The organism is Aeromonas sp. V90_14 (genome assembly GCF_029967615.1).
In the GTDB taxonomy this organism is placed as follows: domain Bacteria; phylum Pseudomonadota; class Gammaproteobacteria; order Enterobacterales; family Aeromonadaceae; genus Aeromonas; species Aeromonas hydrophila.
This window is the reverse complement of sequence record NZ_JASCAS010000035.1, coordinates 1-55833: the sequence shown is the minus strand read 5'-3', so window position 1 is coordinate 55833 and position 55833 is coordinate 1. Positions and strand designations below refer to the sequence as shown.

Sequence of the window (55833 nt, the reverse complement as noted above, 5' to 3'; positions counted from 1 at the left end):
GAGACTCTCAGCCAGAACGGAGCCCTGATGGCGGTGCCGACCGGCATCCACCGGGTCAACTGGCTGTGGCTCAACCGCAAGATCTTCGAGCGCAACAAGCTGACGCCGCCCACCAGCTGGGCCCAGTTCGTGACCGTGGCCGACCGGCTCAAGCAGCAAGGGATCACCCCGCTCGCCATCGGCAACGAGCCCTGGCAGCTGGCGGTGCTGTTCGAAACGGTGGCACTCGGCGAAGGGGGCAAGGCGTTCTACCACAAAGCCTTCGTGGAACAGGACAGCGCCACCCTGACCGGCCCCGACATGGTGCGGGTACTGACCCGCTTTCAGCAGCTGCGCGGCTATGTGCCGGAGAAATACGCCGGCCTGAAGTGGCACCAGGCCACCAACCTGCTGGAGAGCGGCGGCGCCGCCATGCAGATCATGGGGGACTGGGTGAAGGGCGAACTGAGCGCCGGCAATTACCGGCCCGGCGAGGATATCGAGTGCCTGCCGAGTCCCGGCAGTGCCAGCCTGTTCAGCTACAACCTCGACTCCATCGCCATGTTCAAGCAGCGGGATCCTGCCCAGCTGCAGGCCCAGGGCGAGCTGGCCCAGTTGCTGATGACGCCGCGCTTCCAGCAGGAGTTCAACCGGGTGAAAGGCTCGATACCGGCGCTGACCAAGCCGGACATGAGCAAATTCGACCGCTGCGCCATCCGCTCCTATCAGGATTTTCTGCTGGCGGAGCGGGAGGGCAACCTGCTGCCCAGCATGGCGGAGGGGATGGCAACCCCGACCAACATGCGCCAGGCGATCATGGATGTGCTGAGCAACTTCTTCAACGACCCCAGAGCCAACCCGCAGCAGACTGCGCTGCATCTGGAGCGGGCCATGCGCTCGACCCGCTGACGCTTTTCGCGGCGGCCAGAAACGACAAAGGCGGATGAGATATCCGCCTTTGTCGTTATGAAAGTATTGGGGTCAGGATTGATCGTTTTCGTCCTCATCCTCGTCGTAGTAATCGCTGAGCTCGATCCAGAGCCCCAGTCCGATCATCACCATGGAACCGAACCAGGTGCCGGTGTTACCGATCGGGCTGCCCATCACTATCATGGCGAAAGACAAGAACCCCATGCCTGCGTAGGCTTGTAATCTGCCGTAGGAGACCTGCATATTCACACCTCCTTGTTGAATATGGTTCAATTTTTATATTACTCATACGGCGGGGAGTGGGTAGGCCCAGATAACACTTTGGTTACATATGCTGCCAGTTGCCGGAGTGGTTTGATTATTTTTTCGCCGTGAGTATCATTGGCAGCTGATTTGGTTGAAGGTTGATTATTGATGAGTGCTTTATTCTGCGACGCAACTCACGAGTTGGACGCAATCGGGCTTCGTTGCCCCGAGCCAGTGATGATGGTTCGTAAAAAAGTGCGGCTGATGGCTGACGGGGAGACCCTGTTGGTCAGTGCCGATGACCCCTCAACCACCCGCGACATCCCCAGTTTCTGCCGCTTCATGGATCACACTCTGGTCGCCAGCGAGACAGAGCAGGCCCCTTACCGCTATCTGATCCGCAAGGGTCAGTAAGCCCCAACACCGGAGCAATCCATGCCAGCCATTACCCGAATCGGCACCACCCAGCGTTGGTCTGACGTGGTCATTCACAACGGCACCCTCTACGTGGTGGAAGTGCCTGCCACCGATACCGCCGATATTCACCAGCAGACCCGTGAAGTGCTGGAAAGCCTACAGCGCCTGCTGGAAGCCAACGGCTCCGGCGTCGACAAGATCCTGATGGCCAACATCTACCTCAAGGACATTGCGGACATCGCGGCCTTCAACGAGCAGTGGGATGCCTGGATCCCGGCTGGCACCGCGCCGGTCAGAGCCTGCGTGCAGGCCCGTCTGGCCCATGAAGGCTACAAGGTCGAAGTGCAGCTGACTGCCGCCGTCTAAAGCCCGCAACGCCGAATAACAAAAGGCCCCGCCATCGCTGGCGGGGCCTTTTTCATGGCTGCGAACCGGACCGCTTAGGCGGTCGGGGTCAGGGTGATGGTCACCCGACGGTTCTGGGCCTTGCCTTCGGCGGTGCTGTTGGTGGCAACCGGCTGATCCGGGCCCACGCCGCTGGTGGAGATACGGCTGCCAGTCACACCCTGGCCGATCAACTGGGCGGCGACGGCATCGGCGCGCTGGGCGGAGAGCTTCATGTTCAGCTCGCGGGAGCCAGTGCTGTCGGTGTGACCGACCACGTTCAGGCGGGTCTTGTCGAACTCACCGACCACCATGGCCACGCCGGACAGGGTGTTGGCACCGGCCGCTTTCAGCTGGGCGCTGGAGCTGTCGAAGGTGACGTTGTTCGGCATGTTGAGGATCAGCTGGTCACCGTTGCGGGTCACGCTGACACCGGTGCCCTGCAGCTTCTCGCGCAGCTTGGCTTCCTGCACGTCCATGTAGTAGCCGATACCGCCGCCCAGGGCGGCGCCGGCGGCCACACCGGTCAGGATCCCTTTCTTGCGGTCACCCTTGCTGGAGGAGAGCGCGCCCACGGCAGCGCCAGTGGCCGCGCCAGCCAGCGCGCCCCAGGCGCCCTTGGAGGTCTGGGATTCGCCAGTGTAGGGGTTGGTGGTACAGCCGGTCAGGGCCACGAGCAGGGCAACGGCGGGAACAAGTGTCTTGAAATGCATGAAAAACCTCTAAAAAAACCGACTCAAATCCAAAGAGGGCGCATTCTACCCCAGAGCTGTGCCAAGGTGTGACGCTGTCGATGCAGATCCCCCATCTGCCACGCATGGCTGCCGCTCGGGCAGAGGAATGCACCCCGAACCTCGCTGACGTTTCACGGTCAGCGCGAACAACACATAGGCCCACGCCCCCCAGATGCGGGTTGCCGACCCGGTGACATTACCGCCAGAGTGGGGCTCCCCCACAACGGAGCCAGCCCATGTCTTCACTCGCCCATTCCGCCCTGCTCATCATCGACATGCAGGTCGGCCTGCTGCATGGCCCGGAGGCACCCCATGCCGGCCCACAGCTACTGGCCAACATCAACCGGCTTGCCGATGCCGCCCATGGTGCCGGCATCCCCGTACTGGCGGTACGCCACACGGGCCCGACCGGCAGCCCCATCGCTGCGGGCAGCTCCCTCTGGCAACTGGTGCCCGAGCTGGCCGTGACCGCAGCCGACCCCGTGTTCGACAAACAGCGACCAAGTGCCTTTCACGGCACCACCCTCGACAGCTGGCTGAGGGAACACGGGGTACAGACCCTGCTCGTCACCGGCATGAAGACCCAGTACTGCATAGATACCACCTGCCGGGCGGCAGCGGATCTCGGTTACTCAGTGGTACTGGTCAGCGATGCCCACACCTGCATGGATACCCCACAACTTGCCGCAACCCAGATCATCGCTCACCACAACGCCACCCTGGCCGGCCCCTTCGTACGGCTGATGAGCAGCGACGAGGTGTGCGAGGCGCTGACTCACACCCTTCAGCCCGGATAATCCTGGGCTCAAGATGCAAAAGGGAGGCATCAGCCTCCCTTCTCTTTTACCTTGCGCCCGGTTTATTGGCGCGCAGGCCCCTGCTGGCACTCGGCGTGGCAGGGGCAGGTCACCAGATGATCGTTCACCATCCCCACCGCCTGCATGAAGGCGTAGCAGATGGTGCTGCCGACGAAGGTGAAGCCACGCTTCTTGAGCGCCTTGGACATGGCATCCGACTCGGGCGAGGTCGCCGGAATGTCGCCGTTGCCCTGGCGCTGGTTGACGATGGGGGCACCGCCCACGAAACCCCACAGATAATCGACAAAGTCGATGCCTTCGGCCTCCAGCGCCAGATAGGCGCGGGCATTTTTGATGATCGACTGCACCTTGAGCCGGTTGCGGATGATGCCGCTGTCCTGCATCAGCCGCGCCACATCCTGCTCGTCGAACTGCGCGATGCGCACCGGATCAAAATCCGCATAGGCGCGATGGTAGCTCTCGGTGCGCTTCAAGATGGTGATCCACGACAGCCCCGCCTGCTGGCCGTCGAGGCAGAGCTTGGCAAACAGCTCGCGCGAGTCATGGACCGGCCTCCCCCACTGTTTGTCATGGTATTCGATGTATTCCGGGTCTTTGGTCACCCAGGCGCAACGCAACTCCATTCCCTCTCTCCTGTCATTTCATCCAATCCCCGGGGTCGATGCCAACCCGGGCGCGGGAGTGCCGACAACCCCTCTCGCCCAGGCCCGGCGCAGCGCCATCACATTAATCCGCTGTAATTTCGCCTATTATCCGACCATGCCAGACGGTATACTCCTTCGGTTCACATTCAGCAAATCTTGCTCTGATTTCATTTCGCGCGAAAAAAATTATGCAAAAATTCGATGTCAAAACCTTTCAGGGCCTGATCCTGCAGCTGCAGGACTATTGGTCCCGCCAGGGCTGTACCATCATTCAGCCGCTGGATATGGAAGTGGGTGCCGGTACTTCTCACCCCATGACCTGCCTGCGCGCCCTGGGCCCCGAGCCCATCGCCTGCGCCTACGTGCAACCGTCCCGCCGTCCGACTGACGGCCGCTACGGTGAAAACCCGAACCGCCTGCAGCACTACTACCAGTTCCAGGTGATCATCAAGCCTTCCCCCGACAACATTCAGGAACTCTATCTGGGCTCCCTGAAAGAGCTGGGCATGGATCCCGAGATCCACGACATCCGCTTCGTGGAAGACAACTGGGAAAACCCGACGCTGGGTGCCTGGGGTCTGGGCTGGGAAGTGTGGCTGAACGGCATGGAAGTGACCCAGTTCACCTACTTCCAGCAGGTTGGCGGCCTCGAGTGCAAGCCGGTCACCGGCGAGATCACCTACGGTCTCGAGCGTCTGGCCATGTACATTCAGGGCGTAGACAGCGTCTACGATCTGGTCTGGTCTGACGGCCCGCTGGGCAAGACCACCTACGGCGACGTGTTCCACCAGAACGAAGTGGAGCAATCCACCTACAACTTCGAACACGCCGATGTGGAGTTCCTGTTCCACTGCTTCGAGCAGTACGAGAAGGAAGCCCAGAACCTGCTGGCACTGGAAAAACCGCTGCCGCTGCCTGCCTACGAGCGCATCCTCAAGGCCGCTCACTCCTTCAACCTGCTGGATGCCCGCAAGGCCATCTCGGTCACCGAGCGTCAGCGCTACATCCTGCGCATTCGCACCCTGACCAAGGCCGTGGCAGAGGCATACTACGCCTCCCGCGAAGCGCTGGGCTTCCCGATGTGCCAACGCGGCAGCAACGAGAACAAGCAAGGTTAAGGAACGGACATGGCACAACATACATTTCTGGTAGAGATCGGTACTGCTGAGCTGCCGCCCAAAGCCCTGCGCTCCCTGGCCGAAGCCTTTGCCGACAACCTCAAGAGCGAACTGACCAAGGCCGATCTGGCCTTTGGCGACGTCGAGTGGTTTGCCTCACCGCGCCGTCTGGCGCTGAAGGTGCACGAGCTGGCCGGCGAACAGCCGAGCAAGAGCGTCGAGAAGCGCGGCCCGGCCGTGGCTCAGGCGTTCGACGCGGTCGGCAAGCCGACCAAGGCAGCCGAAGGCTGGGCCCGTGGCAACGGCATCACCGTTGAGCAGGCCGAACGCCTGGTCACCGACAAGGGCGAGTGGCTGGTTCACACCGCCAAGGTCGAAGGCCGCCCGGCCGTCGATCTGCTGGGCGAGCTGGTCGCCTCCGCACTGGCCAAGCTGCCGATCCCGAAAATGATGCGCTGGGGCGACAAGACCATCCAGTTCGTGCGTCCGGTCTTTACCGTGACCCTGTTGCTGGATGGCGAGCTGGTGCCCGCCCACATTCTGGGTATCGACTCTGCCCGCACCCTGCGCGGTCACCGCTTTATGGGCGAGAGCGAATTCACCATCGACAACGCCAGCCAGTACCCGCAGATCCTGCAGGAACGCGGCATGGTGATTGCCGGCTTTATGGCGCGCAAGGCCAAGATCAAGGCTGACGCCGAAGCGGCCGCTGCGGCCTTCGGTGGCGTGGCCGATCTGGACGACGCCCTGTTGGAAGAAGTGACCGCACTGGTCGAATGGCCGGTGGTGCTGACCGCCAACTTCGAAGAGAAGTTCCTGGCCGTGCCGGCTGAAGCGCTGGTGCACACCATGAAGGGTGACCAGAAGTACTTCCCGGTCTACGACAAGAACGGCAAGCTGCTGCCGAAGTTCATCTTCGTCACCAACATCGAGTCCAAAGACCCGAGCCAGATCATCAGCGGCAACGAGAAGGTGGTTCGCCCCCGTCTCTCCGACGCCGAGTTCTTCTTCAAGACCGACCTCAAGCAGACTCTGGCCTCCCGCCTGCCGCGCCTTGAAACCGTGCTGTTCCAGCAACAGCTGGGCACCGTCAAGGCCAAGGTCGAGCGCATCGAGACCGTCGCCGGCTTTATCGCCGAGCGTATCGGTGCTGATGTCACTCAGGCCAAGCGTGCCGGTCTGCTCTCCAAGTGTGATCTGATGACCAACATGGTCGGCGAGTTCACCGACACCCAGGGTGTCATGGGGATGCACTACGCCCGTCACGATGGCGAAGACGAAGCGGTTGCCGTGGCCCTCAATGAGCAGTACATGCCGCGCTTTGCCGGCGATGCCCTGCCATCCGGTCTGGTTGCCTGCGCCGTCGCCCTGGCCGACAAGTTCGACACTCTGGCCGGTATCTTCGGCATCGGCATGCTGCCGAAGGGTGACAAGGACCCGTTCGCCCTGCGTCGCGCTGCCATCGGTGCCCTGCGCATCATGACCGAGAAGCAGCTGGATCTGGATCTGGTTGAACTGGTTGAAGAAGCGGTACGCGTCTACGGCGACAAGCTGACCAACAAAACCGTCGTTACCGACGTGGTCGACTTTATGCTGGGTCGCTTCCGCGCCGCCTATCAGGACGAAGGCATCGGTGCCGACGTGGTGCTGGCCGTACTGGCCCGCCGCCCGACCCGTCCGCTCGACTTCGATCGTCGCGTCAAGGCCGTCAGCCACTTCCGCACCCTGGATGCCGCACTGGCACTGGCTGCCGCCAACAAGCGCGTGAGCAACATTCTGGCCAAGGTCGAAGGCGAACTGCCGACTGCCGTCAAACCGGAACTGCTGGTCGATGCCGCCGAGAAGGCGCTGGCCACCCAGGTTGCCGAATTGCAAGCCGAACTGGCCCCGCTGTTCGCTGCCGGTGACTATCAGGCCGCCCTCACCCGTCTGGCCGCCCTGCGCGAGCCGGTCGACACCTTCTTCAACGAGGTGATGGTGATGGCAGATGACGAGGCCCTCAAGGCCAACCGTCTGGCGCTGCTGAACAACCTGCGCAACCTGTTCCTGCAAGTCGCGGATATCTCGCTGCTGCAGTGATCTTGGTTGAGTTTTTGATAAAAAGCGGCGCCACAGGGCGCCGTTTATTTATTGCCAACATTAAATTTCCATTTTTATTCAAATGTCATTTTTTAAAATGACCACTAATACTGATTAGATAGTTTTGATAGGCATGAAAAGTTTCAAATGCAATATCTAAGCTAGGAAGACGATACTGCTTCACCCCATGCTCATAATCATCAATGTCAAAATGAGAGAAATACTTATCTCTAATATGTTTCATCTCACAGACATAAATATTAACATCACAAGGACTTTTAAATATTGTAACCCCATCACCAAAAGACTCTGTCAAATTTTTGGATAATTGACCAACAGTTATCTTATTGTTTCTTCTCTCTTCTCCGAAGATCATCAACCAGTTGGTCACGGCCAGTTTGTATAGTGCATCACGGGCGATCTCAAAGTATTTTATGTTGGCAGGCATATTTCTATACGCATCTATTGCTTTCAAACCTTCATCAACAATTAAAAACTGAGATGCATATATAGATTTTAATTTTTCTTGCATAAACCACCTCATATAACACCACTTAAAATTAGACATTCAGTGGTTTTAAAAAAATTTTAAGATTAGATAATATCTGCTTAAGACTGTCAAAAATAGATCCAGCAGGTTCGATTAACCGCCGGGTGTAATCGAACTTTCACGTAAATGGATTAACCCGCCATAACGGCCAACCGAACTGTCCAACTTGCTGGCCGCAGATGATTGGCAGGAACAACGAGAACAACAGCATATCAGTCATCCGACTTATAACTTGCTAATCTGACCTATGATGCCTTTGCCAACAAAGGGGCTAGATTCCGGGATCTATATCCTCTGCTACCAATATATTTCTCATATACCTCTTCACGAGATAATAAAACATCCCTCATATGGATACTTACTACAAACATTAATTAACGTACCATATCAAATGTTTTATTATGCATAGGAGATCAACATGAAATATTTAGCCAGCGCACTACTACTCGTACCTAGCTTGTCATTCGCAGGGACAGCAATAATTCCAGACTTTTACACCTTGGAGCAAGTAGGTCAGACATGTATCAAGATATCAAATGTTTCTGGAGAGCCAGCTCAAGTATCAGTCAAGATATATGGTAAAAATGGTGAGAATTTTAATGGTACTTTTGTTCCTTGGAACATTATCCCGAGCCTCAATACTCCATTTGTTCTAGAACCAAGAAAAACTGCTCATTTCTGCCTTCGCGATGCACAAAAAATAACACCGGGGTATGGTGTGATTGATAGTCAACCTCTCGATGGTTCTACAGGGCAAGTATTTGTGGTGGCTAGTGGATACTATGGTAGTGCGTCAAAAGACTACAGCATGGGGTTCTTGATTCCCATCAATGGAGGCCTTCCATTCTAATCGCCATAACGGCCAGCCGTATTTCCTCCTCCGGCTGGCCGCCTCTGTTGCACGACAGCAACCGCAACCAAGGCCACTCGTTCGTCCGATGACGTTGCGCCAATCGAACCTACAACGGCTTTGCCAACGCGGCGACAATCGCTTCCACGCTCTGGGTAACCGACAGGGTGGCGCTATCCAATATCAGACGCTCACTGTCCCAGGGTTGATAGTCGCGATCGATCACCGCCTGCCAATCCGGCAATGCCAACCCCTCGATATCCACCGTCCGGTTTTCGACCCGCTCGCGGTGCAGCTTAGGATTGGAGCAGACCACCTCGACATCGAGACAGGGCACCCCGACCGAGCGGGCGATGTCGTGGTAAGCATCTCGGGTCAGCTGGATGGGGTTAACGGAATCAGTGATGACGATCGAGCCAAGTGCCAGGTTCTCTCGAGCCAACCCATAGGCGACGAAATAACCGGCCGGCCCCATCTCGTTATCCGCCTGCTCAGCGGCACGAATGGCCTGCTCTATGGTATCAATGCGCAGGTAGATGGCCCCCAGCTGCTGGGCCAGAGCCCGTGCTATGGTGCTTTTTCCGCTGCCCGGCAAACCACTGAAGATGATCAGCATGTTCCATTCCCGTGATAAAAGAAGAACCAGAGCCATAGGGTATCGGATTGTCATCGCGCCTACAGCGTCTTGTTCAGGGCGGCACGGGATATGCCCGCCAGCGGCTTCTCTTGCTCGACAGTCGTCATCGAATATGCGCGAATATAAGCCTGCCTCTCTACCGACCATCCAAATTCATGTGCAGGCTGGCTGATGGATAGCAATAACCACAAAAATATTTGGTACCCCCCATTTCTTCTTGTTGTGCCTCATCAATGAAGCTGTTATTTATGCCAATACATACCTAAAAATAAACAACGCAGCATTTAAATTGCGTTGTTTTATATATCCAACCATCTTTCATATCACCGTGATGATGAAAAATGATGACATCCACATTCAAAAACAAACCTTTGAAAATCAACACCTTATTTTCAAGTAAAAATAGGGCACCCAAACAATGCACTTGCAAAGCAATATATAAAATCAATATCAGACTTATCAGAATTAAATAGGCATGGCCTTTTCCACCACCCCATTTTAATTTCCGCCATTCACCTGAAACACACAAATGGAGATGTGTAGAATGATTATGAAACAGAAGTTCGTTATGTTGGCCGCCTTGTCCACCCTGATGTTATCTACCAGTGCTTTGGCCACTTACCGGGTCGACGTGCAGTGTCTTGATCGGGTCATGTTGACCGATGTGCATGCCGGCTATATCAAATCGGCCAGTGGCGGCCCCGACGCCGGCAATGCGGTGGTGATTTCATGGGAAAAGAATTATGAGCAGGGCAGCACGAGCTTCCATGTCTTCAAGAACCTGAATGATTACCCCGGCAGGGGCATGTTCGAGATGGCCTTGCTGGCGCTGGAACGCGGCCTGCCGGTCAGTGCCTGGGGCAATGATGCCCAGTGCTCCGGTGGGATTCATCAGTTGAAGATCACCCGCAGCTTCAACCCCTAATCCTGCCCGCGCACAGACTGGCGCGGTAAAAGGAGTGAACTCAAAGCCGGGCCCGTCAGCTGCGCCCGGCTTTAACAATCCGCTCGACCGTCACTTACCTGCATCTGCAACATGCGAAGCGGCGTCGCCACGTATCTCACCTGTTCATGCCAACTCGGCCGGGACGATATCTCTGAGCCGGATAGGCAACCCGCCGATTTGGGCATATCTTGTCGGGGCGGCTCTGCCAGGGTGACAGGGCCCCTTCACGAGGTGCAACGATGAAACGAGCAATCCAGGCCGCCCTGCTGGCCGTCACCATGGCCGCCGGTGCGCAGGCCGCCGACAAGGTCACCACTGTCCCGGTGCAGTTTGCCAAGGGGGCCCACAGCGCCCAGCTCAAGGGCAGCTTCACCGGCTATGACACCATCCATTACACCCTGGTGGCCAAGGCGGGCCAGACCATGACGGTCAAGATCGGCGGCAGCAGCAACGCCAACTTCAATGTCTTCGCCCCCGGCGCCCTGCCCGGTCAGGCCGAGGCGCTGGGCAGCAACGATGGCAATGGTCAGTGGCAAGGCGCCCTGCCCACCTCCGGCAAGTACCTGATCCAGGTCTATCAGATGCGCGCCTCCGCCCGCCGTGGCGAGCAGGTGCCCCACACCCTGTCGGTCAGCATCCAGTAACCCCCGCCCACGCGATGCCCGTGCAACCACCGTCATGCCCCCATTCCGGGCTGGGCATGACGGCGGCCTGCTGGTAGGGTGGTGCCATCAATTAATCAACGACCGAGACAGCCATGCAACGCAAAACCCTGGCCCTGCTGCTGGCCAGCCATCTGCTGGTGGGCGCCGCCGGCTTTGCGGCCGGCATCTATGCCCTGCCGATCCTGATAGCCCCGCCCGCCCCCGCCAACGAGCAGGTTGCCGCCCGGCAGGCTCAGGCCAGCTTTCACGGCACCTTTCGCCGGGATCTGCAAGACAGCGACCGGCTGCACTGGGGTGAAGGGCAGGTCAGCATCGGACCCGATGCCATCAGCCTGATGGGCAAGCTGGCGCCGGGCCCCGACTACCAGCTCTACCTGTCACCCACCTTCGTCGAGACTGAGGCCGACTTTGCCCGTCTGAAGGAGAAGATGGTGAAAATCGGGCCGGTGAAGACCTTCGACAACTTTATCGTCCCCCTCCCTGCCGATGTGAACCCGGCCGACTATGACAGCGTAATCATCTGGTGCGAGACCTTCGGCCAGTTCATCACCGCCGCCCGCTACCGGCAGTAACGTCACAGGTGACCGCCAATGCTGCATCATAAAAAAACGGCGCCATCAGGCGCCGTTTTTTGTCGCAGTCTGCCGGGGTGTCAGCCGGTGTAGACGGGCAGTAGACCCGCCATGTTGAGCAGGTGGAACGCCGCGGTCAGCACCCCGAACAGGAAGACACCGGCGATCATCGGCATGCCGCCCGGCGCCCGGAAGCCCTCCTGCTTCTCACCTTGTTTGCCCTTGCCGGCGCGCACCTTCCAGGCCAGCAAGGCCGGGATGATGCAGGTCCACAGGGTAGCCACGGCGCCCGCGTAGCCGATGGCCATCAGGAAGCCGAACGGGAACAGCAGGGAGAGCAGCAGCGGCGGCAGGAAGGTGGCCGCCCACGACTTGGCGCGGCCGCCACGGCCGTTGTCGAACTTGAACAGATCCGCCAGATAGTCGAACACCCCCAGCCCCACCCCGATGAAGGAGGAGAGGATGGCCGCCATGGAGAAGAGGTTGAGGGCGCTGGCGACCGCCTCGGATTCGATCACCGAGGCCAGCGCCTTGAGCAGCACGTCGACGTTGCCGCCCTGAGCTACCACGGGGCCGAACTCGCTGCGCGGCAGGTTGCCGAACACGCTCACCAGCCAGATGAGGTAGAACAGCAGCGCGATGGCGGTGCCGCCGAGGATGGCGTAACGGGCGCGGCGCTCCTCACCGTAGTAGGCGCGCATGGAGGACACCGAGTGGTGATAACCGAACGAGGTGAGCGCCACCGGCAGCATGGCCAGCGCATAGGGGGCATAGCTGGCGTGCTCGCTCAGGGTATCGAACAGCAGGGTCGGCTTGATGTTGAGCGACAGGCCCGAGATGCCGAACACGAAGCTCAGCCCCATGGTGATGACCAGCACTACTGAGATGCAATCCACCGCCCTAGTGGAGTGCCACACCAGGCCGGAGAAGCCCAGGGTAAACAGGACTGAGCCCAACTGGCTGCCGATGCCGGTCATGCCGTCGATGATGAGGCCGGCCGAGGTGATGTAGGCGTAGAGCAGGATGCCGCCGACGAAATAGACGGTGAGGTTGTTGAGGGCGTTGAGCTTCTCCCCCAGCAGTTCGCGGGTAACGGTATCGAACGACACGCGCAGCGGGTAGCCCTGATAGGACTCCAGCAGCATCCAGCCGGAGAGCGTCATCACGATCATGGTCAGGGTGATGGCCAGCACCGACCAGATGGTCCAGGCGCCCGCCCCCGCACTCGGCAAGCCCAGCATGCCGGCCCCTACACAGACGCCGGCAATGATGCATGCCCCGCCCACCAACGATGGTTTCTGTCCCATTTACTTCTCCAAAGACGATTGTGGATCTGATCGCGACCGCGGACCGTTGCATGTGCTACGCCGGTTGTCATGGTAGATCGCGCTCATCTAGGTGCCGGCGCCCGGCGCTGGCTGCTTCGCAAGGGAAGCAAGGTGCGCTCAGGGCGGGCTGCCGGCTCGACACGGCAGCAGGGCCGCCAGGTCGGGGAAGGGACTTTACCCTGCTACCCCTCAGGTATCAAATGCGGGTGTACTTTCTGGCTGCCCAACGGGCCCTTCGCAGACAGCCTGCAACTGGCTCCTTGTGACTTAATGAGTGAGTTGCGGCAACAGTTGCAGCAGGTGGGCGCGATCTGCCAGCGGCGTCTGGCTGACCCAGATCCCCAGCAGGCCGTAAGCGAGCAGCGGCAACACCAGCAGCAACAGACAGAGCAGCCCCAGCAGCTGGCGAGGCGCGAGCCGGTGCACCTGCGTGCCCAGCTGCAGCGCATCGGCCCGCTTGGGGCAGGCGGCCATGCAGCTCAGGCAGCTGGTGCACTCGAGGCTGCGCACCGCGATCAGATGGTGCACCTGAATGCGCGACGGGCAGGCCCGGCTGCACTTGTCGCAGTCGTGGCCCGCACTGCGCAAGCAACGGGCCGGGTCACGGCGAATGCGCAGCGGGGTCAGCAGGCCGAGCAGGGCCAGCCAGGCGCCATAGGGGCAGAGGTAGCGGCAGAACCCTTGTCGGAAGGTGGCGGTGAGCAGCAGCACCCAGCCAAGGCACAGGCCCGAAATCAGGGTCAGGTTGAAGAAGAAGGCTCCCATCTTCATGTCCGCCGCCTGATGGTAGGGGCTGGCGAAGTAGCCGGGCAGGGCGGCGCTTGGCACCGCGATCAGCACGATAAACAGCAGAAAGGCGAGCACCAGAAACTTCTGGCCACGCAGCACGACATCGAGCCAGCGCGGCGGCGTCCACTCCCCCGCCAGCCATCGGCTGCGCAAACCGTGCAGCCACTCACCCACCAGCCCGAGCGGGCAGAACCAGGCACAGAACGCCCGCCCCAGCAGCAGGGCCGACAGCGAGAGCACCAGCACGGTGACGGTGGCCGCCGGATGGTGCGGATCCACCAGCCCCTGCCCGAGCCAGGCCCGCAGCCCGAGCCCGCCGGCGATGGGCAGGAAGCCGTCCACCACGTCCGGGCGCACCAGCCAGGGGCTCATCCCCTGTCCCAGCTGCCAGACATGTAGGCCGTACTGCAGCGTCACCAGCCCCCAGCAGAGCAACAGCAGCTGGCGTGTGCGCGCCCGCAGCCACTGGCTGTCGAGCACCTCGAGGGCGGGCAGCGGCCGCAGGTGGTGCCAGAGGGCAAGCGCGCCGGCCACCAGCCCCATGCCGAGCCAGAGCAGGCTGTCCGCCGCCAGCAACCAGAGCATGAGCAGCAGGCCGAGGGCAAGACGCCACTGCCAGCCCGATCGCGCCTGCCACGCCAGCAGCACCAGATAGGCCAGGCCGGCGGCCATGGTCACGGCTTCGATCACGCTCATGTTTCCCTCACTGCCTCATCCACCACTGGCGGCAAGGATAAAGGACATCTGAATTGATTATTTTGATCTGCATGGGCAGAGGGGGACATTTGCGCCCAATGCCCCCCATGGTTGAACCTTATGCCTTGCGGCTGTTGAACAACGGTTGGTCGGATTCGGCCTGCTCGGCCCAGAAGTGGATGTTGAAGCGGGCATCCTCCGACAGCTCGACCCTGTGCCAGTACTGGGGCGGGCTGGTGGCAAACTCCCCGGCCCGGATCACCAGGCTCAGCTCGGGCTCCTCGGCCTGCTCGTCGGCAAAACCGTGATAGGTGACGGTCCCCTCCATCACGCAGAGCTGGCCGAACACCCCGGCCGCGGTGTTGTGGTGGGTGAGCAGGGCCTGGGGCACGTTCTGGCGGGTGAAGAAGGGGGTGGAGCGGCGTACCACCCAGTGAGACGGTATCAGTTGCATGGCCATATCGGTTCTCCTCAGATGGCCGGGTCAGCCCGGCCGGTGCAATGAAAGGGGTTAACGGGGCAGCTGACGCAGCAGCGGGAAGGCGGCGCTCATCTGGTCGCCCCCCACCACGAAGCCGCACAGCTCACCGGCTTGATCGCGCGCCTCGGCCACCATGCCGTGGCTGTTCCAGCGGCACTGCCAGGCGAGATCCTCGCCCTTGGTGCGGCCGGCCAACTGCAGCGGGTAGCGCGGCGTCTTCACCTTCACCAGCATGGGCGGCAGGGTCAGCGGGGTCGGCGTGCCGAGCAGGGTGCGCGCCAGCGCATTGGCCCCCAGCACTATGGGTTGCAGGAAGGGGAGCAGCTGACCCTGCCACTGCACGCAATCCCCCAGCGCGAAGATGTGGGGATCGCTGGTCTGCAGCCGATCGTCGACCAGGATGCCGCGCTCCACTGCCAGCCCGGCCCCGCGGGCCAGGGCCAGATTCGGCCGCAGGCCGATCGCGGCGATCACCAGATCCTGCTCGCTGGTGCGGCCATCGGTCAGAGTCACCCGCCAGCTATCGCCCGGCTGGGCATCTATCCTGGCGAGACCTGTCCCGCACTGCAGGCTGACCCCCTGGCTGCGCAGCGCCTGTTGCAGCGGCTGGGTCAGAGTGGCGGGCAGCAGGGCGCTGAGCGGGCTGTCGGCCAGATCCAGCAGGGTAACCTCGCGGCCATCGCTCGCCATGTCCATCGCCAGCTCGCAGCCGATGAGGCCGGCCCCCAGCACCAGAATGCGGCGGGCCTGCTGGATTGCCCCCTCGGCGGCGGCATACTCCTGCTGGCTGTTGAGGGTGACCAGATGTTCGCTGCCCGGCAGCTCGGGGCGTACCGCACTGGCACCGGTGACCAGCACCAGCTGGCCATAGGGGAATTCCCCCTGCTCGGTCAGCACCAACCGCCGGGCTGGGTCGATGCCGAGCACCGGGCTGTGGGGCAGCAGCGCAATGCGCTGCTGCTCGGCAAAGTCGCTGCCGCTCTGACGGGTCATGGCCGCGGCGGCGCAGCCCCGGCTCACCACGTGGCTCAAGTCCGGCTTGTTGTACTCGTCGCCGCTGTCGGCGGTGATGAGGCGGATGGGCTGCTCGGCGTCCAGCTTGCGCAGGCTCTTGACCAGCTGCTGGGCGGCGAAGCCGCTGCCGATCACCACTATCTCCCGGCTGATGCCGGCGTCAGTTTGAATTGTTGCGCTCATACACAGGCCTCCACGGCGCAGGGTTCGAATACCTCCTTGCCGATGCCGCAGCCGGGGCAGAGGAAGCTGTCAGGTACCTGAGCCCAGGGGGTGCCCGGCGCCACCAGCTGATCCGGCTCGCCCTGGGCCGGGTCATAGACCCACTGGCAGACGGTGCAGAGCATGGCCTGGTCGTCGTCCCATTCGGCAGCCGCCGCTGCAGCTTTCGGCTCAACAGCAGGCATTGCGGGGACGGGTGTCACGGCTGTCTGAGTGGCGCTGATCGGGCGGGGCGCCTCCAGCGGATGCAGTGCCCACTGACGGGCGAGCTGACGGCCGTGCTCGCGGCATTCGGCCAGCGCCGAGCCATCTGGCCGCCACTTGGCCTTGAGGGAGATGCTGATGTCGAAACCCGCGTCCATCAGCCGGGTCTGGATCCGGTCCACCGCGCCGCCGGTCCAGCCGTAGCTGCCGAAGGCCGAGGCACGCTTGTTACGGAAGCGCAGGCCGGTGATCTCCTCGAGCATGCCCGCCACCTTGGGCATCATGACGTTGTTCATGGTGGAGGAGCCCACCAGTATCCCCTTGGAGCGGAACACCTGGGTCAGGATCTCGTTCTTGTCGTGGCGGGCCACGTTGTAGATCTTCACCGCCACGCCCGGATCCACCTCGTGGATGCCCTGGGCGATGGCATCGGCCATCATGCGGGTGTTGTTGGACATGGAGTCGTAGAAGAGGGTGATGCGGTCTTCCTGATAGTGATCGGCCCACGCCAGGTATTTCAGGATGATCTGGGTGGGGTCCTCACGCCAGACGATGCCGTGGGAGGTGGCCACCATGCTTACCGGCAGGTTGAAGCCCAGCACCTCCTTGATCTTGGCGGTCACCAGCGGGCTGAAGGGGGTGAGGATGTTGGCGTAGTAGCGCTGGCACTGCTCCATCAGCTCGGTCTGATCCACCTCGTCGTTGAACAGGTGCTCGTCACAGTAGTGCTGGCCGAAGGCGTCGTTGGAGAAGAGCACGGCGTCCTCGGTCATATAGGTCATCATGCTGTCGGGCCAGTGCAGCATGGGGGTTTCGATGAATACCAGCTGCTTGCCGTTGCCGATGTCCAGGCTGTCGCCTGTCTTGACCGGGTGAAAGTTCCACTCCGGGTGGTGATGATGGCCGGTGATGGAGTCGATGGCGTTGTGGGTGCAGTAGATGGGGGTGCCGGGGATGCGGGCCATCAGCTCGGTCAGGGCGCCGGCGTGATCCTCCTCGGCATGATTGATCACCACATAGTCGATGGCGGCGAGATCGATCTCGGCCGCCAGGTTCTGCACGAACTCGCGGCTGAACTTGTGATCGACAGTATCGATCAGCACGTTCTTCCCTTCGCGGATGAGATAGCTGTTGTAGCTGGTGCCCTTGTGGGTCTTGTACTCGGTGCCGTGGAAGTCGCGTACCTCCCAGTCCCGTTGGCCGACCCAGTGGATGTTGTTCTTGACGTGAATGCTCATCAGGCAGTTCCTCGAATGCAATAGTGTATGTTCGACTGAACCAGCTATTGCAGAGGATGTGCCAACTCATAACACTTTGTTTTTATTTACAAATAAAATCATTCATTGTCATTTAGACAATCTCTCTTTATAGTCAAAATCACAAACACACTGTCATTTGGACAATCATCGTGATCTCGACCGACAGCCTGGCGCGCATCGCCCTCGACCTGCAACTCGGCATCTCCCATCAGGACCGCTTTCACCGCCTGATCCAGAGCGTGCGCAGCCTGCTGAACTCGGATGCCTCGGCCCTGCTGCGCTACGAGGGGGGCCAGTTCATCCCGCTGGCCATCGACGGCCTGATGCAGGACGTGCTGGGGCGCCGCTTCGCCCTCAAGGATCACCCGCGCATGGAGGCCATCGCCCGCGCCGGCGACGTGGTGCGCTTCCCTGCCGACAGCAGCCTGCCCGACCCCTATGACGGCCTGCTGCCGGATCACGACGACTTCAAGGTGCACGCCTGCGTCGGCCTGCCGCTGTTCTCGGATCAGGCGCTGATCGGCGCGCTGACCATAGACGGCATGAACCCCACCCAGTTCGACGCCATCAGCGACGAGGAGCTGCGGCTGGTGGGCGCCCTGGCCGCCGCCGCCCTCAACAACGCCCTGCTGCTGGAGCGGCTCGCCCGCCAGAGCAGCGAGCCGCTAGTCCCCGGCGCCCGGCCCGGCCCTGAGCAGCCGGAGATGATCGGCCAGTCCCCCGCCATGGCCCGGCTGCGCCACGAGATCGAGGTGGTGGCGAACTCGGAGCTGAACGTGCTGATCCTGGGGGAGACCGGGGTCGGCAAGGAGCTGATCGCCAAGGCGGTGCATCGAGGTTCCCAGCGCGCCAAGGCCCCGCTGGTCTACCTCAACTGCGCCGCCCTACCCGAATCCGTGGCCGAAAGCGAGCTGTTCGGCCACGTGAAGGGGGCCTTTACCGGCGCCATCCACAACCGGGCGGGCAAGTTCGAGCTGGCGGATCAGGGCACCCTGTTCCTCGACGAGATCGGCGAGCTCTCTCTGCCGCTGCAGGCCAAGCTGCTGCGGGTGCTGCAATACGGCGATCTGCAGCGGATCGGCGACGATACCCCGCTCAAGGTGAACGTGCGCATCCTGGCGGCCACCAACCGGGATCTGAAGCAGGCGGTGGTCGAGGGGCAGTTCCGGGCCGACCTCTACCACCGCCTGAGCGTGTTCCCGATCCACGCCCCGGCACTGCGCGAGCGCCCCGGCGACATTCCCCTGCTGGCCGGTTATTTTTGCGAGCGCTGCCGGCTCAGCCTGGGGCTGGAGCGGCTGCGCATCCAGCCACAGGCGCTGCAACTGCTCGAGCGCCACGACTGGCCCGGCAACGTGCGCGAGCTGGAGCACGCCATCCACCGCGCCGCCGTGCTGGCGCGGGCCGAACAGGGCAGCCAGGCCCCGACCCTCGCCAGCCATCACTTCAACCTGGCAGCCGGCCCCCTGCCCCCCTCCACCAGCCCCGCCATGGCGCCGGTTGCCCCCTTGCCCGGCGGCCTCGGCCTGCGGGCCGCCACCGACGCCTTCCAGCTCGCGCTGATCGAGCAGACCCTGGCCGCCCATGACGGCAACTGGGCCGCCACCGCCCGCACGCTGGAGCTCGACAGCGGCAACCTGCACCGGCTCGCCAAGCGGCTCGGCCTCAAGGCCTGAGGCGTCCATCCAGGGCCCATCAAACAAAAACCCCCTCGCTGGCGAGGGGGTTTTCTTGTTGATGGCTCTGCCGTGGCGCGATCAGCGCAGGGACTTGACCGAGCGGCGAACGATCAGCTCCGGCTGGACCGTCATCGACTCGACTTCCAGCTCCTTGTTGCGGATCCGGCTCACCAGCTGCTGCACCGCCAGCAGGCCGAGCTCGGCCTTGGGGTGGCGGATGGTGGTCAGCGGCGGGCTGGAGAAGCGCGCCATCTCCACGTCGTCATAACCGATCATGGAGATGTCGTCCGGCACCTTGACCCCGGCTTCCCAGGCGGCGCAGATGGCGCCGATCGCCATGGGATCGTCGAAGGCGAACACCGCGGTCGGCCGCGGCTTGAGGGCCAGGATCCGCTGCATGGCATCGAATCCGCTCTGGCTCTCGTAATCCCCTTCGAAGATCTGCTCGTCTTTCAGGGTCAGTCCCTGCTCGCCCAGGGCATCGCGCACCCCGTCCAGCCGCTGCTGGGTGGTCGGCTTGGCCAGCTGACCGGTGATGCAGACGATGTCGCGGTGACCCTGCTCCAGCAGGTGGCGCACGGCCAGACGCGCACCGATGCGGGCGTTGTCGTTGATGACGTTGGCAAAGTCACACTCGGTACCCCAGTCCAGTACCACTTGCGGCACGTTCTTGTGGATGCGCAGCATGTCGCGCAGCGGGGTATCGATGTCGGTTCCCAACACCAGCAGACCGTCGACCCGCTTCTCCATCAGCATGCGCAGGTAGTGCTGCTGACGGGGCGGCTGGTTCTCGGTATTGCAGAGGATCAGGCTGTAGCCCTGCTCGAAGCAGTACGCCTCCACCCCTTGCACCACTTCCGCAAAGAAGGGGTTGGCACTGGTGGTCACCAGCATGCCGATGGTCTTGGTCGAGTTTATCTTGAGGCTGCGCGCTACCGAGTTGGGCGCGTAGTTGAGTTCTGCCACCGCCTCAAGCACTTTTTGGGTTGCGTCTTCGCTGACCCGACGGGTGTGATTGAGTACATGTGAGACGGTGGAGATGGATACGCCTGCGCGGGAGGCGACATCCTTGATAGTGGCCATCTCTGTCTCCTGAAGATCAAAGGCGGAACATTAGCAGATTTCCCGAATAAAGGCTTGGTTTTAACGAGCACTGCCAATGAATTGTCAATTCTGGCTAATCTAGGCGCTCCTTTCTATTTGCGCAAACGGATTTTGGTCAAAATGGGAGCAGTGTCAGGGTAAAATATCGTCAGTTTTTTCATCTATCATTTATCGAAAGCACACCTTGTTGAGAAGATGTTAATCAACACCTTCAGCATCAATATCTAAATCAGATTTCAATATTGGTTATTTGTTTCAAAAAAGCACTATTCCACCCTCTCTGGTTAGTATCTTTAACAGCTTGTTATTGCCCAGCGAGGAATGATAGAACCATACCTATTGCCGGACTGGCGGGATCACGGTTCGGAATGGCACACGGAAAATGAAACAATCCACTGATTAAGGGACGAATCGATGAATAAGTTGAGCAAAATGGCAGTCAGGACAGCGGTTTCTATGGCCCTGTTCGGATCGGTATCACTGGTCCACGCGGCGGACACCATCAAGATCGGCATCGCCGGTCCGGTCACCGGCCCGGTCGCCCAGTACGGCGACATGCAGTTCACCGGCGGCAAGATGGCAGTCGAGCAGATCAACAAGGCCGGTGGCATCAAGGGCAAGCAGATCGAAGCCGTCATCTATGACGACGCCTGCGATCCCAAGCAGGCCGTGGCGGTCGCCAACAAGGTGATCAACGACGGCGTCAAGTTCGTGGTCGGCCACCTTTGCTCCGACAACACCCTGCCCGCTTCCGACATCTATGAAGATGAAGGCGTGCTGATGGTCACCCCGGCCTCCACCAACCCCAAGATCACCGAGCGCGGCTATCAGCTGGTGCTGCGTACCATCGGCCTGGACAGCGACCAGGGTCCGACCGCCGCCAAGTACATCATCGAGCAGGTCAAACCCAAGCGCGTGGCCGTCATCCACGACAAGAAACAGTACGGCGAAGGCATCGCCTCCAGCGTGAAAGCGGCGCTGGACAAGGCCGGCGTCAAGGTGGTGGCGTTTGAAGGCATCACCGCCGGCGACAAGGACTTCTCCGCTCTGATCGCCAAGCTGCAGAAAGAGAACGTCGACTTCGTCTACTACGGCGGCTATCACCCCGAGCTGGGTCTGATCCTGCGTCAGGCTGGCGAGAAGGGCCTCAAGGCCAAGTTCATGGGTCCGGAAGGGGTCGGCAACAAGGACATCTCCGCCATCGGCGGTCCGGCCTCCGAAGGCCTGCTGGTGACCCTGCCGAACAAATATGACCTGGTGCCGGCCAACGCCCCGCTGGTGGCCGCGTTCAAGGCCAAGGGTCAGGACTCCTCCGGTCCGTTCGTGTGGACCACCTATGCCGCGGTACAAACCCTGGCTGCCGGTATCGCCAAGGCGGGTGAGGATGACCCGGCTGCCGTTGCTGCCGCCATCAAGGCCGCACCGATCGATACCGTCATGGGCACCCTGAGCTGGGCTCCGAGTGGCGACCTGAAAGGCTTTGAATTCGGTGTGTTCCAGTGGCACGCCGACGGTACCTCCACTCAAGTCAAATAATCTGCCGGTCGGGGTGACATGAGTCACCCCTCCTTTCTTTGCGGGCAAGTACAGGGAACGCAGTATGTCCGAACACTTCCTTTACCTGGTTCAGCAGTTGCTGAACGGGTTAACCATAGGCAGCACCTATGCGTTGATCGCCATCGGCTACACCATGGTCTATGGCATCATCGGCATGATCAACTTCGCCCATGGCGAGGTCTACATGATCGGCTCCTATGTCGCTTTCATGGTGATGGCGGGGCTCATGATGATGGGCATCGACAGCACCTTCCTGCTGCTGGGGGGCGCCTTCCTGGTCAGCATCGTCATCACCGGCACCTATGGCTGGACCATAGAGCGGGTCGCCTACCGCCCGCTGCGGGGCGGCAACCGGCTGATCCCCCTCATTTCCGCCATCGGCATGTCGATCTTCCTGCAGAACATGATGCGGATGGCCCAGGGCTCGCGCGACATCGCCATGCCCACCCTGATCTCCGGCGGCTGGACCCTGGGTGAAGCCGACGGCTTCCAGGCCAGCCTCTCCTGGATGCAGCTCATCATCTTCGTGGTGACCTTCATCACCATGCTGGCGCTGACCCAGTTCATCGGTCGCTCCCGCATGGGCCGCGCCTGCCGCGCCTGTTCGGAAGACATCAAGATGGCCAACCTGCTGGGGATAGACACCCACGTGGTCATCTCCATCACCTTCGTGCTGGGGGCTACCCTGGCCGCCGTCGCCGGCGTGCTGCTCGGCATGTATTACGGCGTCATCAACCCCTACCTCGGCTTCATGGCCGGGCTGAAAGCCTTCACCGCAGCGGTACTGGGTGGTATCGGCAGCATTCCCGGCGCCGTGCTGGGCGGCCTGCTGCTCGGTGTGGTCGAGGCGCTCACCGCCGGCTACCTCAGTACCGAGTACAAGGATGTGATGGCCTTTGCCCTGCTGATCGGCGTGCTGCTGTTTATGCCGACCGGTATTCTCGGCCGCCCGGAGGTGGAAAAGGTATGAAAAAACAATTCATTCATGCCTGCATCGCCAGCCTGGTGCTGCTGGTGCTCTCCTTCTGGCTGCTCGGCTTCAAGCTCGAAACCGACGGTACTCGCCTGCTGGTGACCAGCCGGCTCGACGTGTCGCTGACCTGGCTGCTGGGCGGCGCCACCCTGGTGTTCTGGTTCCAGATGCTCCGCGGCCAGATATCCAGGCTGTTTCAGGCCTCCATCAGCGGCTTCTCGGTCGGCTTCACCAAGCTGGTGCTGCCGAGCCCCGAAGAGGCCCCCAAGCTCTATAACCTCACCGCCGTGCTGGTGCTGCTGTTCGCGGTGAGCTGGCCCTTCATGGCCTCGCGTGGTGCCATCGATCTGGCCACCCTGGCCCTCATCTACATCATGCTGGGCCTCGGCCTGAACGTGGTGGTCGGCCTCGCCGGCCTGCTCGATCTCGGCTATGTCGGCTTCTACGCGGTCGGCGCCTACAGCTATGCCCTGCTCAACAGCTACTTCGGGCTCAGCTTCTGGGAGTGCCTGCCCATCGCCGGGCTGACGGCGGCCACCTTCGGCTTTTTGCTCGGCTTCCCGGTGCTGCGGCTGCGAGGGGATTATCTGGCCATCGTCACCCTGGGCTTTGGCGAGATCATCCGCATCCTGCTCAACAACATGACCAGCCTGACCGGCGGCCCGAACGGCATCTCCGGCATTCCCAAGCCGACCCTGGGCGGTCTGGAGTTCAACCGCACCGTCAAGGATGGCGGCTTCGAGACCTTCCACGAGTTCTTCGGCATCGCCTACAACGCCAACCACAAGGTGATATTCCTCTACCTGATGGCGCTGGTGCTGGTGATCGCCACCCTGTTCGTCATCAACCGCCTGCTGCGCATGCCGCTCGGCCGCGCCTGGGAGGCATTGCGGGAAGACGAGATCGCCTGCAAGTCGCTGGGGCTCAACCCCACCATCATCAAGCTGACCGCCTTCACCATTGGTGCCTGCTTCGCAGGCTTCGCCGGCAGCTTCTTCGCCTCGCGCCAAGGCTTCATCAGCCCGGAGTCCTTCGTCTTCATCGAGTCGGCCATCGTGCTCGCCATCGTGGTGCTGGGCGGCATGGGCTCCCAGATCGGGGTGGTGCTGGCCGCCATCGTGATGACGGTGCTGCCTGAGCTGGCGCGCGAGTTCAACGAGTACCGCATGCTGATGTTCGGCCTCTTGATGGTGTTCATGATGATCTGGCGGCCACAGGGATTGCTGCCGATGACCCGTCCGCATCTGGAGTTAAAGAAATGAGTGCCAATCAGAAGTTAATGGAAGTTTCTGATCTGTCGATGCGCTTCGGGGGCCTGCTGGCGGTCAACGGCGTCAAGCTGGACGTGGACAAGGGGGAGGTGATCTCCATCATAGGCCCCAACGGAGCGGGCAAGACCACCGTCTTCAACTGCCTGACCGGTTTCTACCGCCCGAGCGGCGGCATCATCCGCTACAAGGGCGAGGAGATCCAGGGGCTGCCCGGTCACCTCATCGCCCGCAAGGGCATAGTGCGCACCTTTCAGCACGTGCGACTGTTCAAGGACATGACGGCGGTGGAAAACCTGCTGGTAGCCCAGCACAGGCACCTCAACACCGGCTTTCTGGCCGGGCTGTTCAAGACCCCGGCCTTTCGCCGCGCCGAACGGGAGGGGCTGGAGCAGTCCGCCTTCTGGCTGGAGAAGGTGGGGCTCAAAGATCTCGCCAACCGCGCCGCCGGCAACCTGGCTTATGGCCAGCAGCGCCGGCTCGAGATTGCCCGCTGCATGGCGACCCGGCCCGAGCTGCTGATGCTGGACGAGCCGGCCGCCGGCCTCAACCCCCACGAGACCGACGAGCTGAACGAGCTCATCTCCAACCTGCGGGACGAGTTCGGGGTCTCGGTGCTGCTGATCGAGCACGACATGAAGCTGGTGATGGAGATCTCCAACCGCATCTTCGTGGTCAACCAGGGCACCCCGCTGGCCCACGGCAAGCCGGACGAGATCCGCAGCAATCCGGCAGTGATCAAGGCCTATCTGGGCGAGTCGTAAGGACAAAAAGATGTTAGAACTTCGCAACGTATCGACCCACTACGGCAAAATTCAGGCGCTGCACGACGTCAGCGTCCAGGTACAAGAGGGGGAAATCGTCACCCTGATCGGCGCCAACGGCGCCGGCAAGACAACCTTGCTGATGACCCTGTGCGGCGAGCCCAAGCCCAGCAGCGGCTCCATCTGGTTCGAGGGAGAGCAGATAGACTCGCTCTCCACCGCCCGCATCATGCGCAAGGACATCGCCGTGGTGCCGGAGGGGCGCCGCATCTTCGCTCGCCTGACGGTGGAGGAGAACCTGCTGATGGGGGCCTTCTTCGTCGACAAGGCCGAGCAGCGCGGCCTGCTGGATCAGATTTTCACCCTGTTCCCCCGCCTGCACGAGCGCCTGGAGCAGCGCGCCGGCACCATGTCCGGCGGCGAGCAGCAGATGCTGGCCATCGGCCGCGCCCTGATGAGCAAGCCGCGCCTGCTGCTGCTGGATGAACCCTCGCTGGGGCTGGCCCCCATCGTCATCCAGCAGATCTTCGACACCATAGAGCAGCTGCGCCGCGACGGCATGACCATCTTCCTGGTGGAGCAGAACGCCAACCAGGCGCTCAAGCTGGCCGATCGCGGCTATGTGCTGGAGAACGGCCACGTGGTACTGCAGGACACGGGGGCGGCCCTGTTGGCCAACCCGGCCGTCCGCCAGGCCTATCTCGGCGGCTGACCCATGAGCAGGGCCGACACGGCGCCGGATCACCACAGTTTCTGGCACGATCCGGCCCTGCCTTTCATCGAGGCGCGGGCGGTGCAGGATGGCCGCCGCGTCTGCTATGACAAGCACAGCCACCCCCACTTCTCCATCGGCGCCATCACCGGCGGCCACAGCCACTATCTCAACCAGCGCAGCCGGCAGGAGGTCGGCCGCGGCCACCTGGTGCTGATGAACCCGGAAGAGGTTCACGCCTGCAACCCGATTGCGGATGAGCCCTGGTCCTATCTGATGTTCTATCTCGATACCGGCTGGCTGCAGCGCCAGCAGGAAGAGGCGGGGCTGGGCGACACGTTTCTCCCCTTCGACATGACCGCAAGCCGGGATCCCTGGCTCTATCAGGGGCTGTGCCGGCTCCACCGGCAGCTGTGGCAGGAGTCGGAGCCGCTCGCGCGCGAGGTGGCCTGCCACCAGTTCAGTCGCCAGTTGCTGGCCAGGCTCACCCCGGCCAGCTGGGACGATCGGCCGCCGCAGCACCTGCAGCGGGCCGCCGAACTGATGCAGGACGACTGCAGCAGCCCCCTCACCCTCGCGCAATTGAGTACAGTGGCAGGGCTCACCCCCTCTCACTTCGTGCGCAGCTTCAGCCGCCATTACGGCATGACGCCCCACGCCTACCTGCTCGATCAGCGCATCCGCCATGCCCGCACCCTGCTCAGGCGGGGAGAGCCTCTGGCAGAGGTGGCGCTGGCCAGCGGTTTTGCCGATCAGGCCCACTTCCAGCGCCAGTTCAAGCGGCGGGTGGCTGCCACCCCGGGTCACTACCGCAATCAGCTGACCCGGCTGGGCTAGCGCACCAGATAGGCGGCGCAGAGCAGCAGCAACAGCGCCATCGCCCGGTTGAACCAGCGCAGCCGCTGCGGCGCGAGCAGCACCCCCTGCAATCGGCTGCCGGCATAGGCCCAGCAGGCGATGGAGCACAGACAGATGACCAGGTAGAGGCCGCTGAACAGGGCCACCTGCCCCACCCCGCCCGCACTGCCATAGGCGCCCATCCCCATGCTGGCGGCGAGCCAGGCCTTGGGGTTGAGCCACTGCATCAGTGCCCCGTACCAGAAGGAGGGGGCCACCCCGTCGACCCCTTCCACCCGGCCACTGTCCACCAGCAGCTGCCAGGCCATCCAGCCGAGAAAGATCACCCCGGCCCAGCGCAGTGCATCCGCCGCCAGCGGCCATTGCAGCAGGGTGGCGCCCAGCCCCAGTCCCATCAACAGCAGCAACAGAATGAACCCCAGGGTCGCCCCGACCACGTGGCGCAGGCTGGCCGCAAAGCCGTGCCTGGCGCCGCTGCCGAGGGCGACCAGATTGACCGGCCCCGGGGTGATGGACATGGCCAGGGCAAACCCGGCCATGGATAACAGCAGACTCGTCTCCATGAATAACGCTCGTATCGACAAAAGGAGCCCCCAGCCTAGCCGGCACCCCGCCCCCGGTATTGAAGGAAATTGCGATCGGTCACGGCAATAACCGGATACATTGCGGGCTTAGCGCCGGCCCCCGCTTGCGGTAAACTGACCCTCAATCACCTATTCGCAGGACATGTTAATGGACCAGTTTGCCCATATCAGTGCCCATGATGCCCACCAGAAGCTTGCCGCCGGTGCAGCCCGCCTCGTGGATATTCGCGACCCCCAGTCGTTCGAGACGGCCCACGCGGTCGGCGCCTTCCACCTCACCAACGGCACCCTGGTGCGTTTCATGAACGAGGTGGACTTCGATACCCCGGTGATCGTGATGTGCTATCACGGCAACAGCAGCCAGGGTGCCGCCCAGTACCTGCTGCAACAGGGGTACGATGAGGTCTACAGCCTGGATGGCGGCTTCGAGGCGTGGCGCAGGGAGTTCCCGATCCAGGCGGGCGACGCATGATCCAGCTGCTGGTGCTCGACAATGCCCGCATGGCCCAGGCGCTGGTGGACTATCTCTCCACCCTCGGCATCTCATGCGAACTGACCCAGTCCGAGCTTGGCGTCTCGGTCTGGCTGGCGGACGAACAGCGCCTCGCCCAGGCCCAGCTGGAGGTGAAACGCTTCCTGGCCGAGCCGACCCACCCCCGCTACATGGAAGCCTCCTGGCAATCCGGCCGGGCCGATGCCCGCATCGACTACAGCAAGGGGATGACCGACCCGGTCACCGACTTCCTGCATCAGGCCGGGCCGCTGACCCTGGTGGTGATCATCGCCTGTCTGGCCATCTACGGACTCGATGCCATCGGCCTGCCGATCTTCGATGAGCTGGCCTTCCACCCGACCCTGGCCCAGTTCACCGACTGGCAGGCGTGGCGCTACTTCACTCCGGCCTTCATCCACTTCTCGGTGCTGCATCTGGTGTTCAACCTGCTGTGGTGGTGGTATCTGGGGGGCCAGATCGAACAACGGCTCGGCAGCGGCAAGCTGCTGATCCTGCTGCTGGTAGGCGCCGCCCTGCCCAACCTGGCCGAGTTCTTCGCCAGCGGCCCGCTGTTTGGCGGCCTCTCCGGGGTGGTCTATGCCCTGCTCGGCTACTGCTGGCTGCGCAGCAAGTTGCAGCCGGCCTGCGGCCTCACCCTGCCACCGGCGCTGATGGGCTTCATGCTGTTCTGGCTGGCACTCGGCTTCTTCGATCTGCTCGGCACCCGCACCGCCAACATGGCTCACCTGGCCGGTCTGCTGGTCGGGCTGCTGCAAGGCTGGCTGGACAGACACCACCAACCCGCCTGAGTGGTAATGGTCATCGAGGTGCAGCAAGCTCAAGCTGCTCAGCCACCGACAAGACCTGCCTGAACCAGCGACAAGCGCGATGCTGGAAAACAAAACGCCGCCCCGAGGGGCGGCGTTTTTATTGGCCGACTGGCTTACTGCTTGAGCAGACTGCCGTCAGTCACCTTGACCGCAGTACCGCCGCTCATGAAGAAGCTGGCGAACTGGGACTGCATCTCGGTGGTCACATCGCCGCTCGGGTCGAAGTTCTCGTCCGGCGCCAGCAACGAGCTGTGGCCACCGGCCACGAAACGGGCCGCGTTGTGGCTGGCCGCACCGGTGGCGGTCAGCGGCTGCAGTGCCAGCACCTTGAACAGCGGCTCGGTACCACCCAGCGGGGCGGAGGCGATGCTGTTCGGGATCACCTGGTCAGACAGGCTCAGCGCGCCATCGCCGACGATCTCGGTGGCGAACAGCGGGAAGCTGCTCTGGATGCCTCGGCCGAGGTTGATCGGGTCAGCAGAATCCAGCACCGACTGGGCCGCGAAGCTGTAGCTCTGCAACGTGCTGGCCGCTGCCGCCTGCTGGGTAGTGCTCAGGCTTGGCAGGAACTCGTTGACGAAGCAGGTCGGCACCGCGGTCTTGCAGTTGGGCGCGTAGGCGGTGAAGCCCGCTTTCAGCTCGGCACTGCCGCTGGTCAGCACGCCCATCTTGATGGTCGGACCGAAGGTCGGCGAGTTCAGCAGCAGCGGCGCGATGCCGCCACCCGGCATGGCCAGGCCGCCGGTGTCGAACTTGAACAGGGCATCCGCCTGCGCATTGCCGATCGGCTGGTTGGCAACCGCCAGCAGGTTGGTACCGGAGATGGCACCCAGGGAGTGGCCCAGGAAGTGCACCTTGATGCCAGCCACGCCCAGAGCACCCTTGGCATTGGCCAGACCGACCGCCAGACGCAGGCCCAGCAGATCCGCCACGCTCTGTTTCAGGTTGTCGCGGGCCACGGTCAGGTAGCTCAGGTTCAGATACGGGGTCGGATTTTCGGAGGTGGTCACGGTCGCCATGCTGCCGCTCAGGGCGAAGCCGCGCTCGCCATGCAGCGGGTGATCGATCACCACCAGCGCTACCTTCTTGCCTGCCTGCATGCCGGCATAGATCTGACCCAGCGCCAGTGCATAGGCGTTCTCTTTCACCGAGGTGACACCGTGCTGATAGATGATCACGTCGGTGATGGTATTGAGGGCATCCTTGGCGAAGACCCGCATCGGCACCGACTGCACCTCTTCCAGCTTGGGCAGCGGGTTGAAGCGGCCGATGTTCTGCTCGGCATCCAGCGGCTTGCCGCCGGAGGTGAGGGTCACCCCGATCAGCTTGCTCGCCTCGGCCAGCAGCTCTGCCTGACGGGTCGGATCGGCAATCAGCGTCGCCAGCAAGGCCGGATCCACACCCGCCCCCACCAGCCCGGCGATCACTTCGCTGTCGCCCGCTTTCAGGGCATTGGCGATGGCGTACAGGCTAGGGATGGCACCGTGCCAGGACTGGGTCTTGGCCTTGTCCCAGGAACCGGCAGTAGCCGGCGAGGAGAGGAAGTAAGGCAGTTTGACGATGCCGGTATAGACCTTGGTCGCTTGAGCAATCGGGTTGAGCGGGGCGCCTGGGCCGAAGGCGGTGGCCAGCGCATCTTTCTGCTCCTGCGGCAGGAACTGCTCGGCGTCCAGCTGGGTCAGGAAGGCATTGCTGCCGGTCACGCTCAGGGTATAGGTGCCCGGCAGGCTGGTGTTGCCCTTGGCATCCTGCTTCCACAGGGCGGCCGCATCCAGGGTCGGGCTCTTCAGCACGGACGCCGCAGCCCCTTTCACCGCGACCAGCACGTCGGCGCCAGACTGGGTACCGAACCAGTCGGAGAAGATGACGTGATCGGTGGAGACGCCGGTGGCAGCCTTGAACAGCCCTTCCTGCAGGGCGATCAGACCATTGATGGTCTGCTCCTGGGCATTGCTGCCGACGTTGTTCTTGTAGTTGCCGTAGTCGTTGCCGGCCTTGACCGCGTTGCCGCTGCTGTCCTTGAGGGAGTCGGTGGCCACGATCATGTAGTAGGAGGAGGGATTCAGCGGCTTGAGCGGCACCAGGTTCAGTTTTCCGGCCGAAGCGGCCACCACGAAGTCCACCCCGTAGGTCAGCACCTTCTTCACGCCGTTCGGGCGCAGGGCGGCGCTGTCAAAGCTCAGCTCCAGCAGGTAGAGCGGCGCGACCGAAGCGGCAAACTCCGCCGCGGCCGGGGCCTGCACCTGGATGCCGGACGAGGTCACGGGCACGATCTGGATTGCCTGGGTCGTGGACCAGCCATCCAGGGTCGACATGGCCGAGACCGGGTTGGAGAGATCTGCCGTTTCGGTGGAGAATTTCAGGGTGCCATCGCTGGCCCGGGCTGCCAGAGCACTGGGGCGCACAGCGTTGGAACCGGTCAACAGATAGTCGAGATAGCTGGAGGTGTCGCCTTTGTTATCGTCACTGCCACCACAGCCAGCCAGCATAGCACTGACAACCGCGGCGTAAATTAGCTTCTTTTTCATATCCTTATCTCTTTTTAGTTGTTATCCATGAAATGCTGACTGAGTTGGGTGAGAACCCGACCGGTACATCTTAACAGCAACGCAACAATTATTAAGCCTCTGGTCGGTCATCTGATCTGCTTTTTTTGTGTACAGCATCAAGGAATTGGAATAGAAACGGGACTCGATAGGTTAACAGCTTCATCCCGAATACCAGACCCGACCAGCGACGGCCCGTATGGCAGCTGGCAAAAAGCGACCCTCGATCTCGGCAAAGCGGATCAATTGCCGGTAGAATGGCGCATTGCTTAAGGAGAACCACATGATCGACCCGAAGAAACTGGAAGAGATCGCCAAACAGGTGCACAACTCCCTGCCGCCCGGCATTCGCAGCATGGGTGAAGAGGTGGAGAAGAAGATCCGTCAGGTGCTGCAGTCCCAGCTGGGCAAGCTGGACCTGGTCAGTCGCGAAGAGTTTGACGTGCAGACCAAGGTGCTGCTGCGCACCCGCGAGAAGCTGACCGCGCTCGAGGCCAAGCTGGCCCAGCTCGAGCAGCAGCTCGGTGCCAAGGGCGAATAACGCAGGTCACCCATAAAGCAAACCCCAGCCAGGCTGGGGTTTGTTGTTTCTAGCCTGCTGCAGGGCAAGCAGCAGGCTAACTCAGCGAGGCCTCCTCGGTCACGCTATGGGACCGGCCTCATGCCGAACTCAGATGAATTCGTAGGCGTCGCCGAAGATGCGTTCTGGCTCGGCACCCAGGATCTTGAACTCCTCCCGCGCCGCGCCCGCCATCTCGAAACGGCCGGCAACATAGATGTCGTAGTCGTGCAGGCTGACGAAGTCATCCATGATGGCCTTGTGCACCAGCCCGGTCTTGCCGGTCCAGTCCGCTTCCGGCTCCTGCACCACCGGGATGAAGGTGAGCGGGGCGTAGTCGCGCTCCCACTGCTGCATCTGCTCCTGCTCGTAGAGCCAGTGCGCCTGGCGCACGCCCCAGTAGAAGAACACCGGGCGCTTACTGCCGGTATCGATCAGGTATTCCAGAATGGAGCGGGCATAGGAGAAACCGGTGCCACCGGCCATCAGGATCAGCGGCCGGGGTGACTCTTCCCGCAGGAAGGCCTTGCCCGCCGCCAGTTCAATCTCGATCTCCCCCTGCTCGCGCATGCGGGCCAGCACCTGGCCGGCATAGGCGTTTTCCGGGGTGGCGCCGATCTGCAGCTCCAGCATGTCCGGGCGGGTCGGCGAGTTGGCGATGGAGAAGGGACGCTTGTCCGAATCGCTCATCACTACCAGCAGATACTGGCCCGGCTTGAAGCTGACCTCTTGCAGCGGCGTCAGGGCCACGTGCCAGATGGTGTCGACATATTCGCGCAGTTCCTCTACGCGGCACTTGATACGTTGCATTCTTATCCTTGTGACGGGCTCGCTCGGCCCGCTTTCGCTCTTGATTCACTGTGGACTGGCGACCAGCAAAGTGGTCAGGTCAGTCGAGCATACCCAATTCAGCTCAAATGGCATCAATCTTTTGCATCCCGGCCAGGCGGCACGGCCCGTCGGGCCTGCCGCCGGTCTTCAGCCGAGAATGTTCAGCTCGTCCCAGAGGGCATCGATCTTCTGCTTCACCGCCTCGTCCTGGACGATGGGCTGGCCCCACTCGCGATTGGTCTCCCCCGGCCACTTGTTGGTGGCATCCAGCCCCATCTTGGAGCCAAGGCCGGAGACCGGCGAGGCGAAGTCCAGGTAGTCGATCGGGGTGTGCTCGATCAGGGTGGTGTCACGGGCCGGGTCCATCCGAGTGGTGATGGCCCAGATCACGTCCTTCCAGTCGCGGGCATTGATGTCGTCGTCACAGACGATCACGAACTTGGTGTACATGAACTGGCGCAGGAAGGACCAGACCCCCAGCATCACCCGCTTGGCGTGGCCAGGGTAGCGCTTCTTGATGGTCACCACCGCCATCCGGTAGGAGCACCCCTCCGGCGGCAGGTAGAAGTCCACGATCTCGGGGAACTGCTTCTGCAACAGCGGCACGAACACCTCGTTGAGCGCCACCCCCAGCACCGCCGGCTCATCGGGCGGACGGCCGGTGTAGGTGCTGTGGTAGATGGCATCCTTGCGCATCGTCATGTGGGTGATGGTAAAGACCGGGAACTCATCCACCTCGTTGTAGTAGCCGGTGTGATCGCCATAAGGCCCTTCGGGGGCCATTTCGCCCGGCTCCAGATAGCCTTCCAGCACGATCTCGGCGCTGGCGGGCACCTCCAGATCGCAGCTGATGGCTTTTACTACCTCGGTGCGGCTGCCGCGCAGCAGACCGGCAAAGGCGTATTCGGAGAGGGTATCCGGCACCGGCGTCACCGCGCCGAGGATGGTCGCCGGATCGGCACCGAGCGCCACCACCACCGGGAAGCGTTCACCCGGGTGGGCCTCCTGCCACTCGCGAAAATCGATGGCACCGCCGCGGTGATCCAGCCAGCGCATGATCAGCTTGTTCTTGCCGATCTTCTGCTGGCGATAGATGCCGAGGTTCTGCCGCTTCTTGTAGGGGCCACGGGTGATGGTCAGACCCCAGGTCACCAGCGGGGCCACGTCGCCGGGCCAGCAGTGCTGGATCGGGATCTGGTCCAGATCGACCGCCTCTCCCTCCAGCACCCGCTGCTGACAGGGGGCAGAGGAGAGCCGTTTGGTCGGCATGTTGAGCACCTGCTTGAAGATCGGCAGCTTCTCCATCAGCTCCTTGAAGCCACGGGGCGGCTCCGGCTCCTTCAGGTAGGAGAGCCAGATCCCCACCTGGCGCAGGGCGGCCACGTTGGGCTGGCCCATGCCCATGGCGACCCGGTCCGGGGTGCCGAACAGGTTGGTCAGCACCGGCATGGCGTAACCCTTGGGATTTTCAAACAGCAGGGCAGGCCCGCCCGCCCGCAGGGTGCGGTCGCTGATCTCGGTCATCTCCAGATAGGGGTCTATCTCGCGGCTGATGCGCTTGAGTTGTCCGCTTTGTTCCAGCTGCGCGATGAAATCACGCAAATCCTTGTATTTCATGCAGGTACCCTGTGTTCAGGCGATGCCGCATTATAACCCTGGGCGGGCGGCGGGTGTACCCGAATCGGGCAGCATCACCGGACTTGCATGGCGCTTTTCCTGCCGGGTCAGCCGATCGGCAAGCTGGGCCAGCAGCCTGGGTTCGTCCATCTGCAGCAGCAGGCTGGCCACCTGACCGCTGTATTGGCGATTGCCCAGCTCCGCCAGCAGGAACTGCTGGGCCGTGTCCGGCAGCGGCGAAAGTTGACTGAGTTGCTGCAAAGCGGGCAGCTTCAGACGGACATTGCGACTGGCGGCAATCAGCAGATCGCTGGCCGTCTGGCCCTGATGAAAGCGGCCCACGCTGGCGAGCGCGGCCACGCTGTCGTGATCCGCCGGTTGATGCCACAGCTTCTGATAGAGGGCGCTGTCACCGGTACGCTCGGCCAGCAGCCGCAGCAGCCGGTTGTCGGGCAGGAAGATGCTCATGGCGGCCAGCGTGTGCGCCTCCCGTTGCAGGAGCGGGAGCGGCTGCCGATCGAGTACCGTCAGCAGCGCCTGCTGCTGCTGGGCCAGATCAGGATTGCGGCTGTTGTAGATCTGCTTGAACTCGAACGTGCCCTCTTCCAGCTGCTGGCGATAGTTGTCCTGCCAGGCCTGCTGCTGCCAGCGGCTCAACACCTGCCGCGCGGCGGCGGCAAAGTCGTAGGCGGGTTGCTGCACCAGAAAGCCGTCCACCTCTTTTTCCACCAGCCAGCTGGGGGCCTTGAACGACTGGGCGCGCACCCAGGCCAGCAGTTGTGGGCTGGTGGCCCTGGGCTGGCTATTGAGGGTGGCCAGCAGCTGGCACAACAGATACTCCCGCTGCCCCACCGCCAGGGAGTCCAGCAGGGTGTCGATGGCGGCAAACTGCCCCAGCTGCAGCCGGCCGGTCAGATAGTCGAGGTGACCCTGCAGCCCCTCGTCGGCCACCAGTGTCGTCCGGGGCGGCTGCGTCTCGGCAGCCCCGACCGGCAGCACCAGCAGCCAGCTCAGCAATATCAGGAGTACATGCTTCATGACGTCCCTATCCTTGTGACATCGAGGTTTCATACTACTCAGGCGACCGTAAAATAGATAAACAAAAACCGCGACCTGGGCCGCGGTTTGATGATTTTCGAGTCGGTTACTTCTGCTGGCGCCGCATGGCGTCGAAGAACTCGTCGTTGGTCTTGGTCATGGCCAACTTGTCGATCAGGAACTCGATGCCGTCGATCTCGCCCATCGGGTGCACAATCTTGCGCAGGATCCACATCTTCTGCAGCTCGTCGCCGGTGGTCAGCAGCTCTTCCTTGCGGGTGCCGGAGCGAGTGATGTCGATGGCCGGGTAGACGCGCTTCTCGGCAATCTTGCGCGAGAGGTGCAGTTCCATGTTGCCGGTACCCTTGAACTCTTCGTAGATGACTTCATCCATCTTGGAGCCGGTATCGATCAGCGCGGTGGCGATGATGGTCAGGCTGCCGCCCTCTTCGACATTGCGCGCGGCACCGAAGAAGCGCTTCGGACGGTGCAGGGCGTTGGCGTCCACACCACCGGTCAGTACCTTGCCGGATGACGGGATGACTGTGTTGTAGGCACGGGCCAGACGGGTGATGGAGTCCAGCAGGATCACCACGTCCTTCTTGTGCTCGACCAGGCGCTTGGCCTTCTCGATCACCATCTCGGCGACCTGGACGTGACGGGAAGCCGGCTCGTCGAAGGTGGAAGCGATCACTTCACCCTTCACCATGCGCTGCATCTCGGTCACTTCTTCCGGACGCTCGTCGATCAGCAGGACGATCAGTTCGCAGTCAGGATGGTTGTAGGCGATGCTCTGGGCGATGTTCTGCAGCAGCATGGTCTTACCGGCCTTGGGCGGTGCGACGATGAGACCGCGCTGGCCTTTACCGATCGGGGAAGCCAGGTCCAGTACGCGGGCGGTGATGTCTTCGGTGGAACCGTTGCCACGCTCCATGCGCAGACGCTCGTTGGCGTGCAGCGGAGTGAGGTTTTCAAACAGGATCTTGTTGCGGGAGTTTTCCGGACGGTCGTAGTTGACCTCGTTGACCTTGAGCAGCGCGAAGTAGCGTTCGCCCTCTTTTGGCGGCCGGATCTTGCCGGAGATGGTATCGCCGGTACGCAGGTTGAAACGGCGGATCTGGCTCGGGGAGACATAGATGTCGTCCGGGCCGGCCAGGTAGGAGCCGTCTGCACTACGCAGGAAGCCGAAACCATCGGTCAGGATTTCCAGCACACCGTCGCCAAAGATATCCTCGCCACCCTTGGCGTGCGCCTTGAGGATCGCGAAAATAATGTCTTTCTTGTGCGCCCGAGCCAGATTTTCCAACCCCATGGATTCGCCAAGCTGTACCAGCTCGGACACAGGAGTGTTCTTTAATTCAGTCAGATTCATAGTGGTGAAAGTCTGTAAGCAAGGATTGAAATGAGGAGACAGTCTGCTGGATTGATGCTGATCGGATTTGATTTGCCAGGCTGATGTGTGAGCAAAGAGTCAGGCAAAAAGGTTAGCAAACGAGCGATAAATTAGCACCAATCGGGGTGAGCGTCTAGGTGATAAAACAGAAGGAGCGCATTATTGCAATGCGCTCCTCTTTGATTATTACAGGTTACCGTCCAGGAACTCTTTCAGCTGAGTCTTGGACAGGGCACCGACCTTGGTCGCTGCCACTTCGCCATTCTTGAACAGCAAGAGGGTCGGAATACCACGAATGCCATACTTGGGCGGAGTGTCGGCGTTATGGTCGATGTTCAATTTCGCCACGGTCACGCGACCGGCATACTCTTGGGCGACTTCGTTCAGGATCGGGGCAATCATCTTGCACGGACCACACCATTCGGCCCAGAAGTCGACCAGAACGGCGCCATCGGCTTTGATTACATCTGCCTCGAAGCTGGCATCGCTCAGCTGAACAATCTTGTCACTCATCTCCAACTCCAGTCAGTAATTAAGGCTTTATTGACGTATCAACAAAGGCAATAGTTGCCCTATTTGAAATGATCCTGTTTATTATTGCAAGCCTAACCTGATAACCTACCGCCATGAGCAAAACACATTTAACGACCGACAAATTCGCCCAAATGGGCCTCGAACCCGAAGTTCTGGCTGGTCTGGAATCAAAGGGATTTCACTATTGCACCCCCATCCAGGCACTGTCTCTGCCACTGCTGGTAGAAGGTCATGACCTCGCCGGTCAGGCCCAGACAGGGACCGGCAAAACCCTTGCCTTCCTGGCCGCCACCTTCAACTATTTGTTGACCCATCCGCTGACCAAGCCGCGCCTCATCAACCAGCCGCGCGCCATCATCATGGCCCCGACCCGGGAGCTGGCGGTCCAGATCTACAACGACGCGGAGAGCATGTCCGCCTCGACCGGCCTCAAGCTCGGCCTCGCCTACGGTGGTGAAGGGTACGACAAGCAGCTGGCCGTGCTGGAGCAAGGGGTCGACATCCTGATCGGCACCACCGGCCGCATCATCGACTACTTCAAGTCCAAGGTCATCGATCTGAGCAATATTCAGGTCGTAGTGCTGGACGAAGCGGATCGCATGTTCGATCTCGGCTTCATCAAGGACATCCGTTTCCTGTTCCGCCGCATGCCGCCCGCTACCGAGCGTCTGAGCATGCTGTTCTCCGCCACCCTCTCCCTGCGGGTACAGGAGCTGGCCTACGAACACATGAACCACCCGGAACATGTACAGATCGAGCCGAAGCAGATGACCGGCGTGCGGATCAAGGAGGAGCTGTTCTATCCCTCCAACGAAGACAAGATGTTGCTGCTGCTCTCCCTGATGGAAGAGGAGTGGCCGGAGAAAGCCATCGTCTTCGCCAACACCAAGCACGTCTGTGAAGACGTTCATGCCTGGCTGGAGAACGACGGCCACCGTGTCGGCCTGCTGACCGGTGACGTGCCGCAGAAGAAGCGGATGAAGATCCTGGAAGACTTCACCAAGGGCACGGTCGACATCCTGGTTGCCACCGACGTGGCCGCCCGTGGTCTGCACATCCCGGACGTGACCCACGTCTTCAACTATGACCTGCCCGACGACGCCGAAGACTACGTACACCGCATCGGTCGTACCGGTCGTGCCGGCAAGAGCGGTCACTCCATCAGCCTGGCCTGTGAAGACTATGCCTTCAACCTGCCAGCCATCGAGGAGTACATCCACCACCCGATCCCGGTCAGCAAGTATGACCGCGAAGCGCTGCTGGATGACGTGACCGCACCGAAGCGGGTGTTCCGCAACCGTCAGCCAGTGAATCGCAACATGCGCGATCGCCAGGGCGGTGGCAACAGCAACAACCGCCGTCGTCCGCCCCGCAAGAGCTGAAAGGACTGGCCCAGTTGCACAACTCGCCGCTCTATGCCGCCATCGACCTCGGCTCCAACAGCTTTCATATGCTGGTGGTGCGCGAGGTCGCCGGTGCCCTGCGCACCGTCACCAAGGTCAAGCGCAAGGTTCGCCTCGCCGCCGGGCTCGATCCGGAGTTTCGTCTCAGCCGTGCCGCCATGGAGCGGGGCTGGGACTGTCTGCGTCTGTTCTCCGAACAGTTGCAGGACATTCCGGCCGACAACATCCGGGTAGTGGGCACCGCCACCCTGCGCCTTGCCACCAACGTCGACGAGTTCCTTAGCGAAGCGGAACGGGTGCTCAACCACAGCATCGAGATCATCTCGGGCGAGGAAGAGGCCAAGACCATCTATGAAGGGGTCTCCTGGACCTCGGCCGGCGAAGGCAACCGGTTGGTGATCGACATCGGCGGCGCCAGCACCGAACTGGTGATCGGCGAGCACAGCGAAGCAAAACTGCTCAACAGCCTGCACATGGGCTGCGTCACCTGGCTCAACAACTACTTCGGTGACGGCGAGCTCTCCGAGGCCCGCTTCAAGCAGGCCATCGCCGCCGCCAAGGCGGTGCTGGAGAAGGTGGCGGAAGATTATCGTGCGCTCGGCTGGCGTACCTGTGTCGGTGCCTCCGGCACGGTGCAGGCGCTGCAGGAGATCATGCTGGCACAAGGGAAGAGCGAGCGGGTCACCCTGCCCAAGCTGCAGGAGCTGATGGGTCAGGCCATCGCCTGCGGCAAGCTCGACCAGCTGCAACTGGAAGGACTGGCGGCCGAACGGCTGACCGTATTCCCCTCCGGTCTCGCCATTCTGATCGCCATCTTCGAAACCCTCAACATCGAGAGCATGACCCTGGCGGGTGGCGCCCTGCGCGAGGGCCTGATCTACGGCCTGCTCGGCAACAATCACGACTGTGATGCCCGTGATCGCACCGCCGACAGCCTGATCAACCGCTACCAGCTGGACAAGGAACACGCCGAACGGGTGCGCGACACCGCCGTCGAGGCGTTCAACCAGCTGCAGCCGGCCTGGCGACTCTCGAAGCGCTACGGTCGCCCGATCCTGCGCTACGCAGCCCTGCTGCACGAGATCGGTCTGTGCATCGAGTACAAGAAGGCGCCGCAACACGCCGCCTACATCATCGACAACATCGACATGCCTGGCTTTACCCCGGCCCAGAAGAAGCTGTTGTCGGCCTTGCTGTTCAACCAGCGGGACGAATTCAAGCTGGAACCGCTGGAGAAGCAGGGTGCCGTCACCGGTCGCCAGGCGATCCGGCTGGCCCGCATCCTGCGCATCGCGCTGATCCTCTGCATGCGCCGCACCCAAGGCACAGTGCCCCGCTTCACCCTCGAAGCCGATGAAGATGCGCTGACCCTGACCCTGCCGAGCGGCTGGCTGGACGAGCACTACCTGCGCGCCAGCGAGTTGCGCTTCGAGGTGGAACGCCAGCAGAAGATGGGCTGGCCCACCCGGCTGCTGGAAGCCTGATTGGGCCTCGCCCAATCAGTGTCCCAGCCACCTCCGACAATCTCTTTCGCAGCCATGACTGGCGCCGTTCAAAGCTGACCCTTGATTTCATTGGGCTGGCGCACCGAGCTCGTCCTTTTCACGCAAGCTGCCACCCCCGCCATTGCCGTCGCTCGACTAGAGTAGGGTTGTCTTCACAACCGGAATGGACGCCATGAAACCCTTGACCCTGATCGGCCTGACCGCCCTGCTCACCGCCTGTGGCGGCGGAGGCGGCGGCGACAACAACAGCCCGCAACAGGCCCAGCTCTCGCTGGCCTTCTCCGACGCCCCGGTGGATGCAGTCAGCAAGGTCTGCATCGCCGTCGCCAACATCAGCATCCACCCCGTCGCCGGCACCGAGCAGAGCTGGACCACTGCCAGTTTTCTCACCTCGGCCCAGGACGATGGCTGCACCCCGAGCGGCGAAACCATCCCGCTCGACAGTGCGGGCCGGCCGCTGTTCACCTACATAGACCTGCTGCACTACCAGGGCTCCGTCAGCCGCCCGCTGCTGGCCAGCCAGAGCGTGGTTCCCGGCGACTACAGCCAGATGCGGCTGCGGGTGCTGGACGGACGGGAGGTCGCCAACCAGTTTCTGGACGGCACTCCCTACTCCTACGTCAAACGGGATGATGGGGTGATCAAGCCGCTGGAGGTGCCCAGCAGCGAACTCAAGCTGGATGCCTTCACCATCGCCGCCAACGGCCTCAGCGCCTTCACCACCGAGTTCGATCTGCGCCAGGCCATGGTGCTGCCGGGCCACGAGCAGTACTACAAGCTCAAGCCCAGAGGGGTGCGGCTGGTGAACAACACCCAGGTCACCACCGTCAAGGGTACGGTCGCGGCCGGATTGTGCGGCGGCCAGCTGACCGACAAGGCCTTCGTCTACTTCTACCAGCCCAGAAGCGATGACAACTACCCCGACATGGCGGACAGCGACAACGGCTTCTATGCCAGCGCGCCCGTGTTGCCGCAAAGCGGTGGCGGCTTTGGTTACGAACTGGGATTTGTTACTCTCGGCAGCTACGATCTGGCGCTGGTCTGCAATGGCAACGAGGACGATCCGGCGCTGGCCGGCGACCCGCTGCAACTGGAACAGGTGCAGCAAGCCCAGGCGGTGGTGGCGCCCGCCACCAGCATCAACTTCCAGTAACCGGCGACCAGAGGGCAACCCGCACATGAGCACCTACCAACCCATCAGTTGCGATCTCTACGACTGGCTGGAGATCGCCGCCAGCTGGCAGCTGCCGGTCACCCTCACCGGCCGGGATGGCCGCCAGTGGGCGGACAAGATCCGCACCATCGAGGCCAGAGCAGGGGTCGAGTACCTGCTGCTGCAAGGCGGCGAGCGACTGAGCCTGGCGGAGCTGGCCACCATGGCGCTCAGCTGGCAGGGGGAGGAAAAGCTGATCCGCTTTGCCCCGCCGGCCCCAGCCGACGGCCAATAGATGGCAAGAGGGCCAACCCCGCCGGGTTGGCCCTCTTCTTTTACCTCTCGCGTGCGGTGTTATCCCGCCAGCGCCGCCATCACGTAGACATCGAAGCGGTTGCTCTTGGTCTCGATGGCCATGCTCGGCTTGTGCTCGTTGAGCCAGCCGGCGTAGTCCGGCCGTTTCACCACCACCCGCTTGTCCGCCATGGCGAGCGCCGCCGGCAGCAAGGCATCGGCGTCAAGATCCGGTCCCACCAGCGACTGGAACACCCGCATCTCTTTTTTCACCAGCGCCGACTTCTGCTTGTGGGGGAACATGGGATCGAGGTAGATGACGTCGGGCCGCTCGGTCAGCCCCAGCAAGGTCTCCACCGCCGGGCCATGCAGCAGCTGCATCCGCTCGCGTACCCAGGGGCCGATCTCGGGATCCAGCGCGGCCCGCGCCAGCCCGTCCTGCAACAGGGCGGCCACCACGGGGCTGCGCTCGATCATGGTCACCTTGCAGCCGAGGGAGGCGAGCACGAAGGCATCGCGCCCCAGCCCAGCGGTGGCATCCACCACGCGCGGCATGGCACCCGCCTTGAGCCCCACCGCCTTGGCGATGGACTGGCCACGGCCGCCGCCGAACTTGCGGCGATGGGCGACCGCCCCTTCGACGAAATCCACGTAGACCGCACCCAGCTTGGGCTCGTCCAGCTTGCGCAGCTCCAGCCGCGCCGCGGTGAACACCAGGGCAAACTGGGGAAGGTCGGTCTGGCCGAGCTGGCTGGCCAGGGCTTCGGCCTGGGGCGCCTTGGCGGGGTCTTCGAGGAGGATCTGCATGGTATCGACTGTGTGGCGGTATCAGTGGGCGGAGTGTACCACAGCCCCCGAAGGTCGCTGTAGGGGCTCCGGCCGAAGGAGAGAGGCGGAGGTGCTAGCTGGTCTGCAGGAACATGCTCTTGTCGTTGAGCTGCAGGTACTCGGTGAGGTCGTCGTAGGCCAGCGGCCGGCTCAGCAGATAGCCCTGCGTGAAGGCACACCCCTTCTGGCAGAGGAAGTTGAGCTGCTCGCGGGTCTCCACCCCCTCGATCACCACCTGCATTCCGAGGTTGTGCACTATGTTGATGATGCCGTCCAGCAGCAGCCGGTCCTGTTCATTGAACGGAATGTGGCGCACGAAGGCCCGGTCGATCTTGACCAGGTCCACCGGGAAGTTGCGCAGATAGTTGAGCGCCGAGTAGCCGGTGCCGAAGTCGTCGATGGCCAGCTTGCAGCCCGCCTCGCGCAGCGCATCGATCCGCACCCTGTGCTGATCGCTGGTCTCCATCAGCAGGGACTCGGTGATCTCGATGACGATGTCCGCCGGGTCCAGCCCGAAGTGGTGAATCACCTTGAGCCACTCGCTCGCTTCCGGGTCGATGGTCTGGAACTCCAGGGTGGAGCGGTTGATCGACATCTGCAGATCCGGGAAGCCGGATTGCTGCAGCCGCGCCAGATCCCGGCACGACTGCCACAGCACCAGCGCCCCCAGCCCCTGGATGAGCCCGGCCTCCTCCGCCAACGGAATGAAATCCGCCGGCGACACCTGACCCCAGTGCGGGTGATACCAGCGCACCAGCGCCTCCAGCTTGGCGACCCGGCCGCTGCGGTTGTCCCAGATCGGCTGGTAGGCCATGGTCAACTGTTCGAGCTTGATCGCCTCCGCCAGATCCTGCTGCATCTGGTGGCGCTGGCGCACCTCTTCGCGCATGGAGGCGCAATAGCTGCCGAGCAGCCGTCCCTGCCGCTTGGCGGCAAACAGTGCCTGCTCGGCGTTGCGCAGCAGCTCGTCGCTCTCCAGGCCATCGCCCGGGCAGAGGGTGATGCCGATGGTGGCCGTCACGTAGAGGTGCTGGTTGGCCAGCATGAAGGGGCGGGCGAAGCCGCCGATCACCTGCTTGGCAAACACCTCGGCCTGACGACGGTTGACGATGCCCGGCACCAGGAAGGCGAACTCATCGCCGCCGATGCGGGCCACCAGGTCCTCGGTGCGCACCCGACTCACCAACCGATCCGACACCTCCCGCAGCAGGGCGTCACCGGCGTGGTGATCCATGCTGTTGTTGACCGCCTTGAAGTTGTTGAGGTCGAGCACCATCAGCGCGAAGCGCTCGCCCCGCTCGCAGAAGCGGCTGAGGCAGCGGCCGAACAGCCAGCGGTTGGGCAGGCCGGTGAGGTTGTCATAGTTGGCCTGGGCGGCGATCTTCTGCTCCGCCAGCTTGGTCTGGGAGAGATCGCTGAAGATGGCGATGTACTGGCTGATGCGCCCCCCTTCCCGCAGGGTGCTGATCATCAGTTGCTGGGGGTAGAGCTTGCCGTTCTTGCGCTTGTTCCACACCTCGCCACGCCACACCCCCACCCGCTCCAGCGCGTGGTACATGTCGGCGTAGAAGGCCTGATCGTGCAGCCCGGACTTGAGCATGCTGGGCCGTTGGCCGCACACCTCCTCCTCGCTGTAACCGGTGATCTGCTCGAACGCAGGGTTGACCGAGATGATGCGGCTGTCGGCGTCGCACACCAGGATCGCCTCCGAGAGGTTGTCATAGACCCGGTGGGAGAGCTTGAGCTGTTCGGCGTGGCGCTTGAGGGGATCGATGTTCTCCAGCACCACCATCAGGTAGTCGGGCTGCAGCTGATCGTCCCGCACCAGGGTGACGGTGACCCGCCCCCACAGCACCTGACCGTCCCGGTGCAGATAGCGCTTCTCCTGGGTGAAGGCGGTGCGCTCGCCGCGTTTGAGCTCTTCATAGCAGGCGGCGCTGCGCAGCCAGTCTTCCGGGTGATTGAGCTCGGCGGCGGTGCGGTGCAGCAGCTCGCTCTGGCTGTAGCCCAGCATCTTTTCGATGGCCGGGTTGGTCCAGAGAATCTTGCCGTGCAGATCGAGCTTGCCGATCCCCACCGGCGCGTGGGACATCATGGTGTGCAGAAAGTCGTGGTACTCGGGCTGGGGTGGCGCCGGCTGTTGCAGCATCAGCGCCAGCTCGCGCCCGGCCAAGGGAGCCAGCAGGCGCAACAGGCCCATCACCTTGTCCATGTTGGTGAGCGGCCGCTTGAACAGCAAGCTGCAGATGCCGACCGTCTCCCCCTGGGCACTCTTGAGAGCGATGCCGGCATAGGCCTGGATGCGCCAGGCCTGCAACACGGCGGCATGGGGAAACAGCTGCTGTACCCGATCGCTGAACCAGGTCTCTCCCTCCTGCAGGGTGATCTCCCCCAGGGTGGCGCTGACCGGAAAGCTGAAATTGGTGATGTCGAGAGAGGCGGGGTGGGCGGCGTGCACCTTGAAAGAGAGCCCCGCTTGATCCCTGCCTGAAATCAGGACGAAGTCGGCCCCGACCGCTGCTGCGATTTCACTCACAAAGGTATCGAAATATCCCTGACCACTCGAATGAGACAGACTTGAGATGATTTGATAGACAGACTCGAGTGCTCGCCTCATGGCAAGGTTCTTTCTCTCCTTGGAAGGTAGGACCCGACTCTACTGAAGAGCCGGGGACAGTGCAAACATGCTATCCGCAAGATATTAAAAAGCCTTGAGAAAAGGGACCAAAAGGTCCCTTTTTATCTCAAAAATCACGCTGTGATCCCACTATGTGGCAAAACTGTACCTGCTTGAAGCTCACGCCAGCCGGGACCCGCAAACTCACGCGGCAATCCCGCTGTGACGGAGCAGCGCATCCACCTGAGGCTCGCGGCCACGGAAGGCTCGGAACAGCTCCATCGGCTCCTTGGAGCCACCCTTTTCCAGGATGTTCTTCAGGAAGGACTGGCCGGTGGCCGGGTTGAAGATCCCCTCCTCTTCGAAGCGGGAGAAGGCATCCGCAGAGAGCACCTCGGCCCACTTGTAGCTGTAGTAGCCCGCCGCATAACCGCCGGCGAAGATGTGGGAGAAGCTGTGCTGGAAGCGGTTGAACGCCGGCGGCGTCATCACCGCCACCTGGCTGCGCACCTCATTCAGCAGCGCGGGGATCTGATCCGCGCTGGCCGGGTCGAACTCCTGGTGCAGACGGAAGTCGAACAGGGCGAACTCCAGCTGGCGCAGCATCTGCATCGCCGCCTGGAAGTTGCGGGCGGTCAGCATCTTCTCCAGCAGATCAGCAGGCAGCGGCTCACCGGTCTCGTGATGGCCGGAGATGAAGGCCAGCGCCTCGGACTCCCAGCACCAGTTCTCGAGGAACTGGCTCGGCAGCTCCACCGCGTCCCAGGCCACGCCGTTGATACCAGCCACGCCGGCCACGTCGATGCGGGTCAGCATGTGGTGAATGCCGTGGCCGAACTCATGGAACAGGGTGACCACTTCGTTATGGGTGAACAGGGCGGGTTTGCCGTCCACCGGACCGTTGAAGTTGCAGGTCAGATAGGCCACCGGCTTTTGCAAGGATCCATCCTGACGGTAGCGACGACCCAGGCAGACGTCCATCCAGGCGCCGCCCTGCTTGTGCTCGCGGGCATAGAGGTCGAGGTAGAAGCTGCCGCGCAGCTCGTCCTCGGCGTCGAAGATGTCGTAGAAGCGCACGTCCGGGTGCCAGGTGTCGATGCCGAGACGCTCGCGCACCTTCATGCCAAACACCCGCTTGACCACCTCGAACAGCCCCTTCACCACCTTGCTGGCGGGGAAGTAGGGGCGCAGTTGCTCGTCGGAGATGGAGAACTTGTGCTGCTTGAGCTTCTCGGCGTAGTAGGCGAGATCCCAGGCGGCCAGCTCGCGCTGACCGTGTTGCTCGGCGGCGAAGGCGCGGATCTCTTCGAGCTCGGCCTTGCCCTGCGGCAGGGACTTGGCAGCCAGATCGGTGAGGAAGTTCACCACCTGCTCGGGCTTGTCTGCCATCTTGGTGGCCAGGGAGAGCTCGGCGTAGTTGGCGAAGCCGAGCAGCTTGGCCAGCTCGCGGCGCAGGGCAAGCAGCTCGGTCATGATGGCGGAGTTGTCCCACTTGCCGGCGTTGGGGCCCTGATCCGAGGCGCGGGTGGTGAAGGCCTCATACAGCTCGGCACGCAGCGCGCGGTTGTCGGCATACATCATCACTGGCAGGTAGGAGGGGATGTCCAGGGTGAACAGCCAACCCTCCTTGCCCTTCAGCTCGGCCAGCTGGCGGGCGGCGGCCTGTGCGCTCTGCGGCAAACCGGCCAGCTCGGCCTCGTCGGTCACCAGCTTGCTCCAGCCCTGGGTCGCATCCAGCACGTTGTTGCTGAAACGGGAAGCCAGCTCGGAGAGGCGGGCCTGGATCTCGCCGTAGCGCTGCTGCGCCTCGGCGGGCAGACCGATCCCGGACAGGCGAAAATCGCGCAGGGTGTTCTGGATCTCCTTGCGCTGGGCGCCGCTCAGCAGCGGGAAGTCGTCGCTCTCGGCCAGTTCGCGATAAGCCTGATAGAGCCCCTCGTGCTGGCCGACATAGGTCTGGAATTCAGACAGCAGCGGCAGGCAGGCGTCGTGGGCCGCGCGCAGCGCTTCGCTGTTGAGTACGGAGTTGAGGTGACTGACCGGTGACCAGATCCGCGCCAGGCGGTCGTTGACCTCTTCCAGCGGGGCGATCAGGCTGTCCCAGGTATGGGGGTCGCGCTGGGCCAGCACATCGCTGATCTTCTGTTTGCAATCGGCGATGGCCTGCGTCACGGCAGGCTGTACCTGATCGGGCTGGATCTGGCTGAAAGGGGGCAGCGAGTCCATTGTCAGCAAAGGGTTGTTCATCCTGCGATACCTCTAAATTCTCTACAGCCCCTGCCGTCCAGAAGCTTGCTTGGACTACCTAAGATGTAGGCAGAAACCTCATTAATCAAGCCTTTGCCTGCCAGAGCGCGGCCTGTTATCCACTTTTCGCCGAGATCTGCTCATTAAAACGGCGATCCGGATGCCAAAGACGACAATGCCGGCCCAGGGGCCGGCATTGTGGGTGACATCAGGCAAGCCGCATCAGCGTCTGGCGTCTTCCTGCAGCCACTGGGCAGCCCGCTTGGCGAAGTAGGTTAGGATGCCGTCGGCGCCAGCCCGCTTGAAGCAGAGCAGGGACTCCATGATGCTCTCCTTCTCCTTCAGCCAGCCGTTCTGAATGGCCGCCATGTGCATGGCGTACTCGCCGCTCACCTGATAGGCGAAGGTCGGCACGCCGAACTGATCCTTCACCTGGCGGATCACGTCCAGATAGGGCATGCCCGGCTTGACCATCACGCTGTCGGCCCCTTCCTGGATATCCAGCGCCACCTCGTGCAGGGCTTCGTTGCTGTTGGCCGGATCCATCTGGTAGGTGGCCTTGTTGCTCTTGCCGAGGTTGCCGGCAGAGCCCACCGCGTCGCGGAACGGGCCGTAGTAGCAGGAGGCGTACTTGGCGGAGTAGGCCATGATCTGGGTGTTGATGAAGCCGTTCTCTTCCAGTGCCGCGCGGATGGCGCCGATGCGGCCATCCATCATGTCGGACGGCGCGACGATATCGACCCCGGCAGCGGCGTGGGAGAGCGCCTGCTTCACCAGGATCTCGGTGGTGATGTCGTTCAGCACATAGCCTTCGTCATCGATGATGCCATCCTGACCGTGGGTGGTGAACGGGTCGAGCGCCACGTCGGTGATGACCCCCAGCTCCGGGAAGCTCGCCTTGAGGGCGCGCGTCGCCCGCTGGGCCAGCCCGTCCGGGTTGTAGGCCTCTTCCGCCAGCAGACTCTTCTGCTCCAGCGGAGTGACCGGGAACAGGGCGATGGCCGGCACGCCCAGCGCAACCAGCTCGGCAGCCTCTTTCAGCAGCAGATCAATGGAGAGCCTGTCCACCCCCGGCATGGAGGTGACGGCCTCACGACGGTTCTCCCCCTCCAGCACGAACACGGGATAGATGAGATCGTTGGCGGTCAGTACGTTCTCGCGCACCAGACGACGGCTGAAATCATGTTTGCGCACCCGGCGCAGACGGCGACCCGGAAAGGCGCCTGGAAGAGTTGTAGCCATGAATCACTCCTGAAGAGGAAGTTGGAAGAACGCGGCGGAGGTGGCCCGGGTGTGGGCCAGCAAGGCCTCGGGCGCTTCACCACGGCAGGCCGCCACCACCTGGGCGATGTGCGGCAAAAAAGCGGGTTCGTTGCGTTTTGGTCTGGGCTTCAGATCCCGCGGCACCAGATAGGGGGCATCGGTCTCGATCATCAGCCGGCCGGCCGGAATACGGGCCACCTGCTCGCGCAGCAACTGGCCGCGACGCTCGTCGCAGAGCCAGCCGGTCACCCCGATATGCAGCCCCAGCGCCAGACACTGATCCAGCTCCTCGTCGGAGCCGGTGAAGCAGTGCAGCACGGCCCCCGGCAGTCTGGGCAGCCAGGGGCGCAGGATCTCGATGAAACGGGCGTGAGCATCGCGGCAGTGGAGAAACACCGGCATCCCGAGTTCGGCGGCCAGCGCCAGCTGGGCGTCGAATACCGCGTCCTGCACCGGACGGGGGGAGAAGTCGCGATTGTAGTCGAGACCGCACTCGCCGATGGCCACCACCAGCGGCAGCGCCGCCAGCTCGCGCAGGGCGGGCAGGGTCGCCTCATCGACGCTCTTGGCGTCGTGGGGGTGGACCCCGGCGGTGGAGAAACAGTAACCCGGCCAGCGGGCGGCAAGGGTGGCGCTCTCGCGGCTGCCGACCAGATCGGTGCCGGTCAGGATCAGCGCCTCCACCCCCGCAGCGCGGGCGCGGGCCACCAGATCGGCCTGTTCATCGGCAAACTGGCTGCTGGTCAGGTTTACACCTATGTCGATCATGGGGTCAGCGGGTCCGAACAAAAGGAAGACATATCAGGTATTTGAAAACCATCTACTCAATGGGGCCTTACCATACGCCTCGAACGAGGGCATGAAAAGAGGAAGGGAGCCTTAGCTCCCCTCTTCAGTCTGTTCCTGCTTCTCTTCGCTCTCTTCTTTCACGTAGAAGCGGGCGAAGAACAGACCTATCTCCCACAAGCCCCACATGGGGATCGCGAGCAGGGTCTGGGAAAAGACATCGGGCGGCGTCAACAGCATGCCGACCACGAACACCCCGACGATGACGTAGGGACGCTTCTCCCGCAGGCTCTTGGGACTGGTCACCCCGGTCCAGCACAGCAGTATGGTGGCCACCGGAATTTCGAACGCCACCCCGAACGCGAAGAACAGGGTCAGTACGAAGTCCAGATAGCTGGCGATGTCGGTCGCCACCGTCACCCCGGCGGGCGCGGTGCTGGTGAAGAAACCGAACACCAGCGGAAACACCACGTAGTAGGCGAACGCCATGCCGGCATAGAACAGCACGGCACTGGAGGCGACCAGCGGCATGATCAGGCGCCGTTCATGCTGGTACAGACCGGGGGCGATGAAGGCCCAGGCCTGATAGAGCAGATAGGGGATCGCCACGAAGAAGGAGACCACCAGGGTCAGCTTGATCGGCGTCAGGAAGGGGGTCGCCACATCCGTCGCTATCATGCTGGTCCCTTCCGGCAACTGACTCAGCAGCGGCTGGGCCACGAAGTCGTAGATGTTGTTGGAGAAGTAGATCAGCGCGATGAACACCAGCAGGATGGCCGAGATGGAGCGCAGCAGGCGCGTTCTCAGCTCGACCAGATGGCTGATCAGGGGTTGCTCGGCCTGACTCATGGCTTCACCTCCCCTTGTTCGGCGCTCGGCCGGGCACTTGCGGCGGGGATCACGGTGGGCTCCTCATCAGGTGTCGCCACACTGACGGGGGCTGCCGGCTCCTCCTTCACCTCGGCGGCGGCCGGTGCTGGCTGGATGGTATTTTGTTGTTCGTATGGACGGGTCACCGATTGTGCGGCCGTTTTCAGCTGCTCGATAGACTCCTGCAGCTCGGGGCTCAGGTTGTTCATCTGCAACTGTTCGGCCTTCTTCAGGTCGTTGTGCAGATCCTGCAACTTGAGCTCCTGCTCCAGCTCGGCCTTGACCGAGTTGGCGGTGCTGCGGATCAGTCTGATCCAGTGGCTGGCGGTACGGATCGCCACGGGCAGCCGCTCGGGGCCGAGCACCACCAGGGCGACGACACCAATGACAACCAGCTCCCAGAAACCGATATCGAACATGGCTTAGGCCTGATCTTTATCTTTCTGCTTGGCAGCATCGCTAGGCTGACCGGCTGCTTCGTTCAGCTGTTTCGGCGGAAACTCGGCATCCTTCTGCTCGGACTTGGTCTCCGGCTCGTCGGACAGCGCCTTCTTGAAGCCCTTGACCGCGGCGCCCAGATCACCGCCGATGCCGCGCAGTTTCTTGGTACCGAACAGCAGCACGACGATGACTGCGATGATCAACAATTGCCAAATACTGATACCACCCATGACTTTCTCTCCAGAACAGGCGCCTGCTGGCGCAGTTTATTTAATGAGAACGGGTTCGCAACCAACCCAGCAGCCAGCATAACCCGGCGCAGGCGAGGCTGATTTGTCCCCACTCAATGTGTTGTTTTTGGGTCAGCAAGAATACACCGGCCAATAGCAGGCTGGCTCCAACCCCTAAGAGGTAGCGAGCCTGACCCTGGCGGCGACTGTGCCGGCGAAAATCGGCAAACATCTGGTCGAAGTGGCGCTGCTGATGACGGGTCTGGCGCAAGGTCTCGTAGACCAGCTCCGGCAGTTCCGGCAGCTTCTCAGCCCAGAATGGCGCCTTCTCCTTGATGGCATTCCACACCGCCTTGGGTCCCACCTGCTGATACATCCAGTTTTCCAGATAGGGCTTGGCGGTCTGCCACAAATCGAGCTGCGGGTAGAGCTGGCGACCCAGCCCCTCCACATAGAGCAGGGTCTTCTGCAACAGCACCAGCTGCGGCTGCACCTGCATGTTGAAGCGGCGCGCGGTGTTGAACAGGTTGAGCAGCACGTGGCCGAACGAGATCTCGGACAACGGCTTCTCGAAGATGGGCTCCAGTACGGTGCGGATGGCGAACTCGAACTCATCCACCTTGGTATCGGGCGGTACCCAGCCGGACTCCACGTGCAGCTCGGCCACCCGGCGGTAGTCACGGTTGAAGAAGGCGAGGAAGTTCTCGGCCAGGTAGCGCTTGTCTTCCCGGTTGAGGGTGCCGACGATGCCGCAGTCGATGCCGATCCAGAGCGGATTCTCCGGATGTTCGTAGGAGACGAAGATGTTGCCCGGGTGCATGTCGGCGTGGAAGAAGCTGTCGCGGAACACCTGGGTGAAGAACACCTCCACCCCGCGCTCGGCCAGCAGCTTCATGTTGGTGCCGTTGGCCTCCAGCGCAGCAATGTCGGAGACCGGAATGCCGTAGATCCGCTCCATCACCAGCACCTGTTCGCGGCAGTGCTCGGTGAACACCTCGGGCACGTAGAGCGCCTCGGAGCCGGTGAAGTTGCGGCGCAGCTGGATGGCGTTGGCCGCTTCGCGCATCAGGTTGAGCTCGTCGAGGATGGTCTTGCGATACTCTTCCACCACCTCGATGGGGCGCAGTCGTCCGCTCTGGGGCACGAAACGGGCCACCAGACGGGCCAGCGCCTGCATCAGCCTCAGGTCGGCCTCGATGACCGGCTCGATGTCGGGACGGATCACCTTGATGACGATCTCGCGGCCGTTTTCCTTCAGCCGGGCGGTGTGCACCTGAGCGATGGAGGCCGACGCCAGCGGCGTCTCGTCGAAGTCGTCGAACAGGGTCTCGATGGTGCAGCCCAGGCTCGCTTCGATCTGGCGGCGGGCCGCCTGACCACAGAAGGGGGGCACCCTGTCCTGCAGCAGTGCCAGCTCCTCGGCGATGTCCGGCGGCAGCAGATCGCGCCGGGTCGAAAGCATCTGACCGAACTTGATGAAGATGGGGCCGAGCGCCTCGAAGGCGAGCCGGATGCGGGCACCGCGGTTCAGTCCCTGACGTTTGTTCTTGAGCCAGAACAGGCTGCGACGGGCCAGCCGGCCAGGCCAGGGTTGGTAACGGGCGGGCACCAGCTCGTCGATACCCTGTTCCAGCAGGATGCTGATGATGCGATAGAGGCGCTTGAACTCCTTCGGGGTCATCAGGCTACCTGCTGCTCGAAGCGGGCCAGCCGCAGCTCGACCGCTTTCATCTGCTGGGTCAGCAACTCGACATCGTCGTTGAAGCTGGCCACTTCCAGCGGACCCGGCGCAAGCCGGATCTCTTCGGTCAGGTATTCGGCCAGCTGGCGCTGGCTGCGGCACAATTCACGCCCCAACAGCCGGCGTGCCTGACTGGCACCACGCAGCAGGGTATGGGCCAGCACATCGCCGGTATAACGGGACAGCTCTTCTTCCCAGTCGATATTCAGCTCGCCCAGCAACACGCTGAACGCCTGCACCAGCTGAGGGTCGCCGCTCAGATCCAGCTTCTCCTCGCGGATATAGCGGGTCAGGGCGGAGGGGTCCTTGAGCAGGCCGAGCGCGGTCAGGGAGAGGCTCAGCACCGCATCGGCCTCCCCTTCGAATTTGGCCAGCACATCCAGCCGGCGCTCGGAGAAGACAAACCAGAGTGGCTTGAGCTCGCGCAGCTCCAGTTTGAGTACCTTGCCCATCAATTTGCGCAGCCGCTCCGGACTCTGCTTGTCGAGTCGCAGCAGCTGGTTGAGGCTGGTTTCGATCACCGCGGTGACCATGGCATCCATCGGCATAGGCGACCTTAAAACTTGTAACCGCGGTGCAGGGCGACCACGCCCTGGGTCAGGTTGTAAAACTCGACCTGCTCGAAACCGACATTCTCCATCATGCCTGCCAGAGTCTGCTGATCCGGGTGCATGCGGATCGACTCCGCCAGGTATTTGTAGCTTTCGCTGTCATTCGCGACGATTTCGCCCATTTTCGGCAGCAGTTTGAAGGAGTAGAGATCGTACAGCTTGGCGATCACTTCGCTGACCGGCTTGGAGAACTCCAGCACCAGCAGGCGGCCACCCGGCTTGAGCACCCGGAACATGGAGGCAAGCGCCTTGTCCTTGTCGGTGACGTTGCGCAGGCCGAAACCGATGGTGATGACGTCGAAATGGTTGTCAGGGAACGGGAGCGCCTCGGCATTGGCCTGCACGTAGGAGACGTTGTTGGCCACACCCAGATTGCGCAGCTTGTCGCGGCCCACCTTGAGCATGGAGTCGTTGATGTCCGCCAGCACCACCTGGCCGGTCTCGCCGACGATGCGGGAGAACTTGGCGGTCAGATCGCCGGTACCACCGGCCAGATCCAGCACCTTCTGACCCTTGCGCACACCGGAGCAGTCGATGGTGAAGCGCTTCCACAGGCGGTGGATGCCGAACGACATCAGATCGTTCATCAGATCATACTTGGCTGCCACCGAATGGAAGACGCCGGCGACCAGGGTTTCCTTCTCGGTCGAGGCCACGGTTTTAAAGCCAAAATGCGTTGTCGTAGTCTGTTCTGACATCCCTTAAACACCCATAGAGCAAAGAATGGCCGCCAGTTTACCAGAGCCAATGGCGTGCGGACACCTTAAACCCGGCTGGCGACCAACTGCATCCCCAGCACCACCATGGCCAGACAGAGAAACAGGTTGAGGCCGATATTGAGGGCGGCTTTCAGATAGGCCCCCTGCTGGGCCAGAACCACTGTATCCAGCGCGAAGGAGGAGAAGGTGGTCAGGGCGCCGAGGATACCCACCATCAGCAGCGGTTTCAGCGGGTGCTCCACCACATGACCATGGCTGATCAGCGCAAAGGCAATGCCCATGATGAAGGAGCCGACCACGTTGACCATCAGGGTGCCATAGGGGAAATGACGTCCCAACAGCAGCGCCATCAGTTCGGCGATACCAAAGCGCAGACAGGCGCCGATGGCCCCGCCGGCGGCAACATATAACCAGGTTTGCATGGGAGCACGCCTCCATAGTATCGGGCCGACATTATGCAAAATGTCAGGCCCGGGGGACAGCAGGGCAATTAATCGACATCGCCCGCATCAACGGCGAAAGTCGACCGGCTCGACCTGAGCGAGATGAATCGAGGTGCGGGATGGAGTGGTTTGCGCAATCACCCGGCCACCGCGAACGGAGTAACGCACCGCCACCTGGCGGCGCACCGCATCAAAGCCGTTCTCGGCGGGCAGGATCAGCAGGTTGGCCGGTTTGCCCACCTCGATGCCGTAGCGATCCTGCACGTTCAGGGTGCGTGCACTGTGGCAGCTGATCAGCTTGAGGCTATCGTTGATCTGCTCGTAGCCCATGATCTGGCAGACATGCAGCCCCATGTGCAGCACCTGCAACATGTTGGCGGTGCCCATGGGATACCAGGGATCGAACACGTCGTCATGACCGAAACAGACATTGATGTTCGCTTCCAACATCTCCTTCACCCGGGTGATGCCGCGACGCTTGGGATAACTGTCGAAGCGCCCCTGCAGGTGGATGTTCACCAGCGGATTGGCGACGAAGTTGATGTCCGCCATCTTCAGCAACCGGAACAGGCGCGACGCATAGGCGCCGTTATAGGAGTGCATGGCGGTGGTGTGGCTGGCGGTCACCCGCTGACCCATGCCGCGCTCGTAGGCCAGGGTCGCCAGCGTCTCGATGAAGCGGGACTGCTCGTCATCGATCTCGTCGCAGTGCACATCCACCAGAACCTGATACTTCTCGGCAAGATCGAACACATAGTGCAGACTTTCGACCCCATATTCCCGAGTGAACTCGAAATGGGGGATGGCGCCTATCACGTCGGCGCCCAGCTTGAGCGCCTCTTCAAGCAGCGCCTTGCCGTTGGGGTAAGAGAGGATCCCCTCCTGCGGGAAAGCCACTATCTGCAGATCCACCCACCCCTTCATCTCCTCCCGCACTTCCAACATGGCCTTCAGGGCGACCAGATTGGGGTCGGAGACATCCACGTGGGTGCGGACGAACTGGATGCCGTTGGCAATCTGCCACTTCAGCGTCTGGATGGCCCGCTGCTTCACATCCTTGTGGGTCAGCAGTGCCTTGCGCTCGGCCCAGCGTTCGATCCCTTCGAACAGGGTGCCGGAGAGGTTCCAGTTCGGCTCACCGGCCGTCTGGGTGGTATCAAGATGGATGTGAGGCTCGACAAAGGGAGCGATGGCGAGCCCCTCCTCACCATCAAGCTCGTGGGCTGCGAGCAGATGGGTGCTCATGGGTTCGATGGCACGGATCAGGCCATCCTGGCAGAGGATCTGCCACATCCCCTCCCTGCCGACCAGACGCAGGTTCTTTATCAGCATGTTTTTGCTTCCTTTTTTCAAACACCAACGGCTTTTTCAATCCACAACTTAGCTTGGATCAATTTGATAGAAAAGCGTTCATATTGAATACATATGAGACTGTTACTATTGATAAACAGCAAAAATAAAGGGAGTTGATTGGGATGAAAGCAGGATTGACCGAGATCGGCAGCGCAGGCTTGTTCCACGAGTATCTGCAGACACTGGGTATCAACAAACCACCCTTGACGTCGATCGACAAGCAGTGGGAATACACCCGCAATGAACGACTGGTGGCAGCCATTCAGATAGAAGCCTCCGGACAGGCTCGGTTCTATCTCGATGCCAGGCAGATTTCGGTAAACTGAGAAAAGCGGATACAAAAAAGCCTCCCGATTGGGAGGCTTTAATATTTAATGGTGCTGATACCCAGAGTCGAACTGGGGACCTCATCCTTACCAAGGATGCG

At 62.0% G+C, this 55833-nt stretch carries 56 protein-coding genes (1 of these 56 only partly in view); 25 read left to right on the top strand and 31 right to left on the bottom strand.

Annotated features, from left to right (window positions below; translation table 11 throughout):
- Positions 1–888, top strand: partial view of an ABC transporter substrate-binding protein gene (locus QLG02_RS15145; protein WP_282465568.1) — the 3' portion only. It extends 351 nt beyond the left edge of the window; only the last 888 of its 1239 coding nucleotides appear in the window; the start codon falls outside the window, past its left edge; it ends in the stop codon at positions 886–888.
- A 72-nt stretch (positions 889–960) separates the two neighbouring features.
- Here the strand turns inward: QLG02_RS15145 and QLG02_RS15140 are convergent, their stop codons facing one another.
- Positions 961–1152, bottom strand: a complete 192-nt coding sequence (locus tag QLG02_RS15140) for a hypothetical protein (RefSeq protein WP_005307420.1) — start codon at positions 1150–1152, stop codon at positions 961–963.
- 171 nt (positions 1153–1323) lie between these two features.
- Here QLG02_RS15140 and tusA point away from each other — a divergent pair, with 171 nt between their 5' ends.
- Both tusA and QLG02_RS15130 read left to right on the top strand, forming a co-directional pair.
- Complete coding sequence (gene tusA / locus QLG02_RS15135; RefSeq protein WP_005307416.1) at positions 1324–1569, top strand: sulfurtransferase TusA; 246 nt, start codon at positions 1324–1326, stop codon at positions 1567–1569.
- A gap of 21 nt (positions 1570–1590) precedes the next feature.
- On the top strand, positions 1591–1938 hold the full coding sequence (locus tag QLG02_RS15130; protein WP_016348988.1) for a RidA family protein: 348 nt from the start codon (positions 1591–1593) through the stop codon (positions 1936–1938).
- Positions 1939–2012: 74 nt separating this feature from the next.
- Here the strand turns inward: QLG02_RS15130 and QLG02_RS15125 are convergent, their stop codons facing one another.
- Entirely contained in the window at positions 2013–2669 is a 657-nt protein-coding gene (locus QLG02_RS15125; RefSeq protein WP_011704158.1) for an OmpA family lipoprotein, read from the bottom strand.
- A 257-nt stretch (positions 2670–2926) separates the two neighbouring features.
- On the opposite strand from QLG02_RS15125, the gene QLG02_RS15120 reads away from it, so the two are divergent.
- Positions 2927–3487 carry a cysteine hydrolase family protein gene (locus tag QLG02_RS15120; protein WP_282465567.1) on the top strand — a complete coding sequence of 187 codons (561 nt, stop codon included), beginning with the start codon at positions 2927–2929 and terminating at the stop codon, positions 3485–3487.
- 62 nt (positions 3488–3549) lie between these two features.
- Here QLG02_RS15120 and QLG02_RS15115 read toward each other — a convergent pair whose 3' ends face one another.
- The gene (locus tag QLG02_RS15115) at positions 3550–4131 is read right to left on the bottom strand and encodes a DNA-3-methyladenine glycosylase I (protein WP_282465566.1); all 582 of its coding nucleotides are present in this window, start codon (positions 4129–4131) and stop codon (positions 3550–3552) included.
- A gap of 209 nt (positions 4132–4340) precedes the next feature.
- Between QLG02_RS15115 and glyQ the strand changes: the two genes are divergently transcribed.
- Both glyQ and glyS read left to right on the top strand, forming a co-directional pair.
- Positions 4341–5270 carry a glycine--tRNA ligase subunit alpha gene (gene glyQ / locus QLG02_RS15110; protein WP_010672400.1) on the top strand — a complete coding sequence of 310 codons (930 nt, stop codon included), beginning with the start codon at positions 4341–4343 and terminating at the stop codon, positions 5268–5270.
- 9 nt (positions 5271–5279) lie between these two features.
- Complete coding sequence (gene glyS / locus QLG02_RS15105) at positions 5280–7349, top strand: glycine--tRNA ligase subunit beta (protein WP_282465565.1); 2070 nt, start codon at positions 5280–5282, stop codon at positions 7347–7349.
- 85 nt (positions 7350–7434) lie between these two features.
- Here glyS and QLG02_RS15100 read toward each other — a convergent pair whose 3' ends face one another.
- Positions 7435–7881 (bottom strand): hypothetical protein, encoded by a 447-nt coding sequence (locus tag QLG02_RS15100; protein WP_282465564.1) that lies wholly within the window; start codon positions 7879–7881, stop codon positions 7435–7437.
- A gap of 436 nt (positions 7882–8317) precedes the next feature.
- Here QLG02_RS15100 and QLG02_RS15095 point away from each other — a divergent pair, with 436 nt between their 5' ends.
- Positions 8318–8749 (top strand): hypothetical protein, encoded by a 432-nt coding sequence (locus tag QLG02_RS15095; RefSeq protein ID WP_139392397.1) that lies wholly within the window; start codon positions 8318–8320, stop codon positions 8747–8749.
- A 109-nt stretch (positions 8750–8858) separates the two neighbouring features.
- On the opposite strand, the gene QLG02_RS15090 is transcribed toward QLG02_RS15095, so the two are convergent.
- Complete coding sequence (locus QLG02_RS15090) at positions 8859–9365, bottom strand: AAA family ATPase (protein ID WP_282465563.1); 507 nt, start codon at positions 9363–9365, stop codon at positions 8859–8861.
- A 565-nt stretch (positions 9366–9930) separates the two neighbouring features.
- On the opposite strand from QLG02_RS15090, the gene QLG02_RS15085 reads away from it, so the two are divergent.
- From QLG02_RS15085 to QLG02_RS15075, 3 genes are all read left to right on the top strand, one after another.
- On the top strand, positions 9931–10311 hold the full coding sequence (locus tag QLG02_RS15085) for a hypothetical protein (RefSeq protein ID WP_158198263.1): 381 nt from the start codon (positions 9931–9933) through the stop codon (positions 10309–10311).
- Positions 10312–10571: 260 nt separating this feature from the next.
- Entirely contained in the window at positions 10572–10976 is a 405-nt protein-coding gene (locus QLG02_RS15080; RefSeq protein WP_282465562.1) for a g-type lysozyme inhibitor, read from the top strand.
- A 113-nt stretch (positions 10977–11089) separates the two neighbouring features.
- The gene (locus tag QLG02_RS15075) at positions 11090–11569 is read left to right on the top strand and encodes a DM13 domain-containing protein (RefSeq protein ID WP_024945475.1); all 480 of its coding nucleotides are present in this window, start codon (positions 11090–11092) and stop codon (positions 11567–11569) included.
- 80 nt (positions 11570–11649) lie between these two features.
- On the opposite strand, the gene QLG02_RS15070 is transcribed toward QLG02_RS15075, so the two are convergent.
- The 5 genes from QLG02_RS15070 to norV all read right to left on the bottom strand — a co-directional run bounded on the left by QLG02_RS15070 (position 11650) and on the right by norV (position 17541).
- Positions 11650–12876: an aromatic amino acid transporter gene (locus QLG02_RS15070; RefSeq protein WP_282465561.1), complete on the bottom strand. Its 1227-nt coding sequence runs from the start codon at positions 12874–12876 to the stop codon at positions 11650–11652.
- Positions 12877–13164: 288 nt separating this feature from the next.
- Positions 13165–14382: a 4Fe-4S binding protein gene (locus QLG02_RS15065; RefSeq protein WP_282465560.1), complete on the bottom strand. Its 1218-nt coding sequence runs from the start codon at positions 14380–14382 to the stop codon at positions 13165–13167.
- 118 nt (positions 14383–14500) lie between these two features.
- The gene (locus QLG02_RS15060) at positions 14501–14842 is read right to left on the bottom strand and encodes a DUF1971 domain-containing protein (RefSeq protein ID WP_016348974.1); all 342 of its coding nucleotides are present in this window, start codon (positions 14840–14842) and stop codon (positions 14501–14503) included.
- Between the two features lie 51 nt (positions 14843–14893).
- Entirely contained in the window at positions 14894–16060 is a 1167-nt protein-coding gene (gene norW, locus QLG02_RS15055) for an NADH:flavorubredoxin reductase NorW (RefSeq protein WP_282465559.1), read from the bottom strand.
- Positions 16057–17541, bottom strand: a complete 1485-nt coding sequence (gene norV / locus QLG02_RS15050; RefSeq protein WP_282465558.1) for an anaerobic nitric oxide reductase flavorubredoxin — start codon at positions 17539–17541, stop codon at positions 16057–16059. The genes norW and norV overlap by 4 nt, the downstream gene beginning before the upstream one ends.
- 170 nt (positions 17542–17711) lie before the next feature.
- Here norV and norR point away from each other — a divergent pair, with 170 nt between their 5' ends.
- A complete protein-coding gene (gene norR, locus QLG02_RS15045) occupies positions 17712–19238 on the top strand; it encodes a nitric oxide reductase transcriptional regulator NorR (protein WP_282465557.1) in 1527 nt (508 codons plus the stop codon).
- A gap of 81 nt (positions 19239–19319) precedes the next feature.
- Here the strand turns inward: norR and QLG02_RS15040 are convergent, their stop codons facing one another.
- Positions 19320–20324, bottom strand: a complete 1005-nt coding sequence (locus QLG02_RS15040) for a substrate-binding domain-containing protein (RefSeq protein ID WP_011704143.1) — start codon at positions 20322–20324, stop codon at positions 19320–19322.
- Between the two features lie 435 nt (positions 20325–20759).
- Here QLG02_RS15040 and QLG02_RS15035 point away from each other — a divergent pair, with 435 nt between their 5' ends.
- The 6 genes from QLG02_RS15035 to QLG02_RS15010 all read left to right on the top strand — a co-directional run bounded on the left by QLG02_RS15035 (position 20760) and on the right by QLG02_RS15010 (position 26456).
- Positions 20760–21881, top strand: a complete 1122-nt coding sequence (locus QLG02_RS15035) for a branched-chain amino acid ABC transporter substrate-binding protein (protein WP_016348967.1) — start codon at positions 20760–20762, stop codon at positions 21879–21881.
- Positions 21882–21945: 64 nt separating this feature from the next.
- Positions 21946–22872: a high-affinity branched-chain amino acid ABC transporter permease LivH gene (gene livH, locus QLG02_RS15030; protein ID WP_011704141.1), complete on the top strand. Its 927-nt coding sequence runs from the start codon at positions 21946–21948 to the stop codon at positions 22870–22872.
- Complete coding sequence (locus tag QLG02_RS15025) at positions 22869–24137, top strand: high-affinity branched-chain amino acid ABC transporter permease LivM (protein WP_226032630.1); 1269 nt, start codon at positions 22869–22871, stop codon at positions 24135–24137. Before livH ends, QLG02_RS15025 begins: the two co-directional genes overlap by 4 nt.
- On the top strand, positions 24134–24907 hold the full coding sequence (gene livG, locus QLG02_RS15020; protein WP_011704139.1) for a high-affinity branched-chain amino acid ABC transporter ATP-binding protein LivG: 774 nt from the start codon (positions 24134–24136) through the stop codon (positions 24905–24907). The genes QLG02_RS15025 and livG overlap by 4 nt, the downstream gene beginning before the upstream one ends.
- A gap of 10 nt (positions 24908–24917) precedes the next feature.
- A complete protein-coding gene (locus QLG02_RS15015; RefSeq protein WP_282465556.1) occupies positions 24918–25619 on the top strand; it encodes an ATP-binding cassette domain-containing protein in 702 nt (233 codons plus the stop codon).
- A 3-nt stretch (positions 25620–25622) separates the two neighbouring features.
- Positions 25623–26456: an AraC family transcriptional regulator gene (locus QLG02_RS15010; protein WP_282465555.1), complete on the top strand. Its 834-nt coding sequence runs from the start codon at positions 25623–25625 to the stop codon at positions 26454–26456.
- On the opposite strand, the gene QLG02_RS15005 is transcribed toward QLG02_RS15010, so the two are convergent.
- A complete protein-coding gene (locus QLG02_RS15005; protein WP_282465554.1) occupies positions 26453–27040 on the bottom strand; it encodes a LysE family translocator in 588 nt (195 codons plus the stop codon). The genes QLG02_RS15010 and QLG02_RS15005 overlap by 4 nt on opposite strands.
- A 169-nt stretch (positions 27041–27209) precedes the next feature.
- Here QLG02_RS15005 and glpE point away from each other — a divergent pair, with 169 nt between their 5' ends.
- The gene (glpE, locus tag QLG02_RS15000; RefSeq protein WP_011704135.1) at positions 27210–27533 is read left to right on the top strand and encodes a thiosulfate sulfurtransferase GlpE; all 324 of its coding nucleotides are present in this window, start codon (positions 27210–27212) and stop codon (positions 27531–27533) included.
- Positions 27530–28363, top strand: coding sequence for a rhomboid family intramembrane serine protease GlpG (gene glpG, locus QLG02_RS14995; RefSeq protein ID WP_011704134.1), 834 nt, complete (start codon positions 27530–27532; stop codon positions 28361–28363). The genes glpE and glpG overlap by 4 nt, the downstream gene beginning before the upstream one ends.
- 134 nt (positions 28364–28497) lie before the next feature.
- Here glpG and QLG02_RS14990 read toward each other — a convergent pair whose 3' ends face one another.
- Complete coding sequence (locus QLG02_RS14990; RefSeq protein ID WP_282465553.1) at positions 28498–30912, bottom strand: VolA/Pla-1 family phospholipase; 2415 nt, start codon at positions 30910–30912, stop codon at positions 28498–28500.
- 301 nt (positions 30913–31213) lie between these two features.
- On the opposite strand from QLG02_RS14990, the gene QLG02_RS14985 reads away from it, so the two are divergent.
- Positions 31214–31471, top strand: coding sequence for an accessory factor UbiK family protein (locus tag QLG02_RS14985; RefSeq protein WP_005307315.1), 258 nt, complete (start codon positions 31214–31216; stop codon positions 31469–31471).
- A 129-nt stretch (positions 31472–31600) separates the two neighbouring features.
- On the opposite strand, the gene fre is transcribed toward QLG02_RS14985, so the two are convergent.
- The 5 genes from fre to trxA all read right to left on the bottom strand — a co-directional run bounded on the left by fre (position 31601) and on the right by trxA (position 36881).
- Complete coding sequence (fre, locus tag QLG02_RS14980) at positions 31601–32299, bottom strand: NAD(P)H-flavin reductase (protein WP_282465552.1); 699 nt, start codon at positions 32297–32299, stop codon at positions 31601–31603.
- Between the two features lie 168 nt (positions 32300–32467).
- A complete protein-coding gene (gene ubiD, locus QLG02_RS14975) occupies positions 32468–33937 on the bottom strand; it encodes a 4-hydroxy-3-polyprenylbenzoate decarboxylase (RefSeq protein WP_017410827.1) in 1470 nt (489 codons plus the stop codon).
- Between the two features lie 30 nt (positions 33938–33967).
- Entirely contained in the window at positions 33968–34975 is a 1008-nt protein-coding gene (locus tag QLG02_RS14970) for a hypothetical protein (RefSeq protein WP_282465551.1), read from the bottom strand.
- Between the two features lie 106 nt (positions 34976–35081).
- The gene (gene rho / locus QLG02_RS14965; RefSeq protein WP_005307308.1) at positions 35082–36347 is read right to left on the bottom strand and encodes a transcription termination factor Rho; all 1266 of its coding nucleotides are present in this window, start codon (positions 36345–36347) and stop codon (positions 35082–35084) included.
- A gap of 207 nt (positions 36348–36554) precedes the next feature.
- Complete coding sequence (trxA, locus tag QLG02_RS14960; RefSeq protein ID WP_005307306.1) at positions 36555–36881, bottom strand: thioredoxin TrxA; 327 nt, start codon at positions 36879–36881, stop codon at positions 36555–36557.
- A 113-nt stretch (positions 36882–36994) separates the two neighbouring features.
- Between trxA and rhlB the strand changes: the two genes are divergently transcribed.
- From rhlB to QLG02_RS14940, 4 genes are all read left to right on the top strand, one after another.
- Complete coding sequence (rhlB, locus tag QLG02_RS14955; RefSeq protein ID WP_282465550.1) at positions 36995–38284, top strand: ATP-dependent RNA helicase RhlB; 1290 nt, start codon at positions 36995–36997, stop codon at positions 38282–38284.
- 14 nt (positions 38285–38298) lie between these two features.
- A complete protein-coding gene (gppA, locus tag QLG02_RS14950; protein WP_282465549.1) occupies positions 38299–39789 on the top strand; it encodes a guanosine-5'-triphosphate,3'-diphosphate diphosphatase in 1491 nt (496 codons plus the stop codon).
- 193 nt (positions 39790–39982) lie between these two features.
- Positions 39983–40963: a DUF4382 domain-containing protein gene (locus QLG02_RS14945; protein WP_282465548.1), complete on the top strand. Its 981-nt coding sequence runs from the start codon at positions 39983–39985 to the stop codon at positions 40961–40963.
- 25 nt (positions 40964–40988) lie between these two features.
- Entirely contained in the window at positions 40989–41258 is a 270-nt protein-coding gene (locus tag QLG02_RS14940) for a Rho-binding antiterminator (RefSeq protein WP_016348955.1), read from the top strand.
- A 59-nt stretch (positions 41259–41317) separates the two neighbouring features.
- Here QLG02_RS14940 and QLG02_RS14935 read toward each other — a convergent pair whose 3' ends face one another.
- From QLG02_RS14935 to QLG02_RS14875, 13 genes are all read right to left on the bottom strand, one after another.
- The gene (locus QLG02_RS14935) at positions 41318–42064 is read right to left on the bottom strand and encodes a class I SAM-dependent methyltransferase (protein ID WP_017410823.1); all 747 of its coding nucleotides are present in this window, start codon (positions 42062–42064) and stop codon (positions 41318–41320) included.
- 94 nt (positions 42065–42158) lie between these two features.
- A complete protein-coding gene (locus tag QLG02_RS14930) occupies positions 42159–44702 on the bottom strand; it encodes an EAL domain-containing protein (protein WP_282465547.1) in 2544 nt (847 codons plus the stop codon).
- 204 nt (positions 44703–44906) lie between these two features.
- A complete protein-coding gene (gene prlC, locus QLG02_RS14925) occupies positions 44907–46949 on the bottom strand; it encodes an oligopeptidase A (protein ID WP_282465546.1) in 2043 nt (680 codons plus the stop codon).
- A gap of 222 nt (positions 46950–47171) precedes the next feature.
- Entirely contained in the window at positions 47172–48191 is a 1020-nt protein-coding gene (gene hemB, locus QLG02_RS14920; protein WP_024945496.1) for a porphobilinogen synthase, read from the bottom strand.
- A 3-nt stretch (positions 48192–48194) separates the two neighbouring features.
- Entirely contained in the window at positions 48195–48980 is a 786-nt protein-coding gene (locus QLG02_RS14915) for a TatD family hydrolase (protein ID WP_282465545.1), read from the bottom strand.
- Between the two features lie 111 nt (positions 48981–49091).
- Entirely contained in the window at positions 49092–49847 is a 756-nt protein-coding gene (gene tatC, locus QLG02_RS14910; RefSeq protein ID WP_011704121.1) for a twin-arginine translocase subunit TatC, read from the bottom strand.
- Entirely contained in the window at positions 49844–50287 is a 444-nt protein-coding gene (gene tatB, locus QLG02_RS14905) for a Sec-independent protein translocase protein TatB (protein WP_043162903.1), read from the bottom strand. Before tatB ends, tatC begins: the two co-directional genes overlap by 4 nt.
- Before the next feature lie 3 nt (positions 50288–50290).
- Positions 50291–50539, bottom strand: coding sequence for a Sec-independent protein translocase subunit TatA (gene tatA / locus QLG02_RS14900; RefSeq protein ID WP_011704119.1), 249 nt, complete (start codon positions 50537–50539; stop codon positions 50291–50293).
- Positions 50540–50579: 40 nt separating this feature from the next.
- Entirely contained in the window at positions 50580–52220 is a 1641-nt protein-coding gene (ubiB, locus tag QLG02_RS14895; protein ID WP_282465544.1) for a ubiquinone biosynthesis regulatory protein kinase UbiB, read from the bottom strand.
- Positions 52220–52828 carry an SCP2 sterol-binding domain-containing protein gene (locus QLG02_RS14890; RefSeq protein WP_282465543.1) on the bottom strand — a complete coding sequence of 203 codons (609 nt, stop codon included), beginning with the start codon at positions 52826–52828 and terminating at the stop codon, positions 52220–52222. Before QLG02_RS14890 ends, ubiB begins: the two co-directional genes overlap by 1 nt.
- A gap of 8 nt (positions 52829–52836) precedes the next feature.
- Entirely contained in the window at positions 52837–53589 is a 753-nt protein-coding gene (gene ubiE / locus QLG02_RS14885) for a bifunctional demethylmenaquinone methyltransferase/2-methoxy-6-polyprenyl-1,4-benzoquinol methylase UbiE (protein ID WP_011704116.1), read from the bottom strand.
- Between the two features lie 65 nt (positions 53590–53654).
- Positions 53655–54032 (bottom strand): fluoride efflux transporter CrcB, encoded by a 378-nt coding sequence (crcB, locus tag QLG02_RS14880; RefSeq protein ID WP_016348946.1) that lies wholly within the window; start codon positions 54030–54032, stop codon positions 53655–53657.
- A gap of 87 nt (positions 54033–54119) precedes the next feature.
- Positions 54120–55385 (bottom strand): cytosine deaminase, encoded by a 1266-nt coding sequence (locus QLG02_RS14875; protein ID WP_282465542.1) that lies wholly within the window; start codon positions 55383–55385, stop codon positions 54120–54122.
- 143 nt (positions 55386–55528) lie between these two features.
- Between QLG02_RS14875 and QLG02_RS14870 the strand changes: the two genes are divergently transcribed.
- Positions 55529–55732, top strand: coding sequence for a hypothetical protein (locus QLG02_RS14870; protein ID WP_039215414.1), 204 nt, complete (start codon positions 55529–55531; stop codon positions 55730–55732).
- Positions 55733–55833: the final 101 nt, after the last annotated feature.

Bases quoted from the DNA above. Each gene is read 5' to 3' on its own strand.
- QLG02_RS14945 (WP_282465548.1), top strand. From the start codon at position 39,983: ATGAAACCCTTGACCCTGATCGGCCTGACCGCCCTGCTCACCGCCTGT.
- rho (WP_005307308.1), bottom strand. From the start codon at position 36,347: ATGAATCTGACTGAATTAAAGAACACTCCTGTGTCCGAGCTGGTACAG.
- QLG02_RS15040 (WP_011704143.1), bottom strand. From the start codon at position 20,324: ATGGCCACTATCAAGGATGTCGCCTCCCGCGCAGGCGTATCCATCTCC.
- QLG02_RS15125 (WP_011704158.1), bottom strand. From the start codon at position 2,669: ATGCATTTCAAGACACTTGTTCCCGCCGTTGCCCTGCTCGTGGCCCTG.
- QLG02_RS15065 (WP_282465560.1), bottom strand. From the start codon at position 14,382: ATGAGCGTGATCGAAGCCGTGACCATGGCCGCCGGCCTGGCCTATCTG.
- tusA (WP_005307416.1), top strand. From the start codon at position 1,324: ATGAGTGCTTTATTCTGCGACGCAACTCACGAGTTGGACGCAATCGGG.
- QLG02_RS14990 (WP_282465553.1), bottom strand. From the start codon at position 30,912: ATGAAAAAGAAGCTAATTTACGCCGCGGTTGTCAGTGCTATGCTGGCT.
- norW (WP_282465559.1), bottom strand. From the start codon at position 16,060: ATGAGCGCAACAATTCAAACTGACGCCGGCATCAGCCGGGAGATAGTG.
- fre (WP_282465552.1), bottom strand. From the start codon at position 32,299: ATGCAACGTATCAAGTGCCGCGTAGAGGAACTGCGCGAATATGTCGAC.
- QLG02_RS15015 (WP_282465556.1), top strand. From the start codon at position 24,918: ATGTTAGAACTTCGCAACGTATCGACCCACTACGGCAAAATTCAGGCG.
- glyS (WP_282465565.1), top strand. From the start codon at position 5,280: ATGGCACAACATACATTTCTGGTAGAGATCGGTACTGCTGAGCTGCCG.
- QLG02_RS15100 (WP_282465564.1), bottom strand. From the start codon at position 7,881: ATGCAAGAAAAATTAAAATCTATATATGCATCTCAGTTTTTAATTGTT.
- QLG02_RS14940 (WP_016348955.1), top strand. From the start codon at position 40,989: ATGAGCACCTACCAACCCATCAGTTGCGATCTCTACGACTGGCTGGAG.
- QLG02_RS15035 (WP_016348967.1), top strand. From the start codon at position 20,760: ATGAATAAGTTGAGCAAAATGGCAGTCAGGACAGCGGTTTCTATGGCC.
- QLG02_RS15095 (WP_139392397.1), top strand. From the start codon at position 8,318: ATGAAATATTTAGCCAGCGCACTACTACTCGTACCTAGCTTGTCATTC.
- tatA (WP_011704119.1), bottom strand. From the start codon at position 50,539: ATGGGTGGTATCAGTATTTGGCAATTGTTGATCATCGCAGTCATCGTC.
- QLG02_RS14985 (WP_005307315.1), top strand. From the start codon at position 31,214: ATGATCGACCCGAAGAAACTGGAAGAGATCGCCAAACAGGTGCACAAC.
- QLG02_RS15010 (WP_282465555.1), top strand. From the start codon at position 25,623: ATGAGCAGGGCCGACACGGCGCCGGATCACCACAGTTTCTGGCACGAT.
- tatB (WP_043162903.1), bottom strand. From the start codon at position 50,287: ATGTTCGATATCGGTTTCTGGGAGCTGGTTGTCATTGGTGTCGTCGCC.
- QLG02_RS15140 (WP_005307420.1), bottom strand. From the start codon at position 1,152: ATGCAGGTCTCCTACGGCAGATTACAAGCCTACGCAGGCATGGGGTTC.
- QLG02_RS15080 (WP_282465562.1), top strand. From the start codon at position 10,572: ATGAAACGAGCAATCCAGGCCGCCCTGCTGGCCGTCACCATGGCCGCC.
- rhlB (WP_282465550.1), top strand. From the start codon at position 36,995: ATGAGCAAAACACATTTAACGACCGACAAATTCGCCCAAATGGGCCTC.
- QLG02_RS14930 (WP_282465547.1), bottom strand. From the start codon at position 44,702: ATGAGGCGAGCACTCGAGTCTGTCTATCAAATCATCTCAAGTCTGTCT.
- QLG02_RS15115 (WP_282465566.1), bottom strand. From the start codon at position 4,131: ATGGAGTTGCGTTGCGCCTGGGTGACCAAAGACCCGGAATACATCGAA.
- QLG02_RS14890 (WP_282465543.1), bottom strand. From the start codon at position 52,828: ATGCCGATGGATGCCATGGTCACCGCGGTGATCGAAACCAGCCTCAAC.
- QLG02_RS14870 (WP_039215414.1), top strand. From the start codon at position 55,529: ATGAAAGCAGGATTGACCGAGATCGGCAGCGCAGGCTTGTTCCACGAG.
- glyQ (WP_010672400.1), top strand. From the start codon at position 4,341: ATGCAAAAATTCGATGTCAAAACCTTTCAGGGCCTGATCCTGCAGCTG.
- QLG02_RS15060 (WP_016348974.1), bottom strand. From the start codon at position 14,842: ATGGCCATGCAACTGATACCGTCTCACTGGGTGGTACGCCGCTCCACC.
- glpG (WP_011704134.1), top strand. From the start codon at position 27,530: ATGATCCAGCTGCTGGTGCTCGACAATGCCCGCATGGCCCAGGCGCTG.
- trxA (WP_005307306.1), bottom strand. From the start codon at position 36,881: ATGAGTGACAAGATTGTTCAGCTGAGCGATGCCAGCTTCGAGGCAGAT.
- livG (WP_011704139.1), top strand. From the start codon at position 24,134: ATGAGTGCCAATCAGAAGTTAATGGAAGTTTCTGATCTGTCGATGCGC.
- QLG02_RS14935 (WP_017410823.1), bottom strand. From the start codon at position 42,064: ATGCAGATCCTCCTCGAAGACCCCGCCAAGGCGCCCCAGGCCGAAGCC.
- norV (WP_282465558.1), bottom strand. From the start codon at position 17,541: ATGAGCATTCACGTCAAGAACAACATCCACTGGGTCGGCCAACGGGAC.
- tatC (WP_011704121.1), bottom strand. From the start codon at position 49,847: ATGAGTCAGGCCGAGCAACCCCTGATCAGCCATCTGGTCGAGCTGAGA.
- QLG02_RS15120 (WP_282465567.1), top strand. From the start codon at position 2,927: ATGTCTTCACTCGCCCATTCCGCCCTGCTCATCATCGACATGCAGGTC.
- QLG02_RS14970 (WP_282465551.1), bottom strand. From the start codon at position 34,975: ATGAAGCATGTACTCCTGATATTGCTGAGCTGGCTGCTGGTGCTGCCG.
- livH (WP_011704141.1), top strand. From the start codon at position 21,946: ATGTCCGAACACTTCCTTTACCTGGTTCAGCAGTTGCTGAACGGGTTA.
- QLG02_RS14915 (WP_282465545.1), bottom strand. From the start codon at position 48,980: ATGATCGACATAGGTGTAAACCTGACCAGCAGCCAGTTTGCCGATGAA.
- crcB (WP_016348946.1), bottom strand. From the start codon at position 54,032: ATGCAAACCTGGTTATATGTTGCCGCCGGCGGGGCCATCGGCGCCTGT.
- QLG02_RS15025 (WP_226032630.1), top strand. From the start codon at position 22,869: ATGAAAAAACAATTCATTCATGCCTGCATCGCCAGCCTGGTGCTGCTG.
- QLG02_RS14875 (WP_282465542.1), bottom strand. From the start codon at position 55,385: ATGCTGATAAAGAACCTGCGTCTGGTCGGCAGGGAGGGGATGTGGCAG.
- ubiE (WP_011704116.1), bottom strand. From the start codon at position 53,589: ATGTCAGAACAGACTACGACAACGCATTTTGGCTTTAAAACCGTGGCC.
- hemB (WP_024945496.1), bottom strand. From the start codon at position 48,191: ATGGCTACAACTCTTCCAGGCGCCTTTCCGGGTCGCCGTCTGCGCCGG.
- QLG02_RS15090 (WP_282465563.1), bottom strand. From the start codon at position 9,365: ATGCTGATCATCTTCAGTGGTTTGCCGGGCAGCGGAAAAAGCACCATA.
- QLG02_RS15075 (WP_024945475.1), top strand. From the start codon at position 11,090: ATGCAACGCAAAACCCTGGCCCTGCTGCTGGCCAGCCATCTGCTGGTG.
- ubiB (WP_282465544.1), bottom strand. From the start codon at position 52,220: ATGACCCCGAAGGAGTTCAAGCGCCTCTATCGCATCATCAGCATCCTG.
- QLG02_RS15070 (WP_282465561.1), bottom strand. From the start codon at position 12,876: ATGGGACAGAAACCATCGTTGGTGGGCGGGGCATGCATCATTGCCGGC.
- glpE (WP_011704135.1), top strand. From the start codon at position 27,210: ATGGACCAGTTTGCCCATATCAGTGCCCATGATGCCCACCAGAAGCTT.
- QLG02_RS15005 (WP_282465554.1), bottom strand. From the start codon at position 27,040: ATGGAGACGAGTCTGCTGTTATCCATGGCCGGGTTTGCCCTGGCCATG.
- QLG02_RS15130 (WP_016348988.1), top strand. From the start codon at position 1,591: ATGCCAGCCATTACCCGAATCGGCACCACCCAGCGTTGGTCTGACGTG.
- ubiD (WP_017410827.1), bottom strand. From the start codon at position 33,937: ATGAAATACAAGGATTTGCGTGATTTCATCGCGCAGCTGGAACAAAGC.
- prlC (WP_282465546.1), bottom strand. From the start codon at position 46,949: ATGAACAACCCTTTGCTGACAATGGACTCGCTGCCCCCTTTCAGCCAG.
- QLG02_RS15085 (WP_158198263.1), top strand. From the start codon at position 9,931: ATGATTATGAAACAGAAGTTCGTTATGTTGGCCGCCTTGTCCACCCTG.